Annotated in this window: 41 protein-coding genes and 2 tRNA genes (2 of these 43 cut by a window edge); 23 read left to right on the plus strand and 20 right to left on the minus strand. The window is 59.3% G+C overall.

Annotated elements, in window-relative coordinates; translation table 11 throughout:
• On the plus strand, window positions 1-737 hold the 3' end of the coding sequence (gene fliD, locus DAES_RS05580) for a flagellar filament capping protein FliD (protein ID WP_013514062.1). 973 nt of this gene lie to the left of the window's left edge; only the last 737 of its 1,710 coding nucleotides appear in the window; the start codon falls outside the window, past its left edge; its stop codon occupies window positions 735-737.
• Between the two features lie 25 nt (window positions 738-762).
• Here the strand turns inward: fliD and DAES_RS05585 are convergent, their stop codons facing one another.
• Together DAES_RS05585 and DAES_RS05590 are read right to left on the minus strand one after the other, a co-directional pair.
• A complete protein-coding gene (locus DAES_RS05585) occupies window positions 763-2,157 on the minus strand; it encodes a sensor histidine kinase (RefSeq protein WP_013514063.1) in 1,395 nt (464 codons plus the stop codon).
• Window positions 2,154-2,873 (minus strand): response regulator, encoded by a 720-nt coding sequence (locus DAES_RS05590; RefSeq protein ID WP_013514064.1) that lies wholly within the window; start codon window positions 2,871-2,873, stop codon window positions 2,154-2,156. Before DAES_RS05590 ends, DAES_RS05585 begins: the two co-directional genes overlap by 4 nt.
• A gap of 147 nt (window positions 2,874-3,020) precedes the next feature.
• Between DAES_RS05590 and DAES_RS05595 the strand changes: the two genes are divergently transcribed.
• Genes DAES_RS05595 through DAES_RS05610 form a run of 4 tightly spaced genes read left to right on the plus strand, consistent with a single transcriptional unit; the run spans window position 3,021 to window position 9,501 of the window.
• Window positions 3,021-4,544, plus strand: a complete 1,524-nt coding sequence (locus tag DAES_RS05595; protein WP_013514065.1) for an efflux transporter outer membrane subunit — start codon at window positions 3,021-3,023, stop codon at window positions 4,542-4,544.
• 4 nt (window positions 4,545-4,548) lie between these two features.
• Window positions 4,549-5,832 (plus strand): efflux RND transporter periplasmic adaptor subunit, encoded by a 1,284-nt coding sequence (locus DAES_RS05600; protein WP_013514066.1) that lies wholly within the window; start codon window positions 4,549-4,551, stop codon window positions 5,830-5,832.
• On the plus strand, window positions 5,825-9,007 hold the full coding sequence (locus tag DAES_RS05605) for an efflux RND transporter permease subunit (RefSeq protein WP_013514067.1): 3,183 nt from the start codon (window positions 5,825-5,827) through the stop codon (window positions 9,005-9,007). The genes DAES_RS05600 and DAES_RS05605 overlap by 8 nt, the downstream gene beginning before the upstream one ends.
• Window positions 9,008-9,015: 8 nt before the next feature.
• Entirely contained in the window at window positions 9,016-9,501 is a 486-nt protein-coding gene (locus tag DAES_RS05610; RefSeq protein ID WP_013514068.1) for a hypothetical protein, read from the plus strand.
• A gap of 146 nt (window positions 9,502-9,647) precedes the next feature.
• On the opposite strand, the gene DAES_RS05615 is transcribed toward DAES_RS05610, so the two are convergent.
• The 10 genes from DAES_RS05615 to DAES_RS17275 all read right to left on the minus strand — a co-directional run bounded on the left by DAES_RS05615 (window position 9,648) and on the right by DAES_RS17275 (window position 23,860).
• Window positions 9,648-11,660: a methyl-accepting chemotaxis protein gene (locus DAES_RS05615; RefSeq protein ID WP_013514069.1), complete on the minus strand. Its 2,013-nt coding sequence runs from the start codon at window positions 11,658-11,660 to the stop codon at window positions 9,648-9,650.
• Window positions 11,661-12,445: 785 nt separating this feature from the next.
• Complete coding sequence (locus tag DAES_RS05620) at window positions 12,446-13,534, minus strand: hypothetical protein (RefSeq protein WP_013514070.1); 1,089 nt, start codon at window positions 13,532-13,534, stop codon at window positions 12,446-12,448.
• Window positions 13,535-13,556: 22 nt separating this feature from the next.
• Window positions 13,557-14,813 (minus strand): alpha/beta hydrolase, encoded by a 1,257-nt coding sequence (locus DAES_RS05625; RefSeq protein ID WP_013514071.1) that lies wholly within the window; start codon window positions 14,811-14,813, stop codon window positions 13,557-13,559.
• Window positions 14,814-14,822: 9 nt separating this feature from the next.
• Window positions 14,823-16,541 carry an alpha/beta hydrolase family protein gene (locus DAES_RS05630; protein ID WP_013514072.1) on the minus strand — a complete coding sequence of 573 codons (1,719 nt, stop codon included), beginning with the start codon at window positions 16,539-16,541 and terminating at the stop codon, window positions 14,823-14,825.
• Between the two features lie 178 nt (window positions 16,542-16,719).
• The gene (locus tag DAES_RS05635) at window positions 16,720-17,901 is read right to left on the minus strand and encodes an ABC transporter permease (protein WP_013514073.1); all 1,182 of its coding nucleotides are present in this window, start codon (window positions 17,899-17,901) and stop codon (window positions 16,720-16,722) included.
• The gene (locus DAES_RS05640; RefSeq protein WP_236608470.1) at window positions 17,898-18,521 is read right to left on the minus strand and encodes an ABC transporter ATP-binding protein; all 624 of its coding nucleotides are present in this window, start codon (window positions 18,519-18,521) and stop codon (window positions 17,898-17,900) included. The genes DAES_RS05635 and DAES_RS05640 overlap by 4 nt, the downstream gene beginning before the upstream one ends.
• Before the next feature lie 41 nt (window positions 18,522-18,562).
• A complete protein-coding gene (locus DAES_RS05645; protein WP_173358450.1) occupies window positions 18,563-20,314 on the minus strand; it encodes an efflux RND transporter periplasmic adaptor subunit in 1,752 nt (583 codons plus the stop codon).
• Between the two features lie 2 nt (window positions 20,315-20,316).
• Window positions 20,317-21,924: a TolC family protein gene (locus DAES_RS05650; RefSeq protein WP_013514076.1), complete on the minus strand. Its 1,608-nt coding sequence runs from the start codon at window positions 21,922-21,924 to the stop codon at window positions 20,317-20,319.
• A 503-nt stretch (window positions 21,925-22,427) separates the two neighbouring features.
• On the minus strand, window positions 22,428-22,829 hold the full coding sequence (locus DAES_RS05655) for a hypothetical protein (protein WP_013514077.1): 402 nt from the start codon (window positions 22,827-22,829) through the stop codon (window positions 22,428-22,430).
• A gap of 548 nt (window positions 22,830-23,377) precedes the next feature.
• The gene (locus DAES_RS17275) at window positions 23,378-23,860 is read right to left on the minus strand and encodes an Lcl C-terminal domain-containing protein (protein WP_013514078.1); all 483 of its coding nucleotides are present in this window, start codon (window positions 23,858-23,860) and stop codon (window positions 23,378-23,380) included.
• A gap of 793 nt (window positions 23,861-24,653) precedes the next feature.
• Between DAES_RS17275 and DAES_RS05665 the strand changes: the two genes are divergently transcribed.
• The gene (locus tag DAES_RS05665) at window positions 24,654-25,574 is read left to right on the plus strand and encodes an alpha/beta hydrolase (RefSeq protein ID WP_013514079.1); all 921 of its coding nucleotides are present in this window, start codon (window positions 24,654-24,656) and stop codon (window positions 25,572-25,574) included.
• A 274-nt stretch (window positions 25,575-25,848) separates the two neighbouring features.
• Window positions 25,849-29,301, plus strand: coding sequence for a response regulator (locus DAES_RS05670; protein ID WP_013514080.1), 3,453 nt, complete (start codon window positions 25,849-25,851; stop codon window positions 29,299-29,301).
• A 277-nt stretch (window positions 29,302-29,578) separates the two neighbouring features.
• Here the strand turns inward: DAES_RS05670 and DAES_RS05675 are convergent, their stop codons facing one another.
• Window positions 29,579-30,976 carry a sigma-54-dependent transcriptional regulator gene (locus DAES_RS05675; RefSeq protein ID WP_013514081.1) on the minus strand — a complete coding sequence of 466 codons (1,398 nt, stop codon included), beginning with the start codon at window positions 30,974-30,976 and terminating at the stop codon, window positions 29,579-29,581.
• Window positions 30,977-30,984: 8 nt separating this feature from the next.
• Window positions 30,985-32,901, minus strand: coding sequence for a hybrid sensor histidine kinase/response regulator (locus tag DAES_RS16910; RefSeq protein WP_013514082.1), 1,917 nt, complete (start codon window positions 32,899-32,901; stop codon window positions 30,985-30,987).
• 343 nt (window positions 32,902-33,244) lie between these two features.
• Here DAES_RS16910 and DAES_RS05685 point away from each other — a divergent pair, with 343 nt between their 5' ends.
• The 9 genes from DAES_RS05685 (at window position 33,245) to DAES_RS05725 (ending at window position 45,210) form a co-directional block, all read left to right on the plus strand.
• Window positions 33,245-34,621, plus strand: coding sequence for a glutamine synthetase family protein (locus DAES_RS05685; RefSeq protein WP_013514083.1), 1,377 nt, complete (start codon window positions 33,245-33,247; stop codon window positions 34,619-34,621).
• A gap of 46 nt (window positions 34,622-34,667) precedes the next feature.
• Window positions 34,668-35,801, plus strand: coding sequence for an acyl-CoA--6-aminopenicillanic acid acyl-transferase (locus DAES_RS05690; RefSeq protein ID WP_013514084.1), 1,134 nt, complete (start codon window positions 34,668-34,670; stop codon window positions 35,799-35,801).
• Window positions 35,802-35,895: 94 nt separating this feature from the next.
• Entirely contained in the window at window positions 35,896-37,407 is a 1,512-nt protein-coding gene (locus DAES_RS05695; protein WP_236608471.1) for an ABC transporter substrate-binding protein, read from the plus strand.
• 76 nt (window positions 37,408-37,483) lie between these two features.
• The gene (locus DAES_RS05700) at window positions 37,484-38,419 is read left to right on the plus strand and encodes a carbohydrate ABC transporter permease (protein ID WP_013514086.1); all 936 of its coding nucleotides are present in this window, start codon (window positions 37,484-37,486) and stop codon (window positions 38,417-38,419) included.
• A complete protein-coding gene (locus DAES_RS05705; RefSeq protein WP_013514087.1) occupies window positions 38,419-39,279 on the plus strand; it encodes a carbohydrate ABC transporter permease in 861 nt (286 codons plus the stop codon). Before DAES_RS05700 ends, DAES_RS05705 begins: the two co-directional genes overlap by 1 nt.
• Window positions 39,276-40,382, plus strand: coding sequence for an ABC transporter ATP-binding protein (locus tag DAES_RS05710; protein WP_013514088.1), 1,107 nt, complete (start codon window positions 39,276-39,278; stop codon window positions 40,380-40,382). Before DAES_RS05705 ends, DAES_RS05710 begins: the two co-directional genes overlap by 4 nt.
• Complete coding sequence (locus tag DAES_RS05715) at window positions 40,382-41,503, plus strand: ABC transporter ATP-binding protein (protein WP_013514089.1); 1,122 nt, start codon at window positions 40,382-40,384, stop codon at window positions 41,501-41,503. Before DAES_RS05710 ends, DAES_RS05715 begins: the two co-directional genes overlap by 1 nt.
• Before the next feature lie 42 nt (window positions 41,504-41,545).
• Window positions 41,546-42,523: a radical SAM protein gene (locus tag DAES_RS05720; RefSeq protein WP_013514090.1), complete on the plus strand. Its 978-nt coding sequence runs from the start codon at window positions 41,546-41,548 to the stop codon at window positions 42,521-42,523.
• Window positions 42,520-45,210 carry a molybdopterin-dependent oxidoreductase gene (locus DAES_RS05725; RefSeq protein WP_013514091.1) on the plus strand — a complete coding sequence of 897 codons (2,691 nt, stop codon included), beginning with the start codon at window positions 42,520-42,522 and terminating at the stop codon, window positions 45,208-45,210. The genes DAES_RS05720 and DAES_RS05725 overlap by 4 nt, the downstream gene beginning before the upstream one ends.
• 59 nt (window positions 45,211-45,269) lie before the next feature.
• On the opposite strand, the gene DAES_RS05730 is transcribed toward DAES_RS05725, so the two are convergent.
• The 3 genes from DAES_RS05730 to DAES_RS05740 all read right to left on the minus strand — a co-directional run bounded on the left by DAES_RS05730 (window position 45,270) and on the right by DAES_RS05740 (window position 46,376).
• On the minus strand, window positions 45,270-45,500 hold the full coding sequence (locus tag DAES_RS05730; RefSeq protein ID WP_041271363.1) for a hypothetical protein: 231 nt from the start codon (window positions 45,498-45,500) through the stop codon (window positions 45,270-45,272).
• Window positions 45,501-45,547: 47 nt separating this feature from the next.
• On the minus strand, window positions 45,548-46,138 hold the full coding sequence (locus DAES_RS17555; protein WP_013514092.1) for a DUF6538 domain-containing protein: 591 nt from the start codon (window positions 46,136-46,138) through the stop codon (window positions 45,548-45,550).
• A 151-nt stretch (window positions 46,139-46,289) separates the two neighbouring features.
• Window positions 46,290-46,376 (minus strand) — tRNA-Leu (locus DAES_RS05740).
• 494 nt (window positions 46,377-46,870) lie between these two features.
• On the opposite strand from DAES_RS05740, the gene DAES_RS05745 reads away from it, so the two are divergent.
• Window positions 46,871-47,770 (plus strand): AEC family transporter, encoded by a 900-nt coding sequence (locus tag DAES_RS05745; protein ID WP_013514093.1) that lies wholly within the window; start codon window positions 46,871-46,873, stop codon window positions 47,768-47,770.
• 84 nt (window positions 47,771-47,854) lie between these two features.
• Here the strand turns inward: DAES_RS05745 and DAES_RS05750 are convergent, their stop codons facing one another.
• On the minus strand, window positions 47,855-48,442 hold the full coding sequence (locus DAES_RS05750) for a TetR/AcrR family transcriptional regulator (protein WP_013514094.1): 588 nt from the start codon (window positions 48,440-48,442) through the stop codon (window positions 47,855-47,857).
• Between the two features lie 288 nt (window positions 48,443-48,730).
• Here DAES_RS05750 and DAES_RS05755 point away from each other — a divergent pair, with 288 nt between their 5' ends.
• Window positions 48,731-49,531, plus strand: coding sequence for an EFR1 family ferrodoxin (locus DAES_RS05755; RefSeq protein ID WP_013514095.1), 801 nt, complete (start codon window positions 48,731-48,733; stop codon window positions 49,529-49,531).
• A 559-nt stretch (window positions 49,532-50,090) separates the two neighbouring features.
• Window positions 50,091-50,783: a tRNA-dependent cyclodipeptide synthase gene (locus tag DAES_RS17280; RefSeq protein ID WP_013514096.1), complete on the plus strand. Its 693-nt coding sequence runs from the start codon at window positions 50,091-50,093 to the stop codon at window positions 50,781-50,783.
• Window positions 50,784-50,943: 160 nt separating this feature from the next.
• On the opposite strand, the gene DAES_RS05765 is transcribed toward DAES_RS17280, so the two are convergent.
• A tRNA-Arg gene (locus DAES_RS05765) sits at window positions 50,944-51,020 on the minus strand.
• A gap of 112 nt (window positions 51,021-51,132) precedes the next feature.
• Between DAES_RS05765 and DAES_RS05770 the strand changes: the two genes are divergently transcribed.
• The 3 genes from DAES_RS05770 to DAES_RS05780 are packed head-to-tail and all read left to right on the plus strand — an operon-like array spanning window position 51,133 to window position 55,188.
• On the plus strand, window positions 51,133-52,362 hold the full coding sequence (locus DAES_RS05770; RefSeq protein ID WP_013514097.1) for a bifunctional folylpolyglutamate synthase/dihydrofolate synthase: 1,230 nt from the start codon (window positions 51,133-51,135) through the stop codon (window positions 52,360-52,362).
• Between the two features lie 13 nt (window positions 52,363-52,375).
• Window positions 52,376-53,788, plus strand: a complete 1,413-nt coding sequence (gene selA / locus DAES_RS05775; protein ID WP_013514098.1) for an L-seryl-tRNA(Sec) selenium transferase — start codon at window positions 52,376-52,378, stop codon at window positions 53,786-53,788.
• The gene (locus tag DAES_RS05780) at window positions 53,785-55,188 is read left to right on the plus strand and encodes an aminopeptidase (protein WP_013514099.1); all 1,404 of its coding nucleotides are present in this window, start codon (window positions 53,785-53,787) and stop codon (window positions 55,186-55,188) included. Before selA ends, DAES_RS05780 begins: the two co-directional genes overlap by 4 nt.
• A gap of 122 nt (window positions 55,189-55,310) precedes the next feature.
• On the opposite strand, the gene DAES_RS05785 is transcribed toward DAES_RS05780, so the two are convergent.
• Window positions 55,311-55,802: a VOC family protein gene (locus tag DAES_RS05785; protein WP_013514100.1), complete on the minus strand. Its 492-nt coding sequence runs from the start codon at window positions 55,800-55,802 to the stop codon at window positions 55,311-55,313.
• A 121-nt stretch (window positions 55,803-55,923) separates the two neighbouring features.
• Between DAES_RS05785 and selB the strand changes: the two genes are divergently transcribed.
• Window positions 55,924-57,671, plus strand: partial view of a selenocysteine-specific translation elongation factor gene (gene selB, locus DAES_RS05790; RefSeq protein WP_013514101.1) — the 5' portion only. It continues 175 nt past the right edge of the window; 1,748 of the gene's 1,923 nt are visible here — the first part of the coding sequence; the start codon lies at window positions 55,924-55,926; the stop codon falls past the right edge of the window.

Genomic DNA, 57,671 nt, shown 5'->3' on the forward strand with positions numbered 1-57,671 from the left:
TGGACCTGATGTACAGCCAGATCAAGAACACCCTCTCGTCCGGCGTGCTCGGATTCGCCCGGTATACAGAAGAAGACGGCGGCGACGTGTACAACGCCCTCTCGCAGATAGGCATCTCGACCAATGACGACGAGGGGTCGGATTCCTTTGGCCAGCTGTTGCTCGACACGGACGAGTTGAGCGAGGCCCTGGCCAACGATCCCAAAGCCGTGGCCAGCCTCTTCTCCACCAGCTTTACGGGCGAGTCGGACAGTGACGACTTCATCGTCAACTCGGTCATCAAGGGCATGACCCCGGCGGGCGAGCACACCGTGGAATACACCGTGGAGAACGGGGTGCTGGTCTCGGCGTCCATCGACGGCCAGGAGGCGAGCATCGACGGGGAGTGGAGCATTGTGGGCACCGGATCGAAATCCGTCGGCCTGAGCATCACCGTCACGAACCAGACCGATGGGACGCACTCCGGGACCGCGCGGGTCAAGCAGGGCAAGATCGACCAACTCATCGACGACCTCGCAGCCATGACCAGCGCGGATAGCGGCACCCTGACCATCCTCATCGAGAACTACAAGGAGCGGCTGACCAGCCTCGACAATCAGATATACAACGAGGAAAAGCGGCTTGATCAGCTTGGAATATCGCTGACCCGCAAATACGCGGCTCTGGACGCCATCCTGAGCGAGTATTCGTCCTTGGCGACCACGTTGGAGAGCCTGCTGGAGTCCCTCAGCTCGTAATAGGGCGGACCAGGGACGGGGCTGGCTAGGACAGAGGCAAGGTTATGGTGATGGTCAGGCACTCCCCGCCGTCCGGGAGGTGGCCGTTGGACGCCTCGATGCTCCCGTCGTGCATGGTCACGATGCGCTGGGCCGTGGCCAGTCCCAGGCCGGAACCGGTCTCGCTGCCGCGACCCAGGCGGTGGAAGGGGATGAACATGGCCGTCAGTTCCTCCTCGGAAAGGGGAGCGTGCGAGTTGCTGATGCGCACCAGCAGGGTAGTCCCCTCAAGGCGCAGCCAGAGGGCGACCATGCCCTGGTCGCCGGTGTACTTGATGGCGTTGCCGAGCACGTTGTCCATGAGGCTCCTGAGGTTGATGGCCTGACACAGGAGCCGGGGCGCTTCGGCCAGGTCCGCCTCGATGTGGATGCTGCGCCGGTCGATCATCGGCCTGTAGTGGCCCAGAAGCTCACGCAGCAGCCCGGCCACATCCACGGAGTCCGTGCGCGGCGGCGGCTCGCGCAGGTCGAGCTTGGAGAGGTCGAGCATCCTGCCGATGAGCTCGTCCATGTGCTCTATCTCGTCGCGCATGCCGGTCAGGAGCTTGGTGTTGTCCGCGCCCTGACCGCTCTCGGCCCGCTCCATGATCATCTGCAGCGAGATGCGCATCCGCGCCAGGGGGCTGCGCAGTTCGTGGGAGAGCTGGGCGGTCAGCTCCCTGCCGCTCAGGACCATTTTTTCCAGGCGGCCCGCCATGCGGTTGAACTTGCGCGCCAGCACGGCCACCTCGTCGTGTCCCTTTTCCTCCACCCGGCGCGAGAAATCCCCCTGGCCGAGCCGCTCGGCGGTTTCGGCCAGCTTGAGGATGGGCCGGGTGATGCGCTGCGACACCGGGATGATGAACAGCGCGCCCAGACAGGTGAGCAGGATCAGTCCCTTGAGGAACCATTCCTCCTCGCGCGGCGGGCGCTTGGCATAGAGGACATGGACGGTCATGGCCGTGCCGTCGTGCAGGGATATCTCCGAGTCCAGGTAGACCGAGCGGAACTCCCGGTTCTCCACCAGGAAGAAGCGCACGCCCTCAGGAGCCTTGAGGTTGACGGAAACGAGGTCGTCCTCGACGTCCGGTGGCGGGCCGTCAAAGGAGGCGCTGACCGGTGCGCCACGGTCGTCTGTCAGCCAGATGTCGCCGTGAAAGCCTGCGGCCAGCACGTCCAGCAGCGGTTTGATCCGCGAGTTGACGGCGTCTGGCGTGGTCGGCGCATCCGCAAGTTCGCGCTCCACCAGCATGTCGATGACCATGACCCGTTCCAGGGAGTCGCGAAAAAAGGGCGGGTGCATCTTCATGGAGAGCACAAACCCGAAGACCACGGCCTCGGCAGCCACCAGCACGGCCACGAAGGCGAAGAATATCTTGAGGTAGAGGCGTGTTATCTTCACGGCGTCCCCACGAACATGTAGCCGGTGCCCCACACGGTCCTGATGCGTTTGTCGTGCCCCGCATAGGGCCGCAGCAGCGAGCGCAGCTTACTGACGTGCACGTCAATGCTCCGGTCATAGGCCGAGAAATCACGGCCCCAGGCCAGGCTCATGAGTTCGTCGCGGGTCAGGGCCGTGTCGGGATTCTCCATGAGCGCCCGGAGCAGGCGGAACTCGGTGGCCGAGAGCTCCAACTCGTCTTCGTCCACCAGCAGCACATGGCGGGAGACGTTGAGGGCCAGCCCGCCCGCCTCGACCAGGACGGCCCGCTGGGCGGCGGAGGGAGCTCCCCCGGATGTGCCGACCGTCTCGGCCCGTCGGAGCACGGCCTTGATCCTGGCCAGCAGCTCGCGGGGGTTGAAGGGCTTTGGCATGTAATCGTCTGCGCCAAGCTCAAGGCCCACTATGCGGTCGGTGTCCTCGCCTTTGGCCGTGAGCATGATCACCGGCACCTTTGATCCGGCCCGGATGTCGCGCAGCACGTCAAGCCCGTTGCGGCCTGGCATCATCACGTCGAGAATGACCAGGCTTGGCGTGTCCCGGCCCACGGCCTCGACCGCTCCGTCGCCCGAGGGCAGGGTCCGCACCTTGAACCCGTATCCTTCCAGATACTCGGTCAGGAGTGCGCAAAGCTTGTCATCGTCGTCGATGATCAGGATGTCGCCATTGTCTGCCATGGATGCCCAATAGCCCTCGCGGCTGGAACAGGAAAGGGTTGCGGCCTTTCTTTTACACAAATTTACATCTTTTAGCATCGTCAAAAAACTTTGCCAACATTGTGCGCCTAGACAGAGGGGGACCAAAACAAAAACGGAGACACTCCCTTGCAACATTCATTGTCCAAGTCCGAGCCGGTCACGGCGAGCCTGCCTGCCTTTCTGGTCGCCTCCCCGATGCTCGTCATTCTGGTGCTCGCCATTCTGGTGCTCACCACCCTGACCGCCGGGTGTACGCTGTTCCGGCCAGATCCGCGCGACGCTATGGAACCTGTCCTGCCGCAAGGCTACGCCCTGTATTCGGACGAACCGCAGGCCACGGCCCGGTGGTGGCGGGAGTTCGGCAACAAGGAGCTTGACGCGCTGGTGGAGGAGGGGCTGAACGCCAACCTCGACATCGGCGCGGCCTGGGGCCGGTTGCGTCAGGCCCGGGCCTCGGCGGTGCAGTCCGGGGCGGACGCCTATCCCAGCCTGGACGGCACAGCGGACTACTCCCACACCCACAGCGGCGGGAGCAGCAAGCGCGACGCCACCAGCGAGAGCCATTCGGTGGGGTTGAGCGCCGGATACGAGGTGGATTTCTGGGGTCGGGTCGAGGCCGTGGCCACGTCCGGGCAGCTCGACAGCGAGGCCAGCCGGGAAGACTTGAACACTGCAGCCATGACCGTGGCCGGGGAGATCGTCTCCAGGTGGATGCGGATACAGAGCAACCGGCAGAAAAAACACATACTACACGAGCAGATCGAGGCCAACCAGACCTATCTCGAACTCGTAGAGCTTCGGTTCAGGAACTCTCTGGCCACGGCTCTTGACGTGTACCAGCAGCGGGAGAATGTCGAGCGGGTCAAGGCGGAGCTGCCGCCGGTCGAATCCGAGGAGCAACTCCTGCTGCACGAGTTGGCCCTGCTGCTTGGACGGCCCGCCGGGTCGATCCGGGTGGCGGACGCCCCGCTGCCAGGGCTGGCGTCGCTGCCGGGGCTCGGCCTGCCAGCCGATCTTCTGGCCAGCCGGCCCGACATCCGCTCGGCAGGGCTTGATCTGCGGTCCGCCGACTGGGCCGTAGCCGCGGCCAGGGCCGACCGGCTGCCCGCGGTAACTCTGGGTGGCACGGCCGCCTACTCCGGGGCACAGCTCGCCACCCTCTTCAACAACTGGATGTTCTCCCTGGCCGCCTCGGTGGTGGGGCCGATCTTTGACGGCGGCTACCGCGTGGCGGAAGTGGAAAAGGCTCGCGGCGTGGTGGACGAGCGGCTGGCCGTCTACAAGGGCGCGGTCTTGACCGCCTTCAAGGAGGTGGAGGACGCCCTGGCCCAGGAAAAATGGCAGCAGCGGTACATTGAGGCCCGACAGTCCCAGATCGCAGCCGCCCGCGTCAACCTGAGCGAGGCTCTTTCGCGCTACAGGCAGGGGCTGGACGACTACTTGCCCGTGCTCACCGCGCTGTTCACCGTGCAGGAGCTTGAGGTGTCCGAAGTGGACGATCAAGCGGACCTGCTCCTTTACCGGGTGGCCCTGCACCGCGCCCTGGGCGGTACCTGGACCGACGATCTCGTGCAGCCTGCGGGCAGCGAATCGGGGAGCGCCGTGGAATCTGGTGCCGACCAGGCCGGACAACGTCAAACCAACGGATAATGCCATGAACACTGTATCTTCCAGAATCAAACGCTCCTTCCGCCTCAAGGCGGTCATACCCGCTATTATCGTGATCCTGGCCGCTGCCGGGGGCTTCTCCATGATCGCCACCGCGCCGCGTGCAGCCAAGGCGCCGCCGGAAACCGCGGCCCCGGCGGTCACCACCGGGGTTTTTGGCAGGGGGGTGCAGCAGGTCACGGTGTCGGTCATGGGCACAGTCAAGGCCGCCCGCGAGGTCAGCCTCAAGTCGCGCGTGTCAGGCGAGATCGTGTCCGTGAGCAACGCCTATGTGCCGGGCGGCATGTTCGCCAGTGGCGAGGAGATGCTGCGCATCGATCCCCAGGATTACGAGCTGAACCTGCGCGAGATCAGGGCCGGGGTGACCGAGGCCGAATATGACCTCAAGGTGGAGCAGGGCTACCAGAACGTGGCCGGGCGCGAGTGGAGCCTGCTTAAGGAATCGTCCAACGGCTCCGAGGAAGAGGCCGAACTGGCGTTGCGCAAGCCGCATCTCGAAAAGGCCGTGGCCGATCTCGAAGCGGCCAGGGCCAAGCTCGATCAGGCCCGGCTCGATCTGGCGCGGACGAGCATCACCGCCCCGTTCCCCGCCGTGGTCAAGGATAAAAGCGCGGACCTCGGGGCCATGGTCGCCGAGCAGGAGGCCCTGGCCACCATCGCCTGCACCGATGAATTCTGGGTCGAGGCGTCCATCCCGGTGGACCGGCTTGGTTGGATCACGCTCCCTGCCGGAGATGCGCCGGGTTCGGCGGCCACGGTCATCGGCGGCGGCGTGGACAGCGCGGCGCGGCGCGAGGGGCGGGTCATCCGGCTGCTGCCCGCCCTGGAGGACGAGGGGCGCATGGCGCGCATCCTCATCTCCATCCCCGACCCGCTTAACCTGGCGGGTACGCCGGGCGTCACGCCGTTGCTGCTCGGTTCCTACGTCACGGTGCTGGTGGACGGCGGCCAGCTCGATGATGCCATAGCCATTCCCCGGACAGCCTTCAGGGACAACGGCAGGATATGGGTGATGGCCGAGGACGGCACCCTGGATATCCGCACCGTGACCACGGCATGGCGCGACACGCAGTCGGTCATTCTGACCCAGGGCCTGGAAGAGGGCGAGCAAGTGGTCCTTTCCTCCTTGTCCGCCCCGGTCCAGGGCATGCGGCTGAGCGCGGTGGAAACCGTGCGGCCCGCAGACCCGATGGACAGCGGCGCGGACACCGACGCGAACACCGATGCGGGCATGAATGGGCAACCAAAGGACGGTGAAAGACATGAATAGCCAGGAACAACCCCAGCGCGGCCCTCTGGCCTGGATGGCTGGCAATTCCGTGGCCGCCAACCTGTTCATGGTGGTCCTGCTGGTGGGCGGTCTGATTCTCGCTTTGCAGATCCGCCAAGAGGTCTTTCCGGAATTCAGCGAGGATCAGGTCACCATATCCGTGTCCTATCCTGGCGCGAGTCCCGAGGAGGTGGAGCAGGGCGTCACCCTGGCCATCGAGCAGGCCGTGCAGGGGATCGACGGCGTCAAGGAGGTCACCTCCACGTCCAGTGAGGGGGCGTCGAACGTCGTTGTCGAGGCCTTGGAGGGCGCGAATCTGCACACTCTCTCCCAGGATGTGAAGAGCGAGGTGGACCGCATCTCGTCCTTTCCCGACGAGGCCGAGGACCCGGTCATCGCAGCGTCCTCCCACAAGCACAGCGTGCTCTCGATCATGGTCTATGGCGATCAGGACCAGTTGGTGCTGCGCGAACTGGCCGACCAGTTGCGCGACGAGTTGATCAGCGACACGCGCATTACCCAGACCGAACTCTCCGAGGTGAGCGGCCTGCAGATCACGGTGGAGGTGTCCCAGGCCAGGCTGCGCGCCCACGGCCTGACGCTGGACAATGTGGCCGACAGGCTGCGCGACGCCTCGGTGGACATGCCCGGCGGGGGCGTCAAGACCGAATCGGGCGAGGTGCTCGTCAGGATGAAGGAACGGCGGAGCTATGCGCGTGATTTCGCCCTCACACCCGTGGTCACGGGCAGCGACGGGACCACGGTGCTGCTCGAGGACATTGCCGAGGTGGTCGAGGGGGTCGAGGATACCGACATCATCACCACCTACAACGGCATGCCCGCCGTGCGCGTGGATGTCTACCGGGTGGGTGATCAGACGCCGATCACGGTTTCGGAGGCCGCCCGCGAGCGGCTGGCTTCCTTTGTTCTGGGGTTGCCCCGCGGCGTGCATGCGGATGTGCTCGACGACAATTCCGAGGTCTTCACCCAGCGCATGGAACTGCTTCTGAACAACGGCTATCTGGGGCTGGCCCTGGTCTTTGTCCTGCTCGCACTGTTTCTTGAGCCAAGGATCGCCTTTTGGGTGGCCATGGGCATTCCCGTGTCCTTCCTTGGCTCGTTCCTCATCCTGTCCAGTCTCGGTGTCAGTGTGAACATGATCAGCATGTTCGCCTTCCTCATCGCACTGGGCATTGTGGTGGACGACGCCATCGTGGTGGGCGAGAACATCCATACCCTGCGCCAGAGCGGCATGCCGCCTCTCAAGGCGTCCATCGAGGGAGTCAGGCAGATCGCCATGCCCGTGGTCTTCAGCGTGCTGACCAACATTGTGGCCTTCATGCCCCTGCTCTTCATCCCCGGCACCATGGGCAAGATCATGTACTGCATCCCGGTGGTGGTCATCGCGGTGTTCGCGATCTCGCTCATCGAGAGTCTGTTCATTCTCCCGGCCCACCTGGCGCACCTAAAGGCGGGCCGTCCCTCGCGGGCCATGGCCTGGGTCGCCGTCCGCCAGCAGCGCATCAGCGCCGGGCTGCTCGACTTCATCCAGAATGTCTACCGTCCTCTTCTGGACTGGTGCGTGACCTGGCGGTACGCCACCATCGCCGTTGGTGTCGCTCTGCTGCTGTTGTGCGGGGCCTATGTCGCCAGTGGTCGCATCGGGATGATCCTGATGCCCAAGGCTGAATCCGACTACGCCTACGTCACGGCGGAGCTGCCCTATGGCTCGGCTGTGGCCAGCTCCATCGCTGTGCGCGACACGCTCCTGGCCGCAGCCGATCAAGTGATCGCCGAGTACGGCGGCGAGCATCTGGCCAAGGGCATCTTCTCCAAGATCGGCGGCGAGGGGCGCGATTTCTCCGGCAGTCATGTGGTCAAGGCGCAGATATACCTGACCGGGGCGGATGTGCGGCCCATCACCACCGAAGAGTTCGTGAGCAAGTGGCGCGAGGTCGTGGGCGTGATCCCCGGCCTGCAATCCATCACCTTCGAATCTGACCGGGGCGGACCGGGCGCTGGCAGCTCCCTTGAGCTGCAACTGAGCCACAGCGACGTGACCACTCTGGAGACCGCTGCCGACGAACTGGCCGAGGCCCTGAGTTTCTTCCCCAACGCCAAGGACATCGACACCGGCTACACGCCCGGCAAGCCGCAACTCGACTTCACCATCCGGGCCGAGGGCCAGAGCCTGGGGCTGACCGCCCAGGAGGTGGCGTCCCAGGTGCGCGCGGCCTATTACGGCACCGAGGTGCTGCGCCAGCAACGGGGCCGCAACGAGATCAAGGTGGTGGTGCGCAGGCCCGAGAGCGAGCGGGTGTCCGAGTTCGACCTGGAGGAGTTCATGATCCGCACCCCCGATGGGACTGAAGTGCCCTTGCGCGAGGTGGTGAACATTGAGCGGGGCCGAGCCTACACGGCGGTAAAGCATGTCAACGGGCGCAGGGCGCTGACTGTTGCGGCGGACATCACCCCGCGTGAGGACAGTAACAAGGTTCTGGCCGAGGTGCTGGCCGAGACCATGCCCGCCCTCAAGGCGGCCCATCCCGGACTGACCCATGCCCTGGACGGGCGCCAGCAGGACATGAGCGAAGGCACGGCGAGCCTCATGTCCGGCCTGATGCTGGCCATGCTCGCCATCTACGCGCTGCTTGCCATCCCGTTCAAGAGCTATATCCAGCCGGTGGTGATCATGATCTGCATCCCGTTCGGCGCTGTGGGGGCCATTATCGGGCACATCGCCATGGGCTGCCCCATCAGCCTGAACAGCCTGCTCGGCATCGTCGCCCTGTCGGGCGTGGTGGTCAACGACTCCTTGGTCTTCATCAACCACGCCAACGAGCAGCGCAGGCTGGGCCGCTGCGCCCACGACGCTGTGCTCGACGCGGGCACGTCCCGGTTCAGGCCCATCATGCTGACCACCCTGACCACCTTCGGCGGGCTGGCCCCCATGATTCTGGAGACATCCATGCAGGCCGCCTTCCTGATTCCCATGGCCATCTCCCTTGGTTTTGGCATCCTCTTCGCCACCGTGATCACCTTGGTGCTGGTGCCATCCCTGTACATGATCCTTGAAGACGTTCACGACGCGGCCCTGCGTCTGTGGAGGCGCGCCGTTCCCTCGAAGGAGAGCGCGGCACCTGCGGGCGGGGCTTCCCTCAACACTCAACAATGAGGTTCCTCATGCGGACAAAACATCTGATGCCGACCATGGTCACCCTGGCGACCCTGTTTGCCGTGGTGGCCCTGGCCGCGGCCATGACGCTCCTTGCGGCCTGCTCCACCCATCGGGAGCAGGGGAGACTCGGTCCAGGACAGGACGCGCGTCCGGAAAAACAGCCCGACCCGGAGGCCCGGTTCCTGGAGCTCCGCCAGCGCCTCTCCCTGACCGACGAACAGGCTCCGAAGGTTCGGGAAATCCTGGATGCCGAGCGCACGGCCAGGGATGCACTCATGGAATCCATGGGCGGCAAGGGCAGGGAGGAATCGACCGAACTGCGCACAAAGACGGAAGACCTGGAATGGAAAAGCCTGACCGGGCTCTCCAAGGTGCTCACGCGCGAACAGATGGACACCTACCTGAAGTACCTTGACGAGGAAAAGACCAAGATGCGGGAGAACAGCCCCGGCACCCCCGGCAAGCGGGGCGGTCCGCCTCCCAGACGCTAGAGGCCTCCAATGTCGCGAAGCTAAACGAAAGGGTTGCAGCCAAGTGGCTGCAACCCTTTTGTTTGCGCTGTTGTGTTCTTGCGCTGTCATGGGCAATGCGGGTCCGGCCTTGTCCATGGTGCCCTGAAGGCGTTTTGAACCTGGAATCAGAAGCGCTCGAACTCGTCAGCTACGTCCGCTTGGTCGGCCTTGAGCCTGGACTCGTCAGCCCTCGACAGCGGCTTGGGCCGGACGGCATTACCCGTCTGGCCGCAGGCGCGGATGGCGTTGGCCAGTCTGAAGAAGCTGATGCTCGTTTCCAGATCCTGCGAGCGCGAGAAGAGGTGCGTCGCAGTGGACGCCATCTGCTCTGATGTCGAGGCGTTCTGCTGGATCTGGGAGTCAGAGTCCTGGAGGGCCTTGGTCACCTGGGCGACCCCGGCGTTCTGCTCGCTGGTGGCCGCTGATATTTCGTGGATGAGCTCAGCCGTGTTCTGGATGTCGGGCACCATCTTTCTGAGCAGTTCGGCCGCTTCCTCGGCCACGGTCACGCTGGAGGAGGAGAGCTCGCTGATGCCCGAGGCCGCGACACCGCTGCGTTCGGCCAGCTTGCGCACTTCGGCGGCCACCACGGCGAAACCCTTGCCGGCCTCTCCGGCCCGGGCGGCTTCGATGGCGGCATTGAGCGCCAGCAGGTTGGTTTGTCGCGCGATTTCTTCGATGATGCTGATCTCTGCGGCGATCTTTCGCATCGCGTCCAGGGTGCGGGCCACGGCCTTGCCGCCGGTATCGGCGTTCCGCGCTGCCGTGGTGGCGACGTTCTCGGTCTTGTGGGCGATCTCCGCAGTCTGCTGGATGCTCGACGATATTTCCTCCATGCTGGCGGATATCTCCTCGATGCCCGCCGCCTGTTCCGTGGCCCCTTGGGAAACAGTGTCGCTCGCCGCGGCGAACTGGCGGCAGCCTTCGGCCACGTCGGTGGTGATCTCCTGGATGTCGCGAATGGTGTCGGTCAGCTTCCCGCGCATTTCCTTCATGGCCGAGAGGATGATGCCCATCTCGTCGCGCCGGTCGTGACAATCTATCTCGCCGAGGTCGCCCCGGGCGATCCGGGAGGCGATGCCCGCGCATTCCCGGATGGGTACCATGACAGACTTCTGCAGTACCCACAGGATGATGAGGATGGGCGAAGCGATCACCACGAGCAGGATGGCACCGATGACCCATATGACGTTTGCGACCATCGCCTGCTGGTTGGCGATGTCCATGGCCAGGACGATGGTGCCGATCACTTCGCCCCGGTAGTCTTGCACCGGGAATGCGCCCAGTGCCCTGTCGCCTTGCACGGTGACGATGGTCGAGGATGACCCCCTGGCGAGCAGGTCGCTGGTCACCAGTCCCTGGGTTTCGGTGTTGTCCTGACCGTAGATGAGCACGAACCGGTTGTCCCGAACGGGATTCTTGGCCGGGTCGCGCAACATGGTGGTGATGGTCAGCAGGTCGGACTCCATATACAGCAGGGTGCGCATGTTGCCCGAGGATTCCATGCCCTTGAGGATGCCGTCGAAGTCGATGAGAACCTCAACGGACCCAAGGTGCGTGTCGTCCGGCCCGGTAACCGGGGCCAGACCGCGGATGGTGAACCCGCCGCTGCCTGGCTCGATGCCCTGCACCGCCTTGCGGTTGCGGTTCACGTCGATGACCGTGCTGCGGAAGCCCGAAAGGTCGTCGGAGACGTCCACCCACTGGCCGTCGCGTCTGATCTGTTTCTCGCGCCACATGCGGGCGAGGCTGCGGTTGGTGGGCAGGTGGAAATGAAGCTGGAACTTGCTTCCTAAGATGGCCTCGTATCCCTCCATGGTCGAGGCCAGCGCCCGGCGCAGCATCTCCCGGGCCTCCTGGCCCAAGGGATCATTTTCGGCGTTCATATCGCCCTGGTTGGCCACGGTGTATGCGTCAACCACCGCCTGCATGCGGCTGAACAGGGCCGCCTGTTCCAGAGCGCTTCCCGACATCAGCCGGATCGACTGCCGGGTCTCCTCCACCTTGGCCTGGATGATCAGCGAGACAAAGGACTCCTCCAGCTTGGCGAACTGGGAATTGAGGGTCAGAAGCCCGCCGATGACCATGATCAGTGCGACCACAAACAATGGAACCAGGATTTTTGATCGGATACCCATTGATTGCTCCTTGATTTTTCCCTTGATCTACGATTGCCGAAATTTGCTGGCTATTAGAATATTCACAACTGCACAGGCTGACCGCGTTGTGTCTGCACCTGGAAGCTCTCCGGGTCGATCCGGATGGAGCGATGATTCAAAACCATGACCCTGGATACACGACCAGAGGAACGTTGCAGGAAAGATCTGCCCACGCAGTCGGACCAGCAGCATGAAAAAAAGGTTGCAGCTTGTGAGCCGCAACCCTTGATCATTCTGGTGCCGAAGAGAAGACTCGGAACGTCTTGCTTTTCGGCAGAGCGGCAATGCTTTGATTTTATTTGTCTATTTTGTTTCAGCGTGTCCTTTGTGTATTGGGAATGACCTAGCATTTTGACCCGGCTTCAGCAAGGGGGGCTGTTTTGATTTGGCATTACCCTCAGATGTCTCAAGCTGTGTTGAGGACGGCATTTAGAACCCCTGTTGACGGGGTGAGAGTGTAAACAAATGACAGGATGTCTGGGTAGTTACATTATTCCGACAGGTTGAAATCGCCGCATTTGATACCTGTGGTGTATTTGCCGCTGAAATGATCTAGGGGGAACGTTGGAAATAGGGGCCGTTTGATACAAAGGATATCCAGGGGGGAGTCAGAGAGTTTAGCCCTTCCGGGAAGGGCAACGGGGTTCTGACTATGTGAAGTTCATTTGTCCCACAGTGCTGTGGGCCACCTCCCGCACGGCCGCTTCTCTTGACAATCCAACCAGTACTCTTGCAGGAACAAGATACTGGCCATTGACTTCGATTTACTGCGTCGGAACAGTCAGTTGAAGTTGTGACTCTTGTCCGCCTTTATCCATCAGAGTAAAGGCGAGCATGATGAATGAGAACACTTTTTTTGTCATAATGTCATGATCGTCAATCCAAAACCAATTGCCCCGATATTGAACCATTGCAAAGGCATCTTCAGGTTTAGCCTTCGAATAACGCACCATCCCTTCGCGGAAGAGCCCGTCATCGTCGGGCGTGGGCATCCCCGGGAGCGCCTTGTGTGACGAGACATCGCCTTCGGGCATATCAACACGGCCGGAAACCGAAGCAAGAACCTGTGCAAGCGAATATGTTTGCAGCATTATGACCTGGTCGCTGAACGAAGTTGCCCCAAATCCCAGAACATAACTGTCCCTGGACTGATCCAGACCCAGCAAGCCTTTAAGTTCTTGCACTTGAGCGACTTCCACAGGCCCCATATTGTGTCCGCCAAATCGCAATCGAAGGGGTGATGGCTCTCCGAGGGTATGGGTGCCTCTTTCCAAATGCAATGCGTTGGATGTTTGCAGGCTGGCAATAAGCTTCACAGCCTGAACAAATTGAGGATCAACCGGCCGATACCCTTTTGAAGTCAAGGTTTCATTGCGCAATCCATTGATGCTTCGAACTCCCAAACGGAGAAAGAACTCGGCGGAAGCGCCGGACTCAATGCTCATCAGCATGTTTTGCAACGGCATGGGAGACATTATCCCCCTGAAAAAAGCCATTCCTGTCAACGGACGGTATGTAATGGTCGGCCTGTCGGTGTATTTGGACATTGCTCCCAGTTCGAACAAGGCGGAATCATTGCCCGCTCGATCAAACAGGGAGAATGTTCCTCTGGCATCAGCCCCGGTCTCCAGAGAGTATGCTGCGACAATCTCCCCAACATCAATAAAAGAAAGAGGCTCAACGTACCGGATCTTTACGACGTTCAAGAGAATCTGTCGTTTCCAGGAGTCGGTGAGAGACATATTGTATTCAATGCGATCTCTTTCCACATGTTTCGGACCTATGGCGGCACAGCCAGCCACAAGAGTCGACAGCAGCAAAAGAAGTGCGGCAATACAAACGATATGTCTCATCACCCAACCCCCTGCTCAACTGCTATTTCAAAACCTCATCAAGCCAATCAAAAAGAACGGCACCAACCAGACTGCGATTTTCCATGAGGCAGTGATTCGTGGCCCCTTCATCGGATGGCGTGATAACCATCTTGCTGCGAGAATCCGTGAAGCCGTCCAATGCAATTTTCTGCTGCCGCTGAACTTCCTTGCTGCGGTATTCACCTTCACCCATCAGCAGCAAGGCTGGCACATGAATCTTCGTGGAATCAAAAGTGTTGCCTCGATTTGCCTCAATGAGCTGCGACGGCTTATCCACCCCGTATCGCCAGCAGATGGCGTCAACAACGGCCGCATGGAATGGAGTCCATGACTTCATATCTTTTTCCGTAGCAAAGGCCGCAGGCATGGTGGCAAACAGCGCATACGCATCAACAACCCCGGAACTCATGGCTATGGCCTTTATGCGCGGATCATGCATGGCAGCCTGCGGAACAAACAAACCGCCACCGCTGATGCCGTAAGCAGCGAGCATGGCAGGATCTACGTCAGGACGACTGAGAGCGTAATCCACAACGGCCTTCATCGGGACATTTGTATCGGTCCGGAATACGTGGCCGTAATGCGGCAACATGCCCTGGCCCGGCAGGTCGATGGTCATGAAGTTATATCCGCGATCATGAGACTGCCGAGCGATGTAGAAGAAGAGATCTTCTATGTATGTTTCACCGCCGCCAATCATCAGAAGCGTCTTGGCAGGTTTGCCGGAGTTGTCCGCTTTGCGGAAAAAACCGGGAAGCACCGTGTCCTCAAACGGTACCTCAAAATATTCAAGAGGCGGATCAAACAGTTGCCCGGCCTGTTTCATGAGGCTGCGGCATTTCTTTCCACGCTTCTCCAGTTCGGGGTTATCCCCTGGCATTGCCATCAATGAAATACGGTAATAGTACGCGGCACGAAGCAATTGCTCACGCGCACTGACTCTGTGTCCGGCTTTCAGGGCTTTGTCGCCCCGAGCTTCTACGCGTTTCGCAAGTGCGTACCACTCTGAATGCCAGCTTGCTGTATCGCCGTCCTTTATCCGCGAAGCGGCATAGAAGGCTTCACCGACCTCGGCTCCTCCATTTGTGACTGCGCCAAGAATGATGTTGCCGAAATGGAAGTCCATGTCAGAATCATTGAAGAAATAACTGAACGTGGTCGCATGTGCGTCAAATGCATTTCCATCCTCGGCATGCACATTGCTCAGCGGCAGAAGAAGAACAGCAAAACTCACGAGAAACGATACATAATTTTTCATGATTCCACCTTACTGCATAGGCTTGGCTCGTTCATCAAGCCAGTTAAGGATACGTTCGCTCGAAACAAGAGGGGCACCCGCCTGACAATGAAATTGCGCCCCCTGGTCACTGGTAAACTCATAATAAGACTTATTTGTCTGCAAACCGTTATAAAACTTCTTGGCCTGTTCGTAAGATCCAGCAATCTGGTCACCACTGGAATTGAGCACGAGCATTTCTGTTTCAATTTTTTCAAGAACATCTTCCATGCTGTATTTCTTCAGCTTGGAGAACAGCTCAAACGGTGAACCCGCATCAAAGGTCCACAGCATCTGGTTGATGAATTGATTCAGGTCAGGATGCTTTTTCATTTCCGCATAGGCCAACGCATTCACCTTCTCCTTGCGGCTTGATTTGCCCACACCCTCCCTCACCTCGGCAGGGAACTTGGTCATGGTGCCGTCAAAAACACTGTATACACCGCCATTCACAATGCCCCAGCGTATACGCTTCTCAAAGGCCAAAGCACGCGGCACAAGATAGCCACCCATGGAATACCCCATGATGGCGAGACGATCGGCATCGACCTCGGAACGGGTCAGCGCATAATCAACTATCGGACTGACGACCTTTTCCCAGTCGTGGCGGAACGGCAATTTCTGGCTGCCTATGACCTCGCCCTGTCCCGGACCTTCATAAATCAGGCAGTTGTATCCTCGTTTGGCGGCAGGTACGCCAAGAAAGAAGTAGAGGTCTTCGGCAGTGCCATCGAGCCCTGTCTGGATGAGCAGCAGGGGACGCTTCTTCCCGCTATTATCTGCTTTGATGAAATATCCGGGAAGTGTGGTTTTCTCGTAAGGGATTCGGACAGGCTCGATCAAACCGCCCGACAGTCTTGCCGCCTTGAGAAAAGTGTTTCGCCCCTTTTCCCAAGCCGCATGTTTGCGTGGATCCGTTGCCGGGAGATAGACCTCGCTGGCGCGATAATAGTTGGTCGCCCGCAAATACGCTTCCCTGGCACTGCGTCCATGCAGAGAAGAAGCAAATTCATCTCCCACCGCTCGCACTTTGTCCGCCATGGAGGTCCATGAGGTGTACCAGCTTTCCTTGTTGAAGTCTTCGATGCGGCTCGTAACGGTCAGAACCTCGCCAAGATCGGACCCCCCCGAAGCGATGACGCCGAAACGCCAAAGACTATGAAAGACAAAGGAGGAATCATTGAACTGGAACTTGTTCAACGCGCGCTCTTCAATATCCCGCGGATTGTTGTTGGGTTTGCCGCGATACGTGTCCCAACTCGTGATGGCGCCGCCAATGTAGACCTGTTGCGGAAGGGGGAAATGCGTATGGATAAACACCCAGTTCCTTTCGGCGCCGGCATGCTTCACAAGGGCATCCGCTATGGCATTGAGCATGCCGTGGACATCGTCATCACTAAAGAATCCTGGGACATACAAATCGACAAACGTCGGTGAGCCATTCTCTTTTCCTTCGTACACGGCATGATCGAACGTCTGCCAATAGTACGTAATGAAAGACTCTTTTATGCCTGTTTCCTTGCTCACATCCTTGCTGACCAGGGCCAACACCTTGTTGACATCCAGGTCACGGGGCGGCGAAGTGATCTTCACCATGGGATCGGCAGGATCAATGCCTCCGGAAGCCACGGCAGCCGTCTGAAACAAAACAACTGAGGCAATCAGCACAAATGGAACAAGCCATTTCTCAGAAACACTCAAATGACGCATTGGTACCTCTCCTGCTTGGGCATGCCTTTGGGACAGCGCCAATTCCCATTCGAATTGGCTGACTCCGCATGAATTGCCGACATGATCAACCCACTGTGTCGGAAAACACGCACAAGTCACGACCATTTCACGTGAAATGACGTGAAATGATTCATTAACAGCTTGAAATGATGACTTATTATGCCCGAAGGGCGTCAATGGGATTCATGCGGGATGCCTGCCGGGCCGGGTAATACCCGAAGAACATGCCGACAGCCGCTGAAACACCGACTCCGAGGATTGCGGCAATCTGGGAAACAAAAAATTCCCATCCGGTAAAACGGCAGATAATGGCCACAGTGCCAACCCCGAGACCCAACCCGACAACACCGCCGATGAATGACAACAGCACGGATTCGACCAAGAATTGCAGCTGAATGTCACTCTGTTCCGCCCCGATGGCCCGGCGAATGCCGATCTCCTTGCGCCGCTCGGAAACCGAAACCAACATGACGTTCATGACACCCACACCACCGACAATGAGCGAGATCGATCCGATGGCGCCCAGCAACAACGTGAACATCCGCATTTGCCGATCCATCTGGGCCACCAGTTCCTCGGCGCTGGTCATGCGCACATTCTGCCGGGAAGCGTATTGGAAATACTCCTTCAGCTGGGTCTCGGCCTGACTGCTGATCCCATTGCCGACCATTCGAGCGCCGAACACATTGATTTGAGGTCGATCCGAATGACGCATGGCAGCACTGATGGGCACCATGACGCCTTCGTTGATCTCATAGGGACTGAACGTCCCCGATGGGACCGCTCCGGCAACACCGATCACGGTAAACACTCTGTCGGCAAACACGACCTCACTGCCGACAGGATCTTGCACGCCCATCTCTGCCAGCCAGCGGGCCTTGGTGCTGCCCAGGACACAAAAATTCGCATATCCATCAAGGTTCGAGATAAACCGCCCAGCCACAATGGGCACCTTGAATATGTCCATGAATTCACCGGTCACCCCCAGCCCTGGAGAGGAAACCCTTTGGCCGCCATGGGTGAGTCTGGAATACAGGGAAACATAGGGGGCAACCGACTTGATGGTCGAGCATTGCCCGGGGATGCGATGAATCACTTCGAGGTCCATCCCCTTGTTCCGGGAACGCGCCTCTCCCTGCCCGGCCAAACGAACCAGACAGATATCCGTGCCCATCTCACGAAACTGACGGACAGCTTCATTTTCGACGATCTGCCCGACCGTCACCATGGCAATGACAGAACCGATGCCGATGACAATGCCGATCAAGGCAAGGAGCGAGCGTTGCTTGGCGCTCCACAACGAACGCACTGATTCCACTATGTTTTCAGTGAGAATCATTGCGGCTCCACCAATCCATCCAACATGCGGACAGACCGCCCGCACAATCTGGCGCGTCCCGGATCATGGGTAATGATGATGACGGTAATGCCTTCATTGCCGTTCAATGAAAGGAATAAATCCATGATCTCGGAACTGGTAACAGAGTCCAGCGCCCCGGTGGGTTCATCCGCCAGAATAAGCGAAGGGCTGCCGCACAAGGCTCGGGCTATGGCAACCCGCTGCTGCTGCCCGCCGGACAACTCGCCGGGCCGGTGGCTCTCCCTGTCACTCATCCCCACCTTGGAAAGCATCTCCCGCCCCTGCTCCTTCCGCTCCTTCGTCGGGATTCCCCTGTACAGCAAAGGGAGGCAGACGTTATTGAGGGCCGTCAGCTTTGGCAGCAGATTGAACTGCTGGAAGACAAACCCGATCCGTCTGTTTCGAATGCGCGACAGCTCATTGTCTGAAAGTCCCTCAGCCGAACGCCCCTCAAAGTAATAGGCTCCGGAAGTGGGTTGATCCAAAAATCCAAGGATGTTCATGAGAGTGCTCTTGCCACATCCGGATGCCCCGACAACGGCGAGCATCTCTCCCTGGTCCACGCGCAAGTCCACCCCTTTCAAGATTTCGACATTCATTGCCCCAAGGCGATACGATTTGTGAATATCCCTCAGATCTATCACGGCTGACCCGAGATTGTCGGACCAATGAGGATGGTCGCACCTGGTTTGAGGCCGGAAACGATTTCAACCTCGGTCAAGGTCGTATCCCCGGTTTCCACCATTGTTTCCCTGACCGATCCGTCTGCCTCCACCACATGAACGCTGATGCCCTCCCCGGATCGATGCACAGCCGTCAAGGGCACAAGCAGCGCCTCCGGATTGGAGTAGGTCTGAACCTGCATGTTGGCAGTCATGCCCAGGCGCACCTGCTTCCCGACATCGTCAGGGAGGTCGCGCAGCCGTATGGTCGTGGTAAAGGTCGGAACCTGTCCCTCGTTGGCTTGCGAGGATATCTGCGCAATAAGCCCTTTGAGCTGAATATCAGGAAAGGCATCGCCTGACACGAGCACAGGCTGCCCTTTTTCAAGGCTGTTGATATCCAGTTCGTCTACTTCGGTAGTGATGGAAAGCCCTTCGAGGCTGCCAATGGAGAGAAGGGCCTGTCCCTCAGCCACAGACATCCCGGTCTCGACATTCTTCGCGTCCTTGTCCTTTGCGCTTGGCCGGATGGCTATCCCTGAAACCGGAGCCTTGATTTCCGCCTGTTCCAGTTTCTCCTCGGCGGCCTTCATCTTTGCCTCGGCATTGTCCAGTTCCATGCGGGCGATTTCAAGGTACTCGGCATCCCCTTTGCCCAGGGTCGACTGAAGGCTTTCAAGGCTTGAAAAGTATTGCATTTTCTTGTCGCCGACATCCTGCACGGAAGAGTCATACTCACTTTTGGGTATGATCCCCTGTTCATACAACGTCTTGTCTTCGGAAGCCTTGTTCTCTGCCTGTCTGAGCAGCCCTTTGGCCTGATTCAAAGAGCGTTTCGCCTTGGAAACGTCGGGAGTTTTCTCCCACCCCTCAAGCTCAAGAGTCTTTTTCTTGGCCTTGATGTATTCAGCGCGCGCCTCCCGGACCTTGGCGACCATCTCGGCGGTATCCAGGACAAGCAAGGTCTGCCCTCGCTCAACGCTGTCGCCATAGAAGAACTGCTTGCTCTGAATCTTGCCCTGGAACGGAGCCGCCAAGGTGACCTCCTCCAATGGCGCCACAATCCCGGAAAGAGAGATGGTTCGCGTCACGGGCCGCGCGTTGACAACCATGGAATTCTGCGGCTCGCTCTCGCCACTTCGTCCTGCAATCGACGCCCCTTGAACCTCCATGAGCGAACTGCCGAACCAGTGAAAACTCCCGAGGCCGAGGAACAGGATGAGAATGGCGGCAGACAGCCAGTTGCGTATTCTCAGCCCCTGATGCAGAGCCGCTTCCAACGCTCTCCCATTTTCATCGGCCTGCCGCAGGGCGGCTTTCAGCTCCTCATTGAGCGAACGTTCGTTCGCCTTGAGTTCCTCCATCTCCGTTGCATCACGCAGGACCAGGAATGCTCCCTCGATTTTTCCGGACTCATTGCGCAAATGGGATGCTGTCACAGCAAGGGGAAGAGCGGTGCCATCCGGGCGGACATAGTCGACGAGTCTGTTATGAATAGCGGTTCTTTCGTAGACAGAGTCCAACAGGACTTGCAAAAAGGCATCGTTGCCTTCTCGCTCAAGGGTGATTCTGGCAAGAGTCAGATTGCCATCGTCCATATTGATCGCCATCATGGAAGAAGCTGCCGGATTTCCACCGACAATCACCCCTTCGGCATTGAGGACCACGACCCCGTCGTTCATGTGTCGCAGGATACTGTCAGTAAAAATTCTTTCCCACTGTATTGCCATGCTTACCACCATGTCCATATGAGCGGTCTGACCTCGTCATTCAACTCTTTTTCCAACGCGGCATCGTTCTGTTTGAACTCGATTTTCCACGTGTCCATGGTAGTGCCGAGCAATTGATCCAACTCCAAAAGGGACTGAAGATAGGCGATGGAGCTGGCAACTTCATCCTGTTGCGCCTGGACCAACTGGTCCTGATAGGTGACCACCTGGAAATTGGTGGAACGCCCTGTCATGAGTTTGGTGTTTTCATTCTGCAACTGCAAAGCCTTGAGTTCGGTATTGCGTTTCGCCAGCGAGATGAACTTGAGCCGCATATTCACATTGCGAACCGTATTTGCGACCGTGGTTTGCAGATCTGTTTCAGCCTTTTCCAAATCAATTTTCGCGCGCCGCTTATCTGCAACAGCCTGCAGGAGCACCTGTTTTCTATCCAGGTAGTCCGCGCCCCATAAGTTGATGGGGGCGCTGAGCTCTATGCCGGCTTTGAACTCGGTATCGGTATGGTTGTAACCGGGGTTGTCATTGGAATACGCCTCGCCGTATCCACTTTTGAGCGACAGATCCCACATGCGCTCGTTCTCAGTCATCATGAAGCGCGTTTCCGCTTCGGTTACAGCAAAAACCTTATCCAGATAAGACTGATTGTTCTTCACGGCGACAACCATGCAGGCGTCCAAATCCGGTGTGATTATCGGATAATCCTCTTTCACCGGCTCAATGACTATATTCGGATCAAGGTTCAGAAAGTTGAGTAGGTTACGTCTGGCATCGTCATAACTGTTTCGAGTTTGCTCCAAGGACAGTTCCTGCGACGCTTCGTCGGCTTCGGCCTGAATTACGTCACTCTGCGACATGCGCCCCAACGTCATCTTGAGACGATTGGTCTCCAGCAGCCGTTTGGATCGACCGAGCGCCTGTTCCTGAATCGCCAGATTTTCCTTTGCCTGAACAAAGGTGAAAAAATAGTTCACGCCTTCATTGATCAAAGCGCTCAATGTGTCGCGCAGATTCAATATGTTCCGCTGCTCCTGGATACGGGCAAGTCGGACGGAGGCCATGTTGTAGTCGATACCCCCACCCTTGAGGAGCGGCTGGGTGAGATCTATGCCCCAGGAAGACGTGTGCCCGCCAGACTTGCTGTTGCTGCGATCGACACTCCCGGAAGCGCTGTTGTAGGAAAGGGAACCATCGCTATTGTCCTTATACGTATTGTCCCAAGTGAATGTCAGGGTTGCGCCTGTCGGCACCTTCTGGTCCACCGTTGCCTTGGCTCCGGCCTCCTTGGTGGTCGAGGACGCTTTTTGGGCATCCCCCCGCATTCGCTTGTTCCTCTCAATGGTTTCAAGATTGACCGTTCCGTCGATGTTGACATTGGGTTCAAACTTGGCTTCTGCCTGCTCAATGCCGAATTTTTCAAGAACCCGGCTCAAATAGGTGGTCTGCACATTCAGATTGTTCCGCAAAGTCAGCCCGACAACTTCACCCATGCTCAGTTGAAGCACCGTCGGTTCCGCGTTGTCCGGGACGCTTGCAGCCTGAGATTGCCCCCCATACGCCACCATGAACATGCAGCCGACAATGATCCACACTGACCGCTGATATTCTCTCAAAGGCTTCTCCTCAAACACATCAGGAACACAGGGGGGTTGCCGCACCGGCCTAACAGGCTGTTGAAAAACGGCGATCTGCGTCGTTGCTTCAAAAAGTTCAAACCCTCTCGTACAGGAAGTACGCTTCGGCCTTGAACTTTTTTCGCGCCTAGCATCTCACCATTTTTGAACAGCCTGCGCGTTCCGACTATTTCAACGACCTGCTAAGACCAAGACTTGCCGGTTCAGACTAATTTTCTTCAGAGAGACAAACATTTCAGATAGATACCAAACTCTGCAACACGCATGGAATTGTCAATTCCATTCAACGTGAATTCACGTGAACTGTGTGGCAATGTTTTAAATTTGTTCACAATAGTCAGTATCTGGACAAGCGGCGAGTAGGGAGAGACGAAACGGAAAGATGCGAATGAACCTATGCAAAACAGACAATCTTCCACAGACAAAAGGAGTTCCCGGACACCATTCGTCCGGGAACTCCCAAAGCCACGTAACCATCCAGTCTACTGCGAAGGGCATCCCTTGGCGGTCATGGCCGAAGGGGACCAGCTAAAATGCTCGGCATTTTTTGTGTAGACAACACAGTACTGGTAATTACTCATTCCGATTGACTTGTAACAGGGCTCAAGCCCCAGTCGGTTTTCCCATATGGCATACCCCACAAGGGAAGCCATCTCGACTCCGCAGATGAGCTCGACGAGCCCAGGGCTGGAGGCTGCATTTTGCAAGCCAGCCTCTTTGATTTTGTTGGCTTTCTGGTCCGAAGCAGGCGCATTCGAGAGATAATCCTCGATGACACTCCTTAATCTGCTTCCGGCAGGATCTGTGTCACCCGCCCACGCTGGAACAGAGATCAACACCCCTGCCAGAGCTACAACTGCCAAAAATGACGCTATTCCTTTCATGGTGATCCTCCTCGAAATGTAGAATGAACAAGTATGATAAGCCCTTACTCTACTACGACAAATCGAAGCGAGCAGGAGTCCCCCTCCTCCGAGATTGAAGCGCAACTGGACTTCCCGACCTGAACAGGACATTGCCCATTGTTTGACAGAATGATGTACTCGCATGTGTCATGAAACGTTATCTCCCACTTAGGAACCAAAGCGCCTTCCTTGTGCGTGGTCTCACTTTTGGAAAAACGTACTGTCCCGTCTTTCGCCACAACTCGGCTGATTTCCCGTTTCCCATCCCAGGAACTCGTTGAGAGCCGAACGGTCAGCTCCTTGCCTGTCTTGTTGACCACTTCGATGGCAACCCCGTCATCAGCATGGGCCGTCACAGCACCAAGAAAGAGCAGACACACAATGATAAGACATCGTATTCCATTCATAATACACCTCGAAAAGCATTTTGCACTCTTTCCCAACTGCCAATTCGAGCAACCGTGGACTTTTTGGACGGAGTTCAGCAATTGGACACGTACGACTGAAACCACGGATAGGGATACAACCTAATTCGCGTTACGCACCGGCCATATATAGGAGTACGTGCCTTCACGGGCATATGTTTTCACTTCCCCGGTCTTCATATACACTGTGTAGTTGCGATAGTACTCCTTCCACGGATCATATTGCGAAACAGTGCTCGACCAATGAGGGATGGTATCAGGGTATCGCATGTCAAATGGATGGCTGCCGCTGCCCATATGGGAATAAAGCTCCACAAGCTCATCTTTTGTTGGAAGCCGCCATCCGCCTTTGCCGCCCAAGCTGCAGGAGGATACAGCCGCCAGAGCTTGATCCCACTTCATATACTCGTATGGGGTTGCCTTTTGGGACCACATCAATCCTGACATCGTATCCGTGACCGTGCCGTCCTTGTTGTCGACAAAAGTCTCTGCATGCAAATTACCTACACAAGCAAAAAACAACACGCCGCACGCGAGTATGACTTGAGCAAAACACCTTATGCTCTTCAAATTTGAACTACGCATTTTCCCTCCGGTTAATTCGCTGTGTAATACGGTTGCCGGGCTGCAAAAAATTACCATACAACGCCCCGAGGCAAGGGGATTCAGTCCCACACATGAACTAGACGGCTTTATGATTCCTTCGTCAATTTTATTCCGTGTGAATCCAAGTGAAGATACGCACCGAGCCGACAACACACTATTTTTTCCAAATCCACGTGTCGAGCCATGGTCGGGTTGTTCAGAGAGGTGGTCTCGGAAAGCTTGACTCTGCCCTCCATGCCTCTTTCGGCATAGGCGAACTCTTCACCAAGAATTCCACAGCCGTTGCGCTTGCGCTCCTCTGGAAAAAGTGTCGTCATGCTCTTATGTGCAACGCTGCGTCGCCAGATGTAGTCGGCGATCGCAGTCGGCTGTCCAAATCGGCGGTTCGGGGTGGTTAAGCCCAACTGGAAACATATCGAGTCTCCGGCAATTTTTCTTACTTCATGAAAAAACAGGAGAAGTTACTTCGTCTCCGCAGGCCGCTCTTCCTTAAGTTCACGTTTTTCACGTCAACATTTCTTGACAGCATTTGCGCGCTGGTGCTTAGTTAATAAAATCAATAATTAAAATGTGTTGTAGTGGGACTGCTGCGCTTTCAAGTGCGAAAAATTATGATTGGATCAAAGCAATGCAGATCAAGAGAGCCTTATATGCACTGATACTCCTCACGGCAGGGCTTTTTCTGTTTTGGTGGGTCCAGGGAGCGCTCGGCCCTGACGAACCACGGGGGGCGCTAGCAAGTCCATCCACCAGCATGCTATCCAATGATGCAATGGATCACATCAGCCCTCAAGCCAGAGCATTCATTGCCGCCAACCGCCCTCTGACTCTGGATGGACCGCTGACTCCAGAACGAGCACGGCAAATGCGAAAACAGCAGGCCGTAGCAGAAGAAGAATCCTTGAACGCCCTCCAGAACTCTCTGGGGTTTTTCACGCAGGAACGAGTCATTCACGGGGTGAGGGTGCTCGTCATCACACCCAGGGGATATGCCAAATCCAATGACGGAAAAATGGCCATGTATATTCACGGAGGCGGCTATGCTCTGAAGTCGGCGCTTGATGCCTCTGCCGTCCTCATGAGCAGTGCCTTGGGACTCCGTGTCTTTTCCATTGAATACCGATTGGCGCCGGAACACCCCTTCCCGGAAGCCTTGCGCCAATGTCTGGCCGTCTATGAAGAGCTGGTGCAGGAGTTCGACCCGCAAGACACGGTCATGTTGGGCGGCTCCGCAGGAGGCGGCCTCGTTCTCGCCACGCTACTCAGCGCGCGTGACAACGGGTTGCCCCTTCCCAAAGCCGTAGGATTGTTTTCTCCCTGGTCCGACCTCACGCGGACCGGCGACAGTTATTACGCCAACGAAGGGCGCGACCCGATCCTGAAGTGGGAAGGGAATATTGAGTATTTCGCGGCAAGTTATGCTGGCGGGAATGACCCCAGGCAGCCCCTCTTGTCGCCCGTATATGGCGACTACACAGGCTTTCCTTCGACAATGATCATCTCTGGAACCCGCGACCTTTTCCTGAGCAACAGCGTGCGTCTCAGTCGAGTGATGCAACGGGCCGGGGTTGTAGTTGAGCTTCAGATTTGGGACGAAATGTTCCACGGCTTCGACCTGATGCCTGACCTGCCGGAAGGCAAAGAGGCCCGGCAAACGATGTCTACGTTCCTGCTTGATGCCCTTGCACAATAACAATCAGCCGTCATTGACAACGTAAATGCCATAACTGTCAATAACCAAGCAGTCCAAGAGAGGAACAACTCTTTTTTTCTTCATTTTTCATAGTCAAAGAAAACTACTTTGCCTCGCCTCCAAGTATGGAGCATTTTTCAACTGCCCAGTCGCGCGTTCACCGTGTTCAGCGCTGCTTCCACGGCCACGTGTTAAATGGATGGACTTTATTGTGTTTGAATGTCACCTAATCATACAATAGAGAAACAACAACTGATTATCCCAGAGACAATTCATGATGCTGCCTGCAATGAACTCGCGCCTGCGCTCAATGTACTTTCTCCTGTTCTTCATGAGCATGGCACTTACACTTGCCGGGTGCTCTTCTGAAAATCAGACCCCGAAGGTTGTGGATGGTGTCATTGATTTGTCTTCGTGGGATTTCAATGCCAGCGGACCGGTGCGGCTTTTCGGTGACTGGGAATTTGGGTGGACAGACGCTGACCCAGTGAGTTTTGCGAACAACACCGGAAAAAAAGATTATTTCTCCGTTCCGCACCTGTGGCATGGGCGAACCGCCGCGGGGGTGGAATTGTCTCCCACGGGGAGTGCGGTTTACCGTCTGCAGATTCGCATGCCGAACAACCATCCTGAACAGATGGCTGTGTTGGTGGCTGGGAGCATGTCAGTCTGTGAGATTTGGATCAATGGTTCAAGAATGGCGGCCAGTGGGGTGGTCGGTTCTGATGCACAGACTGAAGAGCCCAGAGCACACTATGTAATTGCAGAGTCGCCGAAGCCCACGCGGCTTATGGAAATCATGCTTCTGGTTTCCAATCACCACAATGTGCAGGGCGGGTTGAACGGCGACGTATTGCTTGGTTCGTCTCAACAAATTGACGAATTTTACAGCACACCCAGACTGCTTGGGGCGAGCATGGCCGGAGCTTTGTTTTGCCTGAGCATTCTCCACATCGTCCTTTTCTATATGCGCCGTTCGAGCAAGGAAAATCTGTATTTCGGGCTGTTCAGCCTGTTCTGGTGCATGGCGATCCTCTTCAGCCCGTCTTCCGGTTTTTTGATGACGGTTTTCGCCCCGTCAATTCCATGGGGGTGGTACATAAACCTTTCCCTCTTGCCCTATGGGGTGACAATCCCGTTGATGCTGCTGTTTTACCACAGTTTGTTTCCCAAAAAATACGGAAAGGCCGTAGAGCGGGTGTATTTGGGCATCGCCTTGGCATACATGATCTATATTCTTCTGACTCCGCCCAATGCGTATGATGTAGTCCTTCTCATCTATTGCATCATGAGCGGGATTGCTCTTTTGTACATGTTTGTATGTTACTCTATAGACTTGCTGCACAAGGAGAAGGGTGTTTCCATACTTTTGTTAGGGTATCTGGCCCTTGGGCTCGCGGAACTGGATGACATGTTTTTTGACCTGAATATTATTGATGTCGCATCTCTCCGTCCAGTGGGAGTGCTTTTCTTCATTTTCTCATATGCGTTTTACCTCGCATTCCGTTTTTCCACCGCACTCACCAAGACGGAAATTCTTTCCAAAGAGTTGGAGCAGAAGAACATTCGCCTTCTACAACTTGACAAGCTGAAAGATGAATTCCTGGCCAACACCACACACGAGCTGAAGACGCCTCTTGCCGGCATGGTCGGCATTGCGGAATCCCTGGTTGCCGGAACCGCAGGCGGAGTGTCCAGGACCGTCGCTGCCCATCTGAATGTCATCGCGCATAGCGGGAAACGCCTTTCCAAGCTTATCAATGATGTGTTGGATTTGTCTCGATTGAAGAATCAGGACATTGCCCTGAGATTGGAGGTAGTGAATCTCTACGCTTCGGCGCAACGCGTTTTGGCTTTGGCCCAGGCATTGAACCGAGGAGGAAAAACAATACTTGCCAATGATGTCCCGGCAGATTTTCCAGATGTCGTGGCTGACCCTGATCGTCTTGAGCAAGTGTTGTTCAATTTGATCGGAAACAGTCTCAAGTCAACGGCGAGTGGGCGCATTTCGATTGCAGCGACCAATTTGGGTGACCGGGTCGAAATCGCTGTCACAGACACAGGATGTGGAATAGCCGCTGAGGATCAGGCAAGAATCTTCAATGCCTATGAGCAAGGGTCGTATTCCAGCGCCGGCGGTACCGGGCTGGGACTCTCCATTTCCCGCTATCTTGTTGAACTGCACGGTGGCGTGCTTGATGTTAAGTCAGAAATGGGGGTGGGGAGCAGCTTTTATTTCACGCTTCCCCTGGCAGTAGGTTGTGCGTTGGATCTGGTTGAGCACTCCGTCCATTCAAGCACCCCTTCCACACCTTCTCTGATCCCAAGAGGAACACCTTTGACCGAGGACTTGCCTCCTGTCATTCCCGCTGATCTCTTGCTGCGCGATACGGGGGTTGCCGGCGGAAAATATCAAGTGCTGGTGGTGGACGACGAACCGGTTAATTTGCAGGTTGTTGCAGCTATATTGAATATTGAAGGGATCTCCTTCCGCACTGCCGCAAATGGTGCAATGGCCTTGCGCATGCTTGAGGACGGCGATCAACCGGACATGGTTTTGCTTGATGTGATGATGCCTGACATGAGCGGCTATGCCGTCTGCCGGGAGTTGCGCAAGACATATCAGGCTTCAGTCCTGCCCATAGTCCTGCTGACAGTGAAGAACCGTGTTGAAGATATTGTGGAAGGGTTTTCTGCCGGAGCCAATGACTATCTCACCAAGCCATTTGCCAGGGAAGAACTCGGGGCTCGTGTGGCACTTCAGATCAAACTGAAGGCGGCATACGAGATTTTGGAAGAGAATCTTGAACTCAAACGCGAATTGGATCTGCGCAGGAAAACAGAGAGTGGCCTTCGCTTCATGCAGGCGCGTTTGGCCAAGATTCTCGATTCTCTGGACGATGCAATTGTTGGCGTGAATGTGAGCAGTGAAATCGCCTTTTGCAATCAATCGTTCAGAACTCTTGTCGGAGGAGACGGTGATTCCCTCCTCGGACATCCTTTGACATCCATCATGGTTGCCCCTGAAGAACAGTGTGCAGCAGAGCTTCTGGGTTTCGTAGCAGGCGCGTCCGACAGAGACGGAAGTCCGGTACTGTTTGACACGGTTTCTCTTGTTTCCGGTGGTGAGAGTTTCGATACCTCCATTTGGTGCAACGTGGTTGAGCTTGAGGAAGAGACACTGTGTTTGTTGTCTGTGTACTCTGCAAAAGCATGGAATACAGATGGTGGTGGGGTTCTTTCTTCGAAATTGATCCGCGAGTTGAGCGAAGACCGACAGCGGTTTCTGCGTTTGGAAGAGACGATGCTCTCGCTGGATTCGAGTGATTTCGAAAGTCGGCAGCAAGTGTTGGAGAATGTGAAGGCAATCGATGAACTTTTGACAGGTCTTTGTTCACGGCTTGGCTCTCACACCAATATGCAGACTAAACGTTCCATGTCTGTCACTGTCGTGAAGCTGGCCGTGGACTGTTGGACAGCTTCGACCGGCACTGCCAAGGCAGACATGGCTGAACAGTCCGGCTTGTGGAATGTGTATATGGAACGGGATGGATATTTCAGAACTCAAACGCTGGACAAGTATCTTGACCCAGAGCTGCTCCCCCAAAAACCCCGTTGGCAGAAAGTGCTGGCTACTGCTGATTTTGTCCTCGCCAACTGCGAGGAAGACTCACCATGTCGGCGCGAGCTTGAAGAGGCCACAGCAGATTTCCGGGCTCTTTTCTGATAGTCTTGATGTATAGAGAGTCTTCAAACTGATTGAGCGAGAGCCAGAGGGGCCAGATGTTGGCCGCAGTGGCGGAGAAGTTGGTCATGTGCACTGCCCTTTGGTGGAATGTCTGCTATCAATACCGGTTGGCTGATTGTGTCCCCTCCATGCGAGGTCCGGGGCAAGGGTTTATTCCCTTGAATGAAGCCAAGCCGCGCATAAGAAACGCGGGAGCGTCAACCCGGCTGTGTGTGGCCAACTGGCCACATGGGCCCACTGGTTTGTGGGCCGGACATCAGCCCTGTCCCCTGCTCCTGGTGGCTATTCCTGCCAGTCCGAGATGACGGTAGATGCTCGGCACACTTAGGCCAGAGAGCTGGCTGGCTCTGGTCACGTCGTGATCGCAGACCTCCATTAGGTGCCGGAAGTAGGCTTGGTCGCGCACGGCCTTGTATGTCGCATAGGCGAGAACGGGACCGTCCTCCTTGGGGGCGGGTGTCTTGACAACGGGCTTGCGTCTGCCTCGGTCCAGGGAGGACATGCGGACATGGCTGGGCAGGTGTTTGGGGTACAGTGCGGGGTCCTGGTCGGCCTCGATCACCGCCGCCTCCATGACATTGCCGAGTTCGCGCACGTTCCCCGGCCAGGGGTACGCGGTTAGGATGGAGGTCAGTTGTTTGGAGAGCTTCTTGGGTGGCAGGGCGTAGCGGTGGCATGAACGCTTGGCGAAATAGGCCGCGAGGTGGATCAGATCGTTGCCGCGCTCGCGAAGGGGGGGCAGAGAGATTTCCACCGTGCGTAGCCGGAAGAGCAGATCGTTGCGGAAGGTTCCTGCCCTGGTCATGGCCTCCAGGTCGCGATTGGTAGCGGCTACGAGGCGAAAATCGCTCTCTTGTTCCCGCCCGGACCCCACTGAGCGGAAACGGCGCTCCTGAAGCACACGCAGGAAGGATTTCTGCAACGAGGCGGGCAGCTCGCCGACCTCGTCCAGGAAGAGCGTGCCGCCGTCAGCCTCGGCCACAAGGCCCTTGTGGTTGATGTGAGCGCCAGTGAAGGCACCTTTGACGTGGCCGTAGAGGATGCTTTCAAGCAGGCTCTCGGTCAGGTTCGAGCAGTCCACCACCACAAAGGGCGCACCCTTGCGCTGGCTGTTGGCGTGGATGGCGTGAGCGGCCAGTTCCTTGCCTACTCCGGTTTCGCCAAGAAGAAGGACGCTGGCTTCACTGCCCGCCGCTCGGGCGAGGAGTTGCTTGGCCCGCTGCATGGCTGGATCGTCGCCGATGATGCCGCAGGCGTCGAAGGCTGGCCGGGGCGCGGCAGTGGCGCACCGGTCCTCCCGATAGCCCAGAGCGCTGGTCAGCGAAGCTCGTATGCTGGACGGGGATGCGGGTTTTCTGATGTAGTCCCAGGCTCCGCTGGCCAGAGTCTCCTGCGCCCCAAAGCTGTCGAGCTGTCCCGTGAGCACGATGATCTCCGGCTGGCCCGGGGTGGCCGTCAGATCGTTGATGGCCTTGTGGCCGTCCCCGTCGGGCAGGTGAAGGTCGAGGTAGATGACATCGACTCCGGTTTGCGCCAGGGCGATGCCTGATGCCAGGTTTTCGGCCATGGCGACCTCGTGGCCCATGTCGTCGAAGCACCGGAAGAGGCTGCTGCGGATGAGTTCGTCGTCGTCGATTACGAGTATTCTGGCCATGGAGTTCCCTACGAGCAGTATTTTCGGACGTTTTCCACCAGGACTCTGGGCGACATGGGCTTCATGACAAACCCGGCCACGCCTGCTCCGGCGGCCTGGGCCTCCAGTTGCGGCTCCACATGGCCCGTGCAGATGATGATCCTGGCTCCGCCGTCGTGCTCAAGGATGCGTGCGGCCAGCTCCAGGCCGGTCATGTCGGGCATGGATTGATCGGTGAGCACCAGATCGTACTGCCCCCTGGCGTGGAAGTATTCCTTGAGTCCTTCCTGTCCGCTGTCAGCCGTGAAGACTTCATAGCCCGCGTCGCGCAGGACCCGCCGCATGGCCTGGAGCGCGCCGTGGTCGTCGTCCACCAGCAGCAGGCGGCCTGTGGTCCGAGACGCCTGTCGCGGCTCCTCGACGGCTGGACTGGCCGCAGGCGCGGCACAGGGCAGATAGACCGTGAACACCGTACCCGAACCCGGCACACTGTCCACGTGGATGGAGCCGCCGTTGCAACTGGTGATGGCGTGGACCACGGCCAGCCCCATGCCGGTGCCGCCGCTCTTCTTCTTGCTGGTGTAGAAGGGCTCGAAGATGCGCTCCACAGCCTCGGACTCGATGCCGCATCCCGTGTCGGCCACCTGCAGCACCACATGGCTGCCCAGCCCTAGTCCGAGGTGCGGAGCGTCCTTTTGCGACGAAAGGTGCAGATTGGTGATGGAAACGGACAAGATGCCGCCATCGGGCATGGCCTGCACCGCGTTGCGGCAGAGATTGAGCAGCAACTGCTGGATCTGCGAGGGGTTGGCCAGGACGCAATCCTGGTCCGCCGAAGAGTTCACGGTCAGCCTGATATGTCCGGGCAGCGAGGCCTGGAGCAGGGCCAGATTCTCCCTGGCCAGCGGAGTCAGGTGGAGCGGCGAGCGGGACACGTCCTGTTGGCGGCTGTACTCCAGCACCTGTTCCACCAGCTCGGCGGCCTTGTAGGCGGCCCGCAGCGCTTCGGCCAGCGGGGCGGCCATGGCCGTGTCCGTTGATTTGCCTTGCACATGGTCGATATTGAAGATTATCGGCACAAGGTTGTTGTTGAGGTCGTGGGCGATGCCGCCTGCCAGCACGCCGATGGCCCGCATCTTCTGGGCCTGGAAAAGCTCCCTCTCCACGCGCTTCAACTCGGTGATGTCCACGCCCAATTCCATGACCAGGGGCTCGCCGTTCTCGTCTTCAAAGGGATAGTCGTAGATGTGGAAAGTCCGGCCGTCGTTGTCCGTGAACTGCCAATCCACGGGCCTGCCGGTCGCAAAGACCGTGAAGGTCGGGCACTGCGGACAAGGGGTGCTGCGCCCTCCGAACACCTCGTAGCATCGCCTTCCCTCGGTATGGCCGTAAAACGTGATGGTCTTCTTGTTGGCATAGGCCACGGTGTAGTCGGGCCGCTGCATGTACACGAAGACAGGCAACTCGTCGATGACATCGAAGATCAGCCTGCGCCCCCGCTCGCGCAGCAAGTCTGACTGGCGGCGCAGCATCCGCTCTGCGCGCAAGGCGTCCTTGAGGGACGCCGTGTCCGTACTGGTCTCCAACTCCACGATCACCAGTTCCTCCGGCTTCAGAGGAACAAGGCGGCAGACAAGCCCGTCCTCCCCGTTCAGCGGAAAACGGCACTCCTGCACATCTCTGCCCACTTGCCCCCAAATTTCCTTCAAGGCGGCCACAAATGGTGCGGATAGCCCGCGCCCCTGTGCCGCGCGGCCTTCAGCTTGGGGGAGCTTGGACAGACGCGCAGCGAGCCGGTCAAAGGCCTGGTTGGCGTAGGCCACGGCCCCATCGCGGTCCACAAGGGCGAGGGCGTGGGAGCTTCCCTCGGCATAGCGCCGGAAAAGTGATGTCTGGGGAAAGCCCGCGACAGGATTCTTGAATTGACATTTTTTTACATTTTTCATGCACCGTAATATTAGGCCCATATTCGCTGATTTTCAATAGCAAAATACAACCAATCAATAGGCTGTTTTTAAAGAGCATTTTACTATAACCCTGCCTGTGTGTCATTCTATTTTTTAATAAAATGATTCTCGAATATTATAAACGAGAGGCCTGCGTCGGGAGCCCGCGAAGTGGCGTCCATCGACAATATTGTCACAAATGATTGTATTTAAACGACTTTTTATAAAAAGGCCAAAGGTGGCACGACAATTGATAGTGATGATAAAATTGCGATTATGATAATTTCCAATAAAAGACCATGGCAAAAAGTTCTGATATTGCCAAAAAAAGGAAGATTCGCCCATGAGCCTGCCAAAAACCCAGTCCATTGACAGCATCGAAAAGCAAATCAGGGATCATGACATTCATTTTGTCCGTTTCGAACAGTCCGACCTGCACGGGGTATCCCGCAGCAAGACCGTCCCGGTCGGCTTTTTCATGGATTATATGAAGAACGGACTGAATTTCTACGGCGGTCTGTTGGGCCTGGACATCCAGTCCATGGTCCCCAAGGGCACGGGGTATGCCGAGGAAGTGGCCTTTGAGGACCACTGCACCGTGCCGGACCTGTCCACCTTCACCGTGCTGCCCTGGGTGCCCAACACGGCCAACATCACGGTGGACCCCTACTGGTACGACGGCAGGCCCGCCATGGCCTCGCCCCGGCTGCTGCTCAGGAAGATCATCGATGCCTTTGACGCCATGGGCTACATCTGCCGCCTGGGCTACGAGTTCGAGTTCTATGTGCTCGACCGAGAGACGCGCAAGCCCGTGTACGGCGGCCAGCCCATCTTCGTGACCCTCAAGAACAACTTCGACATCAACTACACCTATGACCTGATGCGCAAGATGGATCAGGCTGGTGTGCGCATCATCACCCAGAATTCGGAGCACGGGCCGGGCCAGCAGGAGATCAACCTGCACTACCAGGACGGCCTGGCCGCGGCGGACACCGCTTTCCTCTACAAAATGGGGGCCAAGGAAATTTCGCTCCAGCACGGGTACATCGCCACCTGGCTGACCAAGCCTTTCATCGATTCCAGCGCGTCAGGCTCGCACTTTCACATCAGCCTCATCGACAAGAAGACCGGGAAGAACGCCTTCAACGACCCTGAGGGCGAGTTCGGCCTGTCGCCACTGGCCCGGAACTTTCTGGCCGGCATGCTCAAGCATGCCCGCGCCAACTCGGTGTTCACCGCGCCGACCATCAACTGCTACAAGCGCTACCGCGTCAACTCCTTTGCCCCGCACAGCGCCACCTGGGGCATGGAAAACCGCACCGTGGGCATCCGGCTCAAGGGATGTCGGGGCGAGAGCACCCATTTCGAAAACCGCCTGGCCTGCGGCGGCACTAATCCGTATCTGCTGGCCCTGAGCACCCTGGCCTCCGGGCTCGAGGGCATCCGCTCGGCCCCGGAGCTGCCCGCCCCGGTCACGGGCATCGCCTACGAGCGCGACGACCTGCCAAGGCTGCCCTTCACCCTGGACGAGGCCATCGAGGCCTTTGAGCAGGACACCGAGCTGCACTCGGTCCTGGACCCGGAATTCATCAAGCTGGTCCTGGCAGTGAAGAAATTCGAGGTGGAGACAGCCAAGGCGCAGTTCGAGGACTACGGAACCCCGGAATTCAACAACCGGGTCGACCCCTGGGAATGGGACTACTTCCTGGAACTGATCTAGGCGCGGTCTCCTCCCGAATAACAGCGTCCAACCGACAGGAGAAAACATGTCCGTCGCAATCCCGGTCGTCGAGCTGGCCGGATCACCATACGAGGTCGGCCTGGGCCATGGCCGGGCCATGAAGGACCGGATCGTGTCGCTGGCCGCCTCCATCACCGGGGTGCACCAGGAGAACAACGCCCTGCTCAAGGTCGAGCGTGAGTCCCTGGTGGCCTTCTCCATGAAGAACCTGGGGTTTATGGAAAAATTCTCACCCGATCTGGTCCTTGAGATGCGCGGCATCGCCGACGGCGCGGGCATCCCCTTTGAGGACGTGGTCTACCTGAACAGCTTTCTCGAACTTGAGGAGCTTCGCGCCCCTGGGCTGGGCGCGCGCCTGCTGCCCGATTCCCTGTGGGGATGCACCACCTTCAACGTCATGCAGGACGCGGGCCTTGGTGGTCGCGCCTTCATCGGCCAGACCTATGACATGGAGAAATACTACGGCCAGTATCTCTGCCTGCTGCGGATCACTCCACAGAACGGCCCGGCCATGCTGGTGATCACCTTCAGCGGCCTGCTCGGGGTCTGCGGCATGAACGCGCGTGGGATCGGCGCGGTCATTAACAAGGTGGCGGCCACGGATGCTCGCCACGGCGTGATCTATCCCTTTGTCATGCGCAAGGCCCTGGCAGCCGAGCGGGTGGGGGACGCCCTGGGGGCCATGATCTTTTCCCCGCGCGCCTCGGGCATCAACTACCAGCTGGCCGGGCAGGGGGTGGCTTTTTGCGCCGAGACCTCGGCCACCCGCTACCAGCTGCTCCCCATCGACGGGGCCATGGCTCACACCAACCACTTCGTGGGCGACGAGATGCGCCGCTTCGAGACCCCCAACTGGCTCAGCCACGGCGGTTCCATGGTCCGCAAGCAGGTGGCCGACGCCTTCCTGTCGCGAAACCGGGGGAGCCTGGATCTTGAAAAGCTCAAGGAGCTGACCAGGGACCACACCAATCACCCGCGCTGCGTCTGCGCCCACGGCTTTCCGGGTGAGCCGGATACCACGGCCTTTCAGACGGTGTTCGGCGTGGTCATGGACCCCGAGGCAGGCGTCATGGAGCTGTGTCCCGGCAATCCTTGTGAAAACGGCTATGAACGCCACTTTTTGGAGCGGCGGCCATGTTCTGACGGTGTCAGCTTTTGAATATATTTGGATAACTGTCTACCAAATGAGGTGTTTTATGGAAATCAGGAATGGTAATGTTGAAAGTGCGTTGAAGGAGTATGACGCCGGTGGCATGTCCCGCCGGGATTTTCTCAGGAAGATGTCGATCCTGGGCATCTCGGCCGTGGTGGCCAACGCCGTGGCCGTGTCCCCGCTGGGCGCGCTCAATGCGTTCGCGTCCATGAAAGGGGCCGAGGACCGCGCCTGGGAACTGGCCAAGGTCGCCGCCGCCAAGGCAAAGAAAAAGACCCTGACCCTGCTCATCCCCACCGGGTCCATCGGCAACATGACCCCCTATGTGGACAAGTGGAAGAACGAGCTTGGCATCACCCTGGAATTCATCGAGGAGCCCGACGAGGTCATCCACACCAAGGGCATGCAGGAGGCGGTGGCCAAGACGGGCCGCTACGACGTGATGATGCCGACAGCCATGTCGTACCCGGACTGGATCGACTCCGGCGTCATCTACGACCTGACCGAGTGGACCGAGAAGTACGACCCGGAGCTCTTCAACAAGGAATATGGCGTGGTCTTCCCGGCCAGCCACCATGCCCAGCTCTACAATGGCCGCGTAGCCGGCCTGCTCAACGACGGCGACCAGATCACGCTTTTGTGCCGGGACGACAAGCTCAAGGACGCGGCCAAGGTCAAGGCGTTCGAGGACAAGTTTGGCCGCAAGCTCGCCGTGCCCGACACCTGGGCCGAGTACCGCGACCTGGCCGAGTTCATGCACGACCCGGCCAACGGGTTTTACGGCAGCCTCGAATACCGCTCGCCGTACTATGTCAAGTGGATGTTCATGCAGCGTCTCGTCTCAAAGGGCGTGCTCTATTTCGACGGCGACATGAACCCCACTTTCAACTCCGACGAAGGTGTCCAGGTGCTCGAAGAGATGCTGGCAATGAACGAGTTCCTGCATCCCGATGCCTTCAGCTTCACCTGGTCCTCCAACTACAACGCCTTTGGCCGGGGCGAAGGCTTCATGAACATCGTCTGGCCCTCTGGCTTCAAGTACTCCAAGGCCCCGTCCACCGGTCCGGCCACCACCGGCAAGATCGCGGCCACGGTCATGCCCGCCGACTTCACCAAGGACGGCACCAAGGTCTACGCGGGCCTGTTCTGTTGGGGCTACGGCTACGCGGTCTCCAAATACTCCGAAAACCCGGAGCTGGCCTACGCCTATTCCCAGTGGATGACCTCGCCCACCATCTCGGCCGACGCCATCCCGTACCTGGGCGGCTATTCCGACCCCTACCGCGTCAATCACATGCTCGCGCCCACGCAGCGGTTGATCGACACCTACTCCCCGGAATACCTCAAGACCCTGTACGACAACATGGTCAACACCGTGCCCGATTTCTGCCTGCCCGGCGGATTCGAGTATCAGGACGCCCTGGACAAGCAGGTGCACGCCTGCATGACCGGCGCCAAAAAGCCCAAGGACGCCCTGGCCGCAGCGGCCCACTCCTTTGAGCGCATCACCCGCCGCATCGGCAAGGACAAGGTCCGCAGCGCCTGGATATCCCTGGCCAAGAACCTGGCCGAGCCCATCAGGAAGGCCAGCGGCGCGGACAAGTGGAGCTGAACCGACTGACAATCCACCGCCGCACCGGGCGCACCGCGCGCCCGGTGACGGCGGCATGAACCCCGTAAAGGATCACATGAACGATACGCCAACCCCAAAAAAGCCCCGGAACGCGCCGGGTGCACTCAGCAACGCTGCCATTGGCCGGATATTCACCCTGCCCGGGCAGGCGGTGTCCGTGCTGGTGCTCGTGGTGCCGCTGCTGGTGGCCCTGTACATGAGCTTCACGGACTGGTCCCCAACGCGAGGGGCGCTCTTCGACGCCGGGTTCGTCGGGTTCGAGAATTACAGCGAGCTGCTCATCTGGGACACGCGTTTTCTCTTCGCGGTGCTGCGCACCTTTCTCCTCTCCGTGGTCTGTCTCAGTCTCGAATTCGTCTTCGGCCTCGGGCTGGCCGTGCTTTTCCTTCGCAGGTTCCGGGGAACATCTCTGCTGTTTTCGGCCTTTCTCACGCCCATGATGATCCTGCCGGTGGTCGTGGGGTACATTTTCTGGATGCTCTTCCAGTCCAACGGCCCCATCAACCAGATGATCGAGTTCGTGTTCGGGGCCGAGGCCACCGTGGAGTGGTTCCGCAGCTCAACCACGGCCATCATCGCGGTGATCGTCACCGAGGTCTGGCACTGGACGCCGCTGTTCTTCCTGATCCTGCTCTCGGGCCTCAACGCCGTGCCCGAGAACCCGGTCAGGGCGGCGGTCATTCTGGGGGCCAGCCCGCGCCAGGTCTTCTGGCGGGTGGTCATGCCCACCCTCAAGCCGGTGATCATCGTGGCTTTTGTCATCCGCTCCATGGAGATCATCAAGCTCTTTGACGAGGTCTTCATGCTCACCCGGGGCGGGCCGGGGTCTGCCACCGAAACGATCAGCCTCTATATCTACAAGCTGGCTTTCAACGATTTCCAACTGGCCTACGGGGCCGCCGCCGCGTTTCTCGTGCTCGTCGGCTCCCTGCTGCTGGTTCATCTTCTGCTCGCCCCGGTGCGGGACCAGCTCCTGGAGGTGGAGCGCTGATGCATGACAAGAAACTCTCCCCGCTGCAAACGGTCATCTTGATGCTGGCCCTGGCTATCGTCCTCTTCCCGGTCTTCTGGATTCTGATGACGGCCATCAAGCCGCCCACGGACTGGAACGCCTCGCCCGCCATCTGGATTCCGTCCGAGCCGACCCTGGTCAACTTCCAGACCCTGTTCGACCCCGACGCCCTGGGCAAGTATGGTGTCGGCGGGGTCAGCCAGCCCGCCACCAAGGCCGTGCTCGGCTCGCTCTTGGCGACCATCGTTGCCACGACCCTGTCGGTGGTCATCGGTCTGTTCTCGGCCATCGGCATCTCGCGATACGGCAACGGCGGCAAGGCCACGCCCCTGATCATCCTCTCGGGCCGGATGTTTCCGCCAGCGGCCATCGCGGTGCCGTTCGTCATTATCTTCTCCAACGTCGGACTCATCGACAGCTATGTCGGGCTCATCGCCATCTATGTGGCCGTGACCCTGCCGTTCTCCACCTGGATGCTCAAGAGCTTCGTGGACGACTTGCCGCGCGAGATCGAGGAAGCGGCCATGATCGACGGTCGCTCCAAGCTCATGGCGCACCTGACCGTGACCATCCCCCTGATCAAGGGCGGGCTGTTCGCCACGACCATGTTCATCTTCATCCTCAACTGGTCGGAATTCATGTTCGCCCTGGTCCTCTCCTATACCGATGTCAGCACCATCCCGGTGCAACTCGCCAAGTACGTGACCGCAACGGCCGGCACCCTCTACGGCGTCCAGGCCGCCCTGGCCGTCCTGGCCATGGTTCCGCTGGTCATAGTGGGGTATCTCATCCAGTCGCACCTCGCCCGCGGCATGACCTTTGGAGCGATCAAGCAATGAACAAGCCCAAACTCGAACTGGTTTCCCTGTGCAAGGAGTACGACAACGGCTCGGTCATCGCGGTGGAGGACATCGACCTGCGCGTCGAGGCCGGGGAGACCGTGGCCCTGCTCGGCTCGTCGGGCTGCGGCAAGTCCACGACCCTGAACATGATTGTCGGGCTGGAGTCGCCCACATCCGGCGATATCCAGATCGACGGCAAGTCGGTGGTCTCGGTGCCGCCGGGCAGGCGCAACGTGGGCCTCGTGTTTCAGGACTACGCGGTCTTCACATCCATGACCGTGCGCAAGAATCTCGCCTTTGGCCTGGAGGTACGCGGCAAGTATGTGCTGGAAATCAACCGGGCCGTGGAGGAGGTGGCCGAGCTGCTCGGCATGTCCGACAAGCTTGAGGCAAGGGCCAGGGATCTGGGCGGCTCGGAGCTGCAACGGGTGGCCATTGGCCGGACCCTGGTCACCAAGCCCTCGATCCTGCTCCTGGATGAGCCGCTCTCCAACCTGGAAACCTCGGCCCGGCTCGCCATGCGCAGGGAGCTGCGCCGCCTCCAGAGCGAGATCGGCCTGACCATCATCTATGTAACCCACGATCAGGTGGAGGCGCTCTCCCTGGCCGACCGCATCGCGGTCATGAACGCGGGCCGGATACTCCAGGTGGAGAAGGCGTCCACCATATGCGCCATGCCCGGGCACACCTTCGTGGCCGGATTTCTCGGCTCGCCGCCCATGAATCTGATCCGGGGCAAGTTCGAGGCGCGCGGCGGCGAAGTGTTCTTCCGGCGCGGGGATTTCTCCCTCGCCCTTGGGGCTGGCGCGACCGTTCCGGAGGGGTACTTCACCCTGGGCATGCGTGCGGAGTCCATCCGCCTCGCCTCGGGCGCGGATGCCAGGTTCACCGGGCGGGTTAGCCTGCTGGAGCCGCGTGGCTCCGAAGCTGTGCTGACCGTGGACGTGGGCAGGGAGACACTCAAGGTCGTGGTGCCGCCCCATGCCCGACTGGCAGTGGGCGAAGTGGTCGGCCTGGCCGTGGACCGGGAATCCCTGCACTTCTTCGACGGCGACAACAACCGCGCAACGAGCCTCGAACTGGCCGGGAGGATTTTCTGATGAACGACACGGCTGTGAACCGGCAAAACCCCGCCCTGTGCGTGGACGGTGTCTGCAAGCGTTTTCGCACCACAAAGGCCCTTGACGAGGTCAGCTTCATCGTGCCCGAGGCCTCGCTGACGGTAGTCCTCGGCTCTGCCGGGGCTGGCAAGACCACCATGCTGCGCCTCATCGCCGGGCTCGACAAGCCCGACGCGGGCCGCATTGAGCTTGCGGGCAGCAACGTGGCCGGGTGGGAACCCAAGGATCGCAACGTGGCCATGATCTTCGACAACCTGGCCCTGTATCCGGACAAGACCGGGTTCGGCAACATCGCCAGCCCCCTGGTCATTCGGGGCGAGAGCAGGGAGGTCGTCGAGGAGCGAGTGGGCGAGATGGCTCGGACGCTCCAGATCACCCACATCATGCAGCGACTGCCCAAGACCATGAGCGGCGGCGAGCGCCAGCGGGTGGCCCTGGGCCGCGCCCTCATCCGCACTCCGAGCCTGTTCCTGCTCGACGAGCCCCTGTCGAGCCTCGACGCCAAACTGCGCATCGACCTGCGGGCCGAACTGCGGCGCATGCAACGCGATCACGGCTACACCTTCCTGCTGGCCACGCCGGACTTCCACGAGGCCATGGCCATCGCCGACACCATCGTCATGCTCCGCGAGGGGCGGGTGGTCCAGATCGACACGCCCCAGACCATGTACGACCAGCCCGCCGACCGGGAGGTGGCCGAGTTCATCGGCGCGCCCCGGATCAACCTGGTGGCGGCCAGCCACGAGCCTGCCACGGCCAGCCTGTGCTTTGCCAGGGCGCGGGTGGATTTCCCGGCCCATCTGGGCAGGCTGTCTGAGGCCCTTCCAACCCAGTTCGAGCTGGGAATACGGCCCGAGCATCTCCGGCTGGCCGACCCGGACAGCGCGCCTGTTCGGGCCGAGCTGGTGGATGTCGAGTCCCTGGGGCCGCGCTCGGTGCTCACGGTGCGCAACGAGGCGGCCGAACTGCGCCTGCTGGTGGACAGCCTGGACACCGTGTCCTTGAGCTTGAACAGCCCGGTGGGCGTCGAACTGGCCCATGCGCATCGGCTCCTCGCCTTTGATCCGGCCACAGGCAGGCGCATCGGTCACGGCCTGTAGCCCGTGTCCGGACGATTACGGACAACATCCATTGAGAACACGATGATCAACATATTCATCACCTACCGCTGCAACCTCGCCTGCCCCTACTGTTTTGCCCGGGAGTTGATCGACGAGTACCCCCAGGACATGGACGAGGCCCGGTTCGACACACTGCTCAGTTGGATGAGCCAAGCCAAGCTCCCTGCCGCCGCCTTCATCGGCGGGGAGCCGACCCTGCACCCGGGCCTGGCGGACATGATCGAGCGCACCGCCCTCGCCGGGATAACGCCCGTGCTCTTCACCAACGGCCTCTTCCGGCTAGGGCTGGCGGACAGGCTCGCGCCCTTGGTCTCCAACTTTGTGGTCAACTACAATGACCCGTCTCTGTACACCCCGGCCCAGCGCGCCACCCTACGCGCCACCCTGTCTCAGCTACGCGATCTGGGTGCGCGGATCACCTTTTCCAAGAATTTTTCCCGCGAGTGCTGCGAGTTCGAATATCTGCTCGCGGGGTGCGAGGAATACGGCGTTACCTCGGTGCGCTATGACATCTCGCGGCCCAGCGCCAGCGCTGCAAATGACCACTTCACCAATGCCGACATGGCTGGCATGATCTCGCACATTGTTCGATTCGTGAAGGGGTGCGAGGAGCGGGACATCCGCACCGGCCTTGATTGCAGCGTCAGGCTGTGCGACCTCAGGGTGGAGGATCGCAGCTACCTTGAGCGCGTGTCCATGAAGTTCACCGGCGTGTGCCACCCGTCCATCGATGTGCACCCGGACCTGTCGGCTTCCTATTGTCTGCCCATGCGCGACATTCGCGTGCCGGACGTGACCGCCTTTCCCGGCCGAGATGCGCTGATGTGGCATTTTGCCGAGCTGGTGCGGCCGGTCCGGCAGGCTAATGTCTCGGTTGAATGTTTCGATTGCCGCGATTTCATGCGGCGGTGTCAGGGCGGGTGTATGGCCCTCAATCGCCCGCATCACATTTATCCCGATGGCCCAGCCTGTGCCGTCAATGTCCCGGAGGTCGAATGAAGATGGGCAAACAACGGATCATCACCACCTGCACGCGGGACTGCCCCAACGCCTGCGGGCTCGTGGCCTCGGTGGAGGATGGCAGACTGGTCAGGCTCGTTGGCGACCCGGACCATCCGCTAACCAATGGGATCGCCTGCCACAAGACGGTCAAGTATATCGACCGGGTCTACAGCCCGGAGCGGATTACCCATCCCATGCTTCGCAGGCACGGCCGCTGGGAGCGGGCTACCTGGAACGAAGCCCTTGACCTCATCGCCAAACGAATCCGCCGCATCGTGGAGGAGTCCGGGCCTGAGGCAATTCTCTATTATCAGGGATATGGCGAGCGCACGGCGCTCAAGCTGCTCCACAGGTATTTTTTCAATCTGCTCGGCGGGGTGACGACCCTGCGTGGTTCACTATGCGGCGGGGCCGGGCAGGGGGCGCAGAATCTCGATTTCGGCGAGCGGGTTTCCCATGACCCTCTCGACCACCGCAACAGCCGCTCCATGGTCCTGTGGGCCAGGAACCCGGCCTCCACCAACATCAGCCTCGTGCCCATCATCCGCGACATCAGGAAGCGAGGCGGCTCGGTCATCGTCATCGACCCCGCACACACCCGATCCGCCGCCCTGGCCGATCACCACATCCGGCCCAAGCCCGGACATGACGGATATCTTGCCATGGCCGCGGCCAAGCTCATCCTCTCGGCCGGGGCCGAGGATCGGGAATTCATCAATCACTTCAGCGAGGGCTATGAGCAGTTTCGGGCTATTCTGGATCGCCATGGCGTGGCCGAGCTGTGCGCCATGGCCGGGGTGAGCACCGCGGACGCCGTGATCCTGGCCAACACCCTCATGGCCCAGAAGCCCACTTCCATCCTGCTCGGCTGGGGGCTGCACCGGTACGAGAACGCTCATCACCTGATTCGAGCCGTGGACGCCCTGGGGGCCGTTAGCGGCAACATCGGCGTGGCTGGAGGCGGTGTCAGCCAGGGCTTCGAGGAATACGGACCATTTGACCAGCACTACTGGGGCGACACTCTCAACCCGCCGCGCCGGACCCTGCTCATCGCCAGGGTAGGCGAGGAACTTCTCAACGCCACGGACCCAAAAATCCGCATGATCTTTGTCACGGCGGCCAATCCGCTGTGCATGGCTCCCAATACGGCCAAGGTGACCGAGGCCTTCGACAGCGCCGAGTTCGTGGTCTATTCCGGCCACTTCATGGACGATACGGCTGATCATGCCCAGGTGTTCCTGCCTGCCACGACCTTTCTGGAGGAGGACGACGTTACGGCCAGCTACGGCCACAACTACGTCGGGCCGGTCAACCGGGTCATCGAGCCGGTGGGCGAGTGCCGCTCCGAATTCCGGATGTTTCACGAACTGGCGGCCCGGTTTCCCTTTGCGGATCGGTTCCGGCGCAGCGAGGAAGAGTGGCTGCATGATCTGTGCGCCCCCATATGGGCCATGGGCTGCGATCTGCCCGCCCTGCGGCGCGGCGCCTTCAGGCTTGATGCGCCCATGGTCCCCTATGTGGACAAGAACTTTCCCACCCCGTCGGGCAAGTTTCGCTTCATGAACGAGTTCACGCCATCGGAACTGCCTCGGCACGACCCGGAATTCCCATACCGCCTGCTGACCATCGCGCCGCACGGCTCCATCTGCTCGGAGCGGACCATGGCCGACCACGCCCCGCTGCCGGAGATCGTGCTCAACACCGGTGAGGCGGCCGAAAACGGGATGATCGACAACGATCTCGTCCTGGTGCGCAGCCCGGTCGGCCAGGTCAGGGCCAGGCTTAAGGTGGATCCGGACCAGCGCCCCGACGTGGCCGTGGCCGAGCGCGGCGGCTGGACCAAGGCGGGCCACGGGCTCAATCTGCTGACCCGGGACATGGTCAGCGCCGTGGGGCAGGGTACTCCCTTCTACGAAACGGCGGTAGCCATCACACCCTGTCCGCAGGAGGGGGTCATGGGCGCTCGTATCCTGGTGGTGCGGCACAGTCCCCATGCTCCAGGCGGGGTGTTCTGCAAGGAGTTGGAGCGGCTGGGCGCGATCCTGACCACGGTCAGCCCCCTGGAAGGGGATGCCCTGCCGCAGACCCCGGACGGCCATGAAGGGCTGGTGGTTCTCGGCGGCCCGCAACACGCCTTTGACGACGAGGCCTCGCCGCATTTTGTGCCGCTGATGCGTCTGATGCGCGAGTTCGATGCCGCAGGCAGGCCTGTGGCGGGCATCTGTCTTGGGTGCCAGCTTCTGGCCAGGGCTTACGGCGGCAGGACGTGGACCATGGACGGGCTCGAATTCGGCTTCATCACTCACCGGGCGACCACGGCTGGCATGGCCGACCGCGTCATCGGCAGCGTCCTGCCCCTGCCGCCCCTGATGGAGTTCCACGAGGATTCCTTTGACCTGCCTGAAGGTGCCGAACTGCTCGTGGCCGGAGACTCCTGCGTCAACCAATGCTTCCGGGTCGGCAGCAATGCCTATGGCTTCCAGTTCCACCTGGAGGTGGACTCGCGCATCGCGGACCACTGGATCACCGGCTTTCGCAACGGAGAGTTCGGCAATTACGCCGTGTATGCAGAGCAGTTCGGCGAAGAGTTCTTCGTGGCCATCCGGGAGCGACTGCCGGTCCTGGTGGCCGAGTCAGAGGCATGGTGCCGCAAGGTGGTCGCGGCCTGGGCAGCGGCCCTGTAGCCACCGGCAGGCAAGCTGCCGGCTCGCCGAAGATGGCAGCACATGGCGTGCCGCAATCGCTATGGCAGCCGTTTGATGAATTCTCTTTCTTCTGGAGCCCGATCTCCAAAACCCTTCAGGATCAAATCCATCACCAGCTTGGCGAAGCCTTTTCTGGTGCGCTCCCTGCCGAGGAACTGCCGGGCGAGTTCGGCGTGCGTGTCCATGCTCTCGATGACGGCGTCCTCCACTGCCTGGGGGAAGCTCCCGTGCATGGCCTGGGCCGGGCTGTTCACGCGCAGTTCGGTCATGAGCCGGTCGTTCTCGCGCAGCTTGGTGACTATGGTCCGGGCGTAGCTCAGGTCGATTGTGGGGGCAGGATGGTGTTTTCAAAGGCATAGTCGCCTTCGGCGCGGTGGCTGATAATCCGGTAGTAGGCGATGAGGGCTTTCGTGAATTCGTGGGCGAACTCATCCGTCAGGTCAAAGGATTGGGGCGGCCCGAAAACGCCTCCCTCGGAGGCGAGAACCATGTATTCCCGCATGGTGTCATAGTCGCGGGAGACCAGGAGCCCTTTCAGGTGGTCGATGAGCTCTTCCGTCTTTCCCGGAACGTATTGCAGAATCGGATTGGGCGGGGTCAGGTTGTTGATGGATATCTGCTCATTCTCCTTAAGGAAACGCTCAAGGAAATCCCGCAGAAACAGCTTGATGCGGTCAAAATCATCCATGGGGAGCTCACCGTCTTGTATCCTGGTCAGGACTTGTTTTACGCCGGAGGCCAGGATTCGGGCCTTCGGTCTTGCTTCGGCCAGGTATCCCGTGCGCAGGGACATCCTGATCTCGGAGCGGCCCAGCGAGTGGCGCAGGGCGCTCGGAACAACGTGACGAAAGTAGTAGGTCGTGCCTTTCAAGTAAAGGTGATTCGGGGAGCGAGCGATTCGCGGCATGTGACGTCTCCGGCGACAGACGATTCCGGGTGCTTTGACCCACCACTTTGACCCAGAGGGGTCAAATCACGCCGAAAGAAGACGATCGCGTAACTTGCCGGATAAAAAAGAAAAAGGGTTGCGGCCTGTTAGCCGCAACCCTTGATCATTCTGGTGCCGAAGAGAAGACTCGAACTTCCACGGTGTTTCCACCACATGGACCTGAACCATGCGCGTCTACCAATTCCACCACTTCGGCACGTTCAGAGGAAGCTGGCTTATATAGGTGCCAGACTGGGTTGGCAAGGATTTTTCATGCGAATTGGGGAGGTGGGGCCGTGGTGCGAAAAGGGGCGGGGAGGTCGCCAGATACGAGAAAGGCTTCCTCGGACCATCCGTGGAAGCCTTTGGCTTTCTCGTGTGCAAAAAAGGAAGAAGTTACTTAGATATTAGCAGATGCCGTGCCAAGAGTTGTCTTATCGGGAAATAAAATTTTATCTTCTGTTTTTTCAGAGTGTTGCGATCAGTGTGGCACTCTGCTTGGAAAGGGCTTTGCCGTGGGTTGAGGTATGAAAAATTGTACTTCCCCTGGATCGGCCATCCACGGGTTCAGATTTTTACACCAGTCTGGTGGGAGCCGGGGAGCAAAGGGGAGGGGGAGCCAGACTGACCTGGGATTGTGCGCTGCGGTCGGTCGGGTTCTTGCCAACAGGGCGGATACACTCTACCTTCTGGTCTCGGAGGGGGAAGGGTATGGAGAATTTTTTTCTGCTCGTGGTGTGCTTTGCCCTTGGCGTCGGGCTGCGCAGTGGCGGCGTCGTGGACGACAGGGGGCCGGCGGCACTCAACGCGGTTATCATCTACATGGCGCTGCCAGCGTTGGCCCTGGTCTATGGTCACGGGCTGCCCATCGGGCCGGAGCTGCTCCTGCCTGCGGCCATGCCCTGGATCGTGTTCGGCGTCGGGTATGGCCTGTTCTGTCTGGCGGGCCGGTTTTTTGGTCTGGACGATAAGACGGTGGCCTGCCTGACCATCGTGGCCGGGCTTGGCAACACCTCTTTTGTCGGCCTGCCCATGATCGAGGCCTTTTTCGGGCCTGAGTATCTGGGCGTGGGCATGCTGTGCGATCAAGCCGGGACATTCATGGCCCTGGCCGTGCCGGGCATCATCCTGGCGGCCAGGGTTTCCGGGCAGGGGTATGATGGCCGCAGTCTGGCCAGGAAGGTGCTGCTGTTTCCGCCTCTTGTGGCGCTTGTGTTCGGTGTGGCGCTCCAGTCCGTGCCGTATCCCCAGTGGCTCACTGCGTTGCTTGAGCGTCTCGGCTCGACCCTGACCCCGCTGGCCCTGCTCTCGGTGGGCATGACCCTGCGTCTGCGCCAGATCAGGGGCCATGGCCGTGATCTCGCCATCGGTCTGGGCTACAAGCTGGTCCTGGCCCCGGCCCTCATCCTCGCCCTCTACATGGGCGCGTTGGGCCAGACCGACATGGTCGCCCGGGTCACGGTCTTCGAGGCGGCCATGGGCCCCATGATCACCGGCGGCATCATCGCCATGACTTACGGCCTCAATCCGCCTCTGGCTGCCGCTCTTGTTGGCGTTGGCATCCCGCTGTCGTTTTTAACGATTCCCGTGTGGTATTGGGTGGTGCGGTAGAGTGGTTCCCGTTGCACGGCTTGATGTGTGCAGACCTTTCCGGGCGCATGAGTGATGGGGCGGAAGCCCGTTGTGTCGTGCTGGTCACACGGGAGGATTCTGTACCAGTCGGATGATTGCCTCTGTCAGGTCATCCGCAAAAGTCTCGTTCGCGGGGGCGTGCCCTATGAGCAGGCGATACCACATGGCTCCGAAAACCATGTCCACTAGGATTTCCACATTCTGTTCCGACCCGATCTCCCCCCGTTCCATTGCCTGCGCAAATATTGATTTGAGGACCGCGCGCCGCTTTGCAGTAAAGTTATCCCGGAACCGGTCGCGAAACGCTTCGTCTTTTTGCGCATGTGCCACGAGAAAGCGGAGATGGACGCCGCCCCAGTTTACGATGGCATTCATCGATTCCCTCAGAAATTGCCCAAGCGTCTCTTGTAAAGAGTCAGAAGTGGATACTGTGATGCTGGCGTTGGCCTGGCTTAGGACCACTTCCAGCACAATGTCGGCCACGCCTGGCCACCAACGGTAGATGGTCGGTTTGCCGACCTTTGCCCGTCTTGCAATGGCCTCGATGGTCAGTCCGGTCCCCATCGTTTCACTCAACAGGGCGTGGGTCGCACTCAGTATCGCCTCTTTCGATTTCTCGCTTCTGGGGCGTCCGAGTTTTGCTTTGCTCATCCTGGCTCCTCTGCGTTATTTACCGATGTTATTTGCCATGCTTGACAACAGTTGGCAAGTTTAATTACGTTACGGCACGTAAGTTATTGCTAACGCCGAGGGTGTATGGATGCGGCAGAAGGTCAAACCGGCACATCTGTGCTGCGGGGGCGTCTTGGCGGTAGCCTGTCTGACTGATTAAACGTCCATGGTGTATTTTCAGGGCCGGGAGAGGTGCGAAAACCGTGCTGGAGAAGGTAAGTGGTGTGCATTTTGCGTGATGAATCCCAACAAGCGTGGAGCAATTGAATGATTCTTCAAACTGTGAAATTGGTCTGTTTTTCTCCGACTGGGACAACGAGGGCTGTTGTTCAGAAGATAGCCGATGGCGTTGGCTATAGTCAGTGTCAACTGATTGATATTACCAGGCCGAGCGCCAGGCAGGAGCCGTTGCGTGTTTCGGATGACGAACTGCTCGTCATCGGAGTCCCTGTCTATATGGGGAGAGTCCCGGCAGTGCTGATTGAATGGTTGAATGCGCTTCAAGCCAGCAATACCCCGACGGTCTGTGTTGTCGTTTACGGCAACCGCGTATTCGAGGATGCGCTGCTTGAACTCAAAGACATCATGGTGAACCGTGGGTGTGTTCCCATTGCTTGCGCGGCATACATCGGCGAGCACTCGTTTTCGAGTTCCGAAACACCTGTGGCGCACGGACGCCCCGATGCAGAGGATCTCAACCATGCGGAAGTGTTCGGCCAGAGGATACGCGAAAAATTGCAGAGTATGCCATCTTCAACGCAAAACCAAAATGTATCCGTACCTGGAGTCCTTCCTTATCGTGGGAGCTCTGCTCTCTGGAGTGTTGATTTCATTTCAGTAAGCGAAAAATGCGCACAATGCGGCGTTTGCGCAGAGACATGCCCAATGGGTGCTATTGATTTGAATGACAGCGCTGTCATTGATAAGGAAAAGTGCATCACCTGTTGCGCATGCATCAAGATTTGCCCGCAAGAGGCCAGGTCCATGAAGCCCGGTCCGGTCAAGGACGCCGCCAAAAGGCTCAATGAATTCTTCAAGGATCCCAAAAAACCTGAATGCTTCATGTGATGCACTCTGCATTGACGTCCATCACGGATCATCCGTCCCAGACTGCCCGCCACAGGACAGGACACCGAAAAGCCACCTTCGTCATGAAGGTGGCTTTAATATTCCTGGTGCGCCGGGGGATTCGAACCCACGGAAGTCGGTGAAATGGAAAAATAGGTTGATTGCCTTCTCAATTCCATGTTTTGATCATTTGGGGTGCAATAGAGGTGGAAGAAGCACTAAACATGAAGTCAAATATGGCTGGCAGAAAAAAGCAAATGCAATGGAAAAAAATTGTGGCCGAAAATTTGTCTGGCGAAGACATTTAGCAGCGACTGCTAGGAGACTAATATGCAGTGTTGAATGATGGAGGCGAAAAATCATTGAATGCGCCGAATAAAATGTATTGGTAACATTAAGAATGAATGTTGCTCGTCATTCTACGCAGCTGAATACTGCGATAATATAATGAGAAGAGCGTCTAACGTCTACTGGTTTCACATCAAGTGAATTGCTGCAGCAATGCACTGATTATAGCTTTGATGTTAAAAGTCATCACAACATCAACAGACAGATAAATATGATAATAAAATCGTATTATAAAACCACCCAGGCACAGATAGAAGCCAGGCGTTGGAACCCGTACCTTGGCATCAGCATTAACAACAGGGCCTTCACCTGTGAGTATTTGCATTCATATATGAAGTGGGCTGCTTGTCGGGCAAATACACGTTTTGCCGTTGTTATTGTTGATATTATACAACACATAAACAATCAAGTGTTCGACCGGAGCAAGCCGCTTTCAGCAATTGAGAAGGCCTTTCGGAAAGCAGATGAAATACGTTTATTGTGCGAGCAGGCAAAATCAAAACTCAGCACCGAAGAAGCGAATCGTCTTGTGATTCTGGAGTGGACAGATCTTGTTGTTGATGAGTGTTTTGCTCACAACCTGAAAATATTCAGAGAAGAATATGCCAATAATGAAAAATTTAAAAATGCGATTGTTTCAATAACAAAAAACAATTTAGGAACAATCGTAAAAAGGCTCAATGACATCGAGCTCGAAATGCTTGGTCAATACCTTGTCAATGAATTGCCTGAGCTGGCAACAGGCTTCAATTATGATGGGGTTCACTACAATTTGAATGTTTATCCGGGTAATATAGCTTCGATCTACGCTGAATTGCTGAAAATGGATTTCTTTCATCGCATTCTTTCAAAAATCCGCATGATTGGAGAAATAGCTTCCGTTGAAGCCTACAGCCAGGATTAGAATCTTGATCTCTCCCAGAAGAAGACTACAGTCTGTATCTGCCTAAAGTTGTAGAGATGGCGGTTCCTTGTGATCTCTATGGATCCAGGGAGTCGGCTTAGAAATACACCTGGGAGAAAAACAAGAGGGACCTATGGTATGCCCATAAGTCCCTGAAATTTGGTGCGCCAGGGAGGATTCGAACCCCCGGCCGTCGGCTTAGAAGGCCGATGCTCTATCCACCTGAGCTACTGGCGCGCTGGAGGTGTGATAATAGAGCGGGCGGCGCGAGGTCAAGGACATTTGTGCCGGAGCGGCAGGCGGTGGGCGGGGCTTCCCCAGCCGGGGGGTTCCTGATACAAGGGATGGCGTGGAACCGCTCAAAGATTACGCAGCACTGCTTTCGTACATGGACAGGCTCGGCCTGTTCCACATGGACCTTGGCCTTGGGCGCATGGAAGCCTTCTGGGCGGCGCGTGGCATGCCCCGGATTCCGGTGGTCCATGTGGTCGGCACCAACGGCAAGGGTTCGACCTCGACCTTTTTCTGTTCCATCGCCCGGACCCACGGCATCAAGGCCGGGCTGTTCACCTCGCCCCATTTTGTCTCGCCGCGTGAGCGGGTGCAGGTCAACCGGGCCCTGCTCGGACGCGAGGAGTGGCTGGATCTTGCCAACGAAGTGCTGGCCACCACCGGCGGCGAGGTGCTGACCTATTTCGAGTTCCAGACCTGTCTGTCCATGCTCGCCTTTGAGAGGAAGGGGGTGGACATCGCGGTCATGGAGGCTGGGCTGGGCGGGCGCTTTGACGCCACCACGGTCTTTTCGCCGCGCCTGACCCTGTTCACTCCCATCGCCATGGACCACGAGAAAATCCTTGGGCCGACCCTGGCCGCCATCGCCCGGGACAAGGCCGGGGCCATCCATCCCGGCTCGCTGGCCGTCACCGGAGTGCAGTCTGCCGAGGCCATGGTCGAGCTGCGCAACCGGGCCGAGGCTGTGGGCGCGCGGCTGATGTACGCCTCGGACATGGCCGACCCGGTGGACGATGTGCGCCTTGGTCTTGGCGGTCCGCATCAGCGGGAGAACGCGCGTCTGGCCCTGGCCGGATGGCGCGTCTTTGCCGCCGTGGCCGATATCCGGAGCGAGGCTGCGGCTGAGCGGTTCGGGCTGGAGTCCGCATTCATACCCGGCAGGTTGCAGCGGGTGACCCTTGGCGGGCGTTCCCTGGTCCTCGACGGGGCGCACAACGAGCATGCCCTGGCTGCCCTGGGCAAGGCCCTGCCTGCCGAGGGGGTCAGGCCCGCTACCGTGATCTTCGCCTGTCTGGCCGACAAGGACACCTCGGCCATGCTTCCGCTGGTCCGCGGGCTGACCGACGGGCCGATCTTTGTGCCGGGCATGGACAACGAGCGGGCCGGAGACGCCGCAGCCCTCGCGTCCGCCCTGGGCTGGAACGCCCGGCCCACGGCGACCCTGGCCGACGCTCTGGAGGCCGCCTTTGCCGCCTGTGCCGGGGCGGACGGGCCGGTGCTGGTCTGCGGCTCCTTGTATTTGCTCGGCGAGTTTTATACGATGCACCCGGAATTTCTGATCAAATAGCAGCGGGAGATCCATGAGCACATTATTTCGCCACCTGCCGTCCATGGCTCAGGTGCTGGCAGGCCTCGACGCGGACGCGGACATGGCCGCGCTGCCGCGTCCGCTGGTCAAGGAACACGTCAATGGCTTCCTCGACCTCTGCCGGGAGGAGATTCGGGCGGGAATCATTGCTGACAAGGATGCCCTGGCCCTGGCCGCGCTCATGCCTCGTCTGACCGCCTATGTGCGCTCGTGCTCCCGGCCCCATTTTCGCCGGGTGCTCAACGGCACGGGCGTGGTCATCCATACCAATCTGGGCCGCTCGCTCCTGGCCCGGCCTGCCATCGAGGCCGTGGCCGAGGCGTGCGCCCATTACTCCAATTGCGAGTTCGACCTGACCACGGGCAAGCGGGGCAGCCGCTACAGCCATGTGGAGAAGATTCTGTGCGACATCACCGGGGCCGAGGCCGCCCTGGTGGTCAACAACAACGCCGCCGCCGTGTTCATCATGCTCGAAACCCTGGCCCGCGGGCGCGAGGTGGTGGTGTCGCGCGGTCAGTTGGTGGAGATCGGCGGTTCGTTTCGCATCCCGGACGTGATGGCCAAGTCCGGGGCGATCCTGCGCGAGGTGGGAGCCACCAACCGTACCCATGCGCACGACTACGAGCAGGCCATCGGCGACGAGACCGCCGCGTTGATGCGGGTGCACACCTCGAATTTTCGCATGGTCGGGTTCACCAAGGAGGTGAGCCTGCCGGAGATGCGCGCCCTTGGCGACAGATACGGCCTGCCGGTCATCGAGGACCTGGGCAGCGGCACGCTCTACGCCCTGGCTGGGGACGGCCTGCTGGGCGAGCCCACGGTGCAGCAGGTGGTGGCCCAGGGCGCGGACGTGGTCTCCTTTTCCGGCGACAAGGTGCTGGGCGGCCCCCAGGCAGGCATCATCGTCGGCAGAAAGGAATACGTGGACCGCATCAAGAAGAACCCCATCAACCGGGCCGTGCGCATCGACAAGATGACCCTGGCCGCGCTGGAGGCCACCCTGCGGCTCTATCTCGACATGGACGTGGCCCGGCGCGAGGTGCCGACCCTGCGCATGATCACCGCCTCGCAGGAATCGCTGCGCAGCAAGGCGCGCCGACTGGCCGACGCGGTGCGGGCCGAGCTGGGCGACATGGCCGAGGTGACCATGCGCAAGGGGTTTTCCCGCGTGGGCGGGGGCGCGTTCCCGGAATACGACCTACCCGGAACCCTGGTCACGGTGAATCTCGTTGGAATTTCCGCAGACGCCCTCAGGGACGCGCTGTTCGACACCGACCCGCCGCTGGTGGCGCGCATCGAGGACGACGTGTTCCTGCTCGACCCGCGCACCCTGGCCTCAAGCGAACTCAAACTGGCGGCCAATGCCCTGCGGCAGGCCGTGGACACGATCAAGGACAACACATGAGCAAGAAGAGCGCAAAACTCGAATACGAGCCGAAATCCGCCTGGGAGGTCTATGCCTCCAAAAAGGACATCAAGGCCATGGACGCCATGGCCGACCGGTATGTGGACTTCCTGAGCCGGTGCAAGACCGAGCGGCTGGTCATGGACCATGTCAGGGGCAAGGTCGAGGGTGCCGGTTTCGTGGACGATCTCAAGGCCCCGCTGGCCTATCGCTTCAACCGCAACAAGACCTGCTTCCTGGCGCGCAAGGGCAGGCGTCCTCTGAGCCAGGGATTCCGGTTGGTGGGCGCGCACGCCGATTGCCCACGCCTGGACCTCAAGCAGCGTCCGCTGTACGAGGACACGGACATCTGCCTTGCCAAGACCCACTACTACGGCGGCATCCGCAAGTACCAGTGGCTGACCATCCCCCTGGCCCTGCACGGCACGGTGGTCAAGAAGAGCGGGGAGGTGGTCACGGTGTGCATCGGCGAGAACCCGGCAGACCCGGTCTTCACCATCACCGACCTGCTGCCGCACCTGGCCTACAAGGAAGTGGAAAAAAAGGTGGCCGACGCCTTTGAAGCCGAGAAGCTGAACCTGGTCATGGGCCAGTCGCCCGTGGCCAAGCCGGGCAAACCCGGCATGGAGGGCGATGGCGAGGCGATCAAGGAGCCGGTCAAGCGCAAGGTGCTGGAACTGCTCAACGCCCGTTACGGCATCGACGAGGCCGACTTCTTCAGCGCCGAGATGCAGGCCGTGCCCGCCGGACCGGCCCGCTTTGTGGGATTGGATGCGTCCATCATCGGCGGCTACGGCCAGGACGATCGGTCCAGCGTGTTTTGCGCCCTTGAGGCCTTCCTGGCCGAGCCTGATCCGGAATACGCGCAGATCGTGCTCTTCTGGGACAAGGAGGAGATCGGCTCCGAGGGGGCAACCGGGGCCAACTCGCGCTTTTTCGAGAATTGCATGGAGGAGCTGGTGGAGGCGTGGGAGCCGGGCGCGCGGCTGTCGAGCGTCCTCTCTGGCGGCTCGGCCCTGTCTGCGGACGTGTCCGCGGCCATGGACCCGGACCACAAGGATGTCTACGAGCCGCTGAACGCGGCCCGGCTGGGCTACGGCCCGTGCTTCAACAAGTTCACCGGCCATCGCGGCAAGGTGGGGGCCAACGACGCCCACCCGGACTTCATCGGCTGGCTCCGGCGCATCCTCGACGACGCGGGCATCCCCTGGCACATGTCCGAGCTGGGCAAGGTGGACGTGGGCGGCGGCGGCACCGTGGCCAAGTTCCTGGCCGTCTACGGCATGGACGTCATCGACGTGGGCGTGCCCGTGCTCTCCATGCACTCCCCCTTTGAACTCTCGGCCAAGGCGGACATCTACGCCTGCACTTTGGCCTTCCGGGAGTTTTTGAAGCAGTAGAAAACCCAGACCTGCTTGTCGTATCGCGAGTTCGGCAGGCTGAAGGGCGGGCGTCCAGCTACAAACCGGGCGTTGGTTCGAGGTCGGAAAGAAGGGGCAATCCCTTCTTTCCGGCCACGCCTTCACTCCTGGTCGCTGCCGCCCGCCATGGCGGCCACGGCTTCAACCGGGATGGAGGTGCTTGCGCTGATCTGCTCGACGGTCAGCCCCTCGTCCAGGAGGCGGCGCACGAGCAGGGGGAGCGGCTCGGCCACCTCGACCACGTGGCCGTCCGGGTCGTGCAGCCGGAAGCCGCGCTGGCCCCACGGTGCGGGCTGTACCGGGTGGATGATGTCCTGCCAGCGTTCACTTATGCGGGCGAAGTCCTGGTCCAGGGTCTCGCTTTCAAAATACATTTCGAGGTTGCCCTGGCCCAGCGTGGCCGGGCGCGGCCTGGACCCCGCGTAGATCACCCCGGTGGCGTGGTCCGCCTGCCAGAGGGAGAATCCGCTGGCAAAGGCCACATGCGGGCCGTGGTCGGCCAGCACTGGCTGCCCAAGGATGTCTTCGTAAAAGGCGCGCGAGGCGTCGATGTCGGCCACGAACAGGGCCGGGCCTTGGAAAATCATGGTCATGGGTTTCTCCTGGTGTCGTATCCGGTCAAGTGTCTGCGTTGTTGAGGGCTGCGCCTTTTTTGTCTATCGTGGTCAGACAGATAGCAGAAACAGGAACCGCCTGAAAGAGGGGAAGGAACATATGCCGGTCATCATGGGTACCGCCGGGCACATCGACCATGGCAAGACCACGCTCATCAAGGCCCTCACGGGCATCGACTGCGACCGCCTCTCGGAAGAGAAAAAGCGGGGCATCACCATTGAGCTCGGCTTCGCCTTTCTCGATCTCGGAGCGGGCAGCGCAGGCGACGACGGGCGGCTCGGCATCGTGGACGTGCCGGGCCACGAGAAATTCGTCAAGAACATGGTGGCCGGGGCTACGGGCGTGGATTTCGTCATGCTGGTCATCGCCGCTGACGAGGGCATCATGCCCCAGACCCGCGAGCATCTGGAAATCTGCCAACTGCTCGGCGTGACCACCGGGCTGGTGGCCCTGACCAAGGCCGACATGGTGGACGCCGACTGGCTGGAGATGGTGCGGGACGAGGTGACCTCCTGGCTTGAGCCCACGTTTCTCGGCGGCGCGCCCGTGGTGCCTGTCTCAAGCCACACCGGCCAGGGGCTGGACGACCTCAAGGACGCCCTGCGCACCCTGATCGCGGATTTCACGCCCAGGCGGCGGTCCGACCTCTTCCGGCTGCCCGTGGACCGTGTCTTCACCATGAAGGGACACGGCACGGTGGTGACCGGGACCATGATATCCGGCTCCATTTCCGTGGGCGAGGAGATCCGGCTCTATCCGGGCGACACCCGGTCCAAGGTGCGCGGCCTGCAATCCCATGGCGTCACTGTGGAGACGGCCCAGGCCGGGCGCAGGACAGCGGTCAACCTGCATGGGCTGGAAGTGGACGGCATCCGGCGCGGCGATGTGCTGGCCCGGCCCGGCACGCTCTTTCCCTCGGCTGTCTGGGACATCGAGCTGACCGTGCTCGAATCGTCCAGGCGGCCCCTCAAGCATCGCAAGGAAGTGCATTTTCACCACGGCTCGCGCGAGGTGCTGGCACGGGTCTACCTGATTGACCGGGACGAGCTGAAGCCCGGCGAGACAGCCGTCTGTCAGGTGCGGTTCACCGAGCCGCTGGCCGGGGTCTACGGCGACCGCATCGTGCTGCGTTCCTTTTCGCCGCTACGCGCCTTTGCGGGCGGGCGGGTGGTCGGGCCGAGCGGCCACAAGGTCAAGCGGTTCTCGCCAAAGGCCGAGGCGTTGCGCGCCCTGGCCGATGACGCGCCCGAGGCGGTGGCCGCAGCCCAGCTGGAGCTGGCCGGGCCGCAGGGGGTTGGCTGGAGCGAACTGCTGACCATGACCAACCTCGAATCCAAGGCGCTGGAAAAGACCCTGGGCGTGCTGGGCGGGCAGCAGAAGGCGATCCTTTTTGACCGCGAGGCGCGCCGCTACGCGGGCGGACAGCTGGTGCAGGAGCTGTCGGACGGGCTGCTCGACTGGCTGGCCGCATTCCATCGCAAGGACTCCATGAAGCCGGGCGTGCAGCGCGGCGAGCTGGCGTCGTCGTGGGGCAGGGATGTGCCGCAGAAACTGTTTCATTTCATTGTCGAGCGGCTGCTCAAGAAGGGCGACATGGTGGCCGAGCAGGAACTGCTCAGGCTCAAGGATCACAGCGTGTCCCTGGCCTCGGACCAGGAGGCGGTGCGCACGGCCCTGCTTGCGGCCTATGGCGGCGGCGGGGTCACGCCGCCCAATCTCAAGGATGTGCTCGAACCACTGGGCCTGACAGCCAGACAGGTCGCGCCCGTGCTCAAGCTGCTCCAGGACCAGGGGGAGCTGGTGCGGGTCAAGGACGACATGTACTACCACGGCCCGGCCCTGAACGG

Origin of the sequence: Pseudodesulfovibrio aespoeensis Aspo-2, assembly GCF_000176915.2 — a bacterium.
Classification (GTDB): domain Bacteria; phylum Desulfobacterota; class Desulfovibrionia; order Desulfovibrionales; family Desulfovibrionaceae; genus Pseudodesulfovibrio; species Pseudodesulfovibrio aespoeensis.

What these genes read in the sequence shown, in the direction of transcription:
- DAES_RS05590 (WP_013514064.1), bottom strand. Translation starts at nt 2,873, where the DNA reads ATGGCAGACAATGGCGACATCCTGATCATCGACGACGATGACAAGCTT.
- DAES_RS05600 (WP_013514066.1), top strand. Translation starts at nt 4,549, where the DNA reads ATGAACACTGTATCTTCCAGAATCAAACGCTCCTTCCGCCTCAAGGCG.
- DAES_RS05605 (WP_013514067.1), top strand. Translation starts at nt 5,825, where the DNA reads ATGAATAGCCAGGAACAACCCCAGCGCGGCCCTCTGGCCTGGATGGCT.
- DAES_RS05610 (WP_013514068.1), top strand. Translation starts at nt 9,016, where the DNA reads ATGCGGACAAAACATCTGATGCCGACCATGGTCACCCTGGCGACCCTG.
- DAES_RS05615 (WP_013514069.1), bottom strand. Translation starts at nt 11,660, where the DNA reads ATGGGTATCCGATCAAAAATCCTGGTTCCATTGTTTGTGGTCGCACTG.
- DAES_RS05620 (WP_013514070.1), bottom strand. Translation starts at nt 13,534, where the DNA reads ATGAGACATATCGTTTGTATTGCCGCACTTCTTTTGCTGCTGTCGACT.
- DAES_RS05625 (WP_013514071.1), bottom strand. Translation starts at nt 14,813, where the DNA reads ATGAAAAATTATGTATCGTTTCTCGTGAGTTTTGCTGTTCTTCTTCTG.
- DAES_RS05630 (WP_013514072.1), bottom strand. Translation starts at nt 16,541, where the DNA reads ATGCGTCATTTGAGTGTTTCTGAGAAATGGCTTGTTCCATTTGTGCTG.
- DAES_RS05635 (WP_013514073.1), bottom strand. Translation starts at nt 17,901, where the DNA reads ATGATTCTCACTGAAAACATAGTGGAATCAGTGCGTTCGTTGTGGAGC.
- DAES_RS05640 (WP_236608470.1), bottom strand. Translation starts at nt 18,521, where the DNA reads ATGAATGTCGAAATCTTGAAAGGGGTGGACTTGCGCGTGGACCAGGGA.
- DAES_RS05645 (WP_173358450.1), bottom strand. Translation starts at nt 20,314, where the DNA reads ATGGCAATACAGTGGGAAAGAATTTTTACTGACAGTATCCTGCGACAC.
- DAES_RS05655 (WP_013514077.1), bottom strand. Translation starts at nt 22,829, where the DNA reads ATGAAAGGAATAGCGTCATTTTTGGCAGTTGTAGCTCTGGCAGGGGTG.
- DAES_RS17275 (WP_013514078.1), bottom strand. Translation starts at nt 23,860, where the DNA reads ATGCGTAGTTCAAATTTGAAGAGCATAAGGTGTTTTGCTCAAGTCATA.
- DAES_RS05665 (WP_013514079.1), top strand. Translation starts at nt 24,654, where the DNA reads ATGGATCACATCAGCCCTCAAGCCAGAGCATTCATTGCCGCCAACCGC.
- DAES_RS05670 (WP_013514080.1), top strand. Translation starts at nt 25,849, where the DNA reads ATGATGCTGCCTGCAATGAACTCGCGCCTGCGCTCAATGTACTTTCTC.
- DAES_RS05675 (WP_013514081.1), bottom strand. Translation starts at nt 30,976, where the DNA reads ATGGCCAGAATACTCGTAATCGACGACGACGAACTCATCCGCAGCAGC.
- DAES_RS16910 (WP_013514082.1), bottom strand. Translation starts at nt 32,901, where the DNA reads ATGAAAAATGTAAAAAAATGTCAATTCAAGAATCCTGTCGCGGGCTTT.
- DAES_RS05685 (WP_013514083.1), top strand. Translation starts at nt 33,245, where the DNA reads ATGAGCCTGCCAAAAACCCAGTCCATTGACAGCATCGAAAAGCAAATC.
- DAES_RS05690 (WP_013514084.1), top strand. Translation starts at nt 34,668, where the DNA reads ATGTCCGTCGCAATCCCGGTCGTCGAGCTGGCCGGATCACCATACGAG.
- DAES_RS05695 (WP_236608471.1), top strand. Translation starts at nt 35,896, where the DNA reads ATGTCCCGCCGGGATTTTCTCAGGAAGATGTCGATCCTGGGCATCTCG.
- DAES_RS05700 (WP_013514086.1), top strand. Translation starts at nt 37,484, where the DNA reads ATGAACGATACGCCAACCCCAAAAAAGCCCCGGAACGCGCCGGGTGCA.
- DAES_RS05705 (WP_013514087.1), top strand. Translation starts at nt 38,419, where the DNA reads ATGCATGACAAGAAACTCTCCCCGCTGCAAACGGTCATCTTGATGCTG.
- DAES_RS05710 (WP_013514088.1), top strand. Translation starts at nt 39,276, where the DNA reads ATGAACAAGCCCAAACTCGAACTGGTTTCCCTGTGCAAGGAGTACGAC.
- DAES_RS05715 (WP_013514089.1), top strand. Translation starts at nt 40,382, where the DNA reads ATGAACGACACGGCTGTGAACCGGCAAAACCCCGCCCTGTGCGTGGAC.
- DAES_RS05720 (WP_013514090.1), top strand. Translation starts at nt 41,546, where the DNA reads ATGATCAACATATTCATCACCTACCGCTGCAACCTCGCCTGCCCCTAC.
- DAES_RS05725 (WP_013514091.1), top strand. Translation starts at nt 42,520, where the DNA reads ATGAAGATGGGCAAACAACGGATCATCACCACCTGCACGCGGGACTGC.
- DAES_RS05730 (WP_041271363.1), bottom strand. Translation starts at nt 45,500, where the DNA reads ATGACCGAACTGCGCGTGAACAGCCCGGCCCAGGCCATGCACGGGAGC.
- DAES_RS17555 (WP_013514092.1), bottom strand. Translation starts at nt 46,138, where the DNA reads ATGCCGCGAATCGCTCGCTCCCCGAATCACCTTTACTTGAAAGGCACG.
- DAES_RS05745 (WP_013514093.1), top strand. Translation starts at nt 46,871, where the DNA reads ATGGAGAATTTTTTTCTGCTCGTGGTGTGCTTTGCCCTTGGCGTCGGG.
- DAES_RS05750 (WP_013514094.1), bottom strand. Translation starts at nt 48,442, where the DNA reads ATGAGCAAAGCAAAACTCGGACGCCCCAGAAGCGAGAAATCGAAAGAG.
- DAES_RS05755 (WP_013514095.1), top strand. Translation starts at nt 48,731, where the DNA reads ATGATTCTTCAAACTGTGAAATTGGTCTGTTTTTCTCCGACTGGGACA.
- DAES_RS17280 (WP_013514096.1), top strand. Translation starts at nt 50,091, where the DNA reads ATGATAATAAAATCGTATTATAAAACCACCCAGGCACAGATAGAAGCC.
- selA (WP_013514098.1), top strand. Translation starts at nt 52,376, where the DNA reads ATGAGCACATTATTTCGCCACCTGCCGTCCATGGCTCAGGTGCTGGCA.
- DAES_RS05780 (WP_013514099.1), top strand. Translation starts at nt 53,785, where the DNA reads ATGAGCAAGAAGAGCGCAAAACTCGAATACGAGCCGAAATCCGCCTGG.
- DAES_RS05785 (WP_013514100.1), bottom strand. Translation starts at nt 55,802, where the DNA reads ATGACCATGATTTTCCAAGGCCCGGCCCTGTTCGTGGCCGACATCGAC.